The 50,905-nt window shown below is 71.0% G+C and carries 42 protein-coding genes and 1 pseudogene; 10 read left to right on the top strand and 33 right to left on the bottom strand.

Features of this window, described 5'->3' with window-relative positions:
- Nucleotides 1-83, top strand: a pseudogene (locus CXP56_RS03735) (YceI family protein); the annotation flags it as partial.
- A 68-nt stretch (nt 84-151) separates the two neighbouring features.
- On the opposite strand, the gene CXP56_RS03730 reads toward CXP56_RS03735, so the two are convergent.
- Nucleotides 152-949: a metallophosphoesterase family protein gene (locus tag CXP56_RS03730; RefSeq protein ID WP_028848202.1), complete on the bottom strand. Its 798-nt coding sequence runs from the start codon at nt 947-949 to the stop codon at nt 152-154.
- Nucleotides 950-963: 14 nt separating this feature from the next.
- The gene (locus CXP56_RS03725) at nt 964-1,371 is read right to left on the bottom strand and encodes a polyketide cyclase / dehydrase and lipid transport (protein WP_425426131.1); all 408 of its coding nucleotides are present in this window, start codon (nt 1,369-1,371) and stop codon (nt 964-966) included.
- 110 nt (nt 1,372-1,481) lie between these two features.
- Here CXP56_RS03725 and CXP56_RS03720 point away from each other — a divergent pair, with 110 nt between their 5' ends.
- Nucleotides 1,482-2,111, top strand: a complete 630-nt coding sequence (locus CXP56_RS03720) for an LmeA family phospholipid-binding protein (RefSeq protein ID WP_028848200.1) — start codon at nt 1,482-1,484, stop codon at nt 2,109-2,111.
- Nucleotides 2,112-2,114: 3 nt separating this feature from the next.
- Here the strand turns inward: CXP56_RS03720 and CXP56_RS03715 are convergent, their stop codons facing one another.
- On the bottom strand, nt 2,115-3,797 hold the full coding sequence (locus CXP56_RS03715) for a DUF885 domain-containing protein (RefSeq protein ID WP_286899826.1): 1,683 nt from the start codon (nt 3,795-3,797) through the stop codon (nt 2,115-2,117).
- Complete coding sequence (locus tag CXP56_RS03710; protein ID WP_051310238.1) at nt 3,794-5,491, bottom strand: DUF885 domain-containing protein; 1,698 nt, start codon at nt 5,489-5,491, stop codon at nt 3,794-3,796. The genes CXP56_RS03715 and CXP56_RS03710 overlap by 4 nt, the downstream gene beginning before the upstream one ends.
- A gap of 96 nt (nt 5,492-5,587) precedes the next feature.
- On the opposite strand from CXP56_RS03710, the gene CXP56_RS03705 reads away from it, so the two are divergent.
- A complete protein-coding gene (locus CXP56_RS03705; protein ID WP_286899824.1) occupies nt 5,588-6,565 on the top strand; it encodes an Lrp/AsnC family transcriptional regulator in 978 nt (325 codons plus the stop codon).
- Nucleotides 6,566-6,570: 5 nt separating this feature from the next.
- On the opposite strand, the gene CXP56_RS03700 is transcribed toward CXP56_RS03705, so the two are convergent.
- Both CXP56_RS03700 and lspA read right to left on the bottom strand, forming a co-directional pair.
- A complete protein-coding gene (locus CXP56_RS03700; protein WP_028848196.1) occupies nt 6,571-7,485 on the bottom strand; it encodes an RluA family pseudouridine synthase in 915 nt (304 codons plus the stop codon).
- Between the two features lie 26 nt (nt 7,486-7,511).
- Entirely contained in the window at nt 7,512-8,081 is a 570-nt protein-coding gene (gene lspA, locus CXP56_RS03695; RefSeq protein ID WP_051310237.1) for a signal peptidase II, read from the bottom strand.
- Nucleotides 8,082-8,330: 249 nt separating this feature from the next.
- Between lspA and CXP56_RS03690 the strand changes: the two genes are divergently transcribed.
- Nucleotides 8,331-9,299 carry a M28 family metallopeptidase gene (locus CXP56_RS03690; protein ID WP_028848195.1) on the top strand — a complete coding sequence of 323 codons (969 nt, stop codon included), beginning with the start codon at nt 8,331-8,333 and terminating at the stop codon, nt 9,297-9,299.
- Nucleotides 9,300-10,089: 790 nt separating this feature from the next.
- Here CXP56_RS03690 and CXP56_RS03685 read toward each other — a convergent pair.
- The 21 genes from CXP56_RS03685 to CXP56_RS03585 all read right to left on the bottom strand — a co-directional run bounded on the left by CXP56_RS03685 (nt 10,090) and on the right by CXP56_RS03585 (nt 34,337).
- Nucleotides 10,090-10,377, bottom strand: coding sequence for a DUF167 domain-containing protein (locus tag CXP56_RS03685; RefSeq protein ID WP_211227538.1), 288 nt, complete (start codon nt 10,375-10,377; stop codon nt 10,090-10,092).
- Between the two features lie 64 nt (nt 10,378-10,441).
- Nucleotides 10,442-11,875, bottom strand: coding sequence for a penicillin-binding transpeptidase domain-containing protein (locus CXP56_RS03680; RefSeq protein WP_028848193.1), 1,434 nt, complete (start codon nt 11,873-11,875; stop codon nt 10,442-10,444).
- A gap of 202 nt (nt 11,876-12,077) precedes the next feature.
- On the bottom strand, nt 12,078-15,245 hold the full coding sequence (ileS, locus tag CXP56_RS03675) for an isoleucine--tRNA ligase (RefSeq protein WP_286899820.1): 3,168 nt from the start codon (nt 15,243-15,245) through the stop codon (nt 12,078-12,080).
- 242 nt (nt 15,246-15,487) lie between these two features.
- Entirely contained in the window at nt 15,488-16,123 is a 636-nt protein-coding gene (locus tag CXP56_RS03670; RefSeq protein WP_286899819.1) for a hypothetical protein, read from the bottom strand.
- Nucleotides 16,124-16,227: 104 nt separating this feature from the next.
- The gene (wag31, locus tag CXP56_RS03665) at nt 16,228-17,037 is read right to left on the bottom strand and encodes a DivIVA-like cell division protein Wag31 (RefSeq protein WP_028848190.1); all 810 of its coding nucleotides are present in this window, start codon (nt 17,035-17,037) and stop codon (nt 16,228-16,230) included.
- Between the two features lie 42 nt (nt 17,038-17,079).
- On the bottom strand, nt 17,080-17,364 hold the full coding sequence (locus CXP56_RS03660; protein WP_028848189.1) for a YggT family protein: 285 nt from the start codon (nt 17,362-17,364) through the stop codon (nt 17,080-17,082).
- A gap of 47 nt (nt 17,365-17,411) precedes the next feature.
- Entirely contained in the window at nt 17,412-18,065 is a 654-nt protein-coding gene (locus CXP56_RS03655) for a cell division protein SepF (protein WP_028848188.1), read from the bottom strand.
- A 61-nt stretch (nt 18,066-18,126) separates the two neighbouring features.
- Nucleotides 18,127-18,861: a YggS family pyridoxal phosphate-dependent enzyme gene (locus CXP56_RS03650; protein WP_028848187.1), complete on the bottom strand. Its 735-nt coding sequence runs from the start codon at nt 18,859-18,861 to the stop codon at nt 18,127-18,129.
- Nucleotides 18,858-19,565 carry a peptidoglycan editing factor PgeF gene (gene pgeF / locus CXP56_RS03645; protein ID WP_028848186.1) on the bottom strand — a complete coding sequence of 236 codons (708 nt, stop codon included), beginning with the start codon at nt 19,563-19,565 and terminating at the stop codon, nt 18,858-18,860. The genes CXP56_RS03650 and pgeF overlap by 4 nt, the downstream gene beginning before the upstream one ends.
- A gap of 85 nt (nt 19,566-19,650) precedes the next feature.
- Nucleotides 19,651-20,991, bottom strand: a complete 1,341-nt coding sequence (gene ftsZ, locus CXP56_RS03640) for a cell division protein FtsZ (protein WP_028848185.1) — start codon at nt 20,989-20,991, stop codon at nt 19,651-19,653.
- Between the two features lie 185 nt (nt 20,992-21,176).
- Nucleotides 21,177-21,917, bottom strand: a complete 741-nt coding sequence (locus tag CXP56_RS03635; RefSeq protein WP_084609261.1) for a cell division protein FtsQ/DivIB — start codon at nt 21,915-21,917, stop codon at nt 21,177-21,179.
- A 2-nt stretch (nt 21,918-21,919) separates the two neighbouring features.
- Nucleotides 21,920-23,398, bottom strand: a complete 1,479-nt coding sequence (gene murC / locus CXP56_RS03630) for a UDP-N-acetylmuramate--L-alanine ligase (RefSeq protein ID WP_502694560.1) — start codon at nt 23,396-23,398, stop codon at nt 21,920-21,922.
- On the bottom strand, nt 23,391-24,545 hold the full coding sequence (gene murG, locus CXP56_RS03625) for an undecaprenyldiphospho-muramoylpentapeptide beta-N-acetylglucosaminyltransferase (protein WP_084609260.1): 1,155 nt from the start codon (nt 24,543-24,545) through the stop codon (nt 23,391-23,393). Before murG ends, murC begins: the two co-directional genes overlap by 8 nt.
- Nucleotides 24,546-24,552: 7 nt before the next feature.
- Nucleotides 24,553-26,049 (bottom strand): putative lipid II flippase FtsW, encoded by a 1,497-nt coding sequence (gene ftsW, locus CXP56_RS03620; protein WP_051310235.1) that lies wholly within the window; start codon nt 26,047-26,049, stop codon nt 24,553-24,555.
- Nucleotides 26,036-27,454 (bottom strand): UDP-N-acetylmuramoyl-L-alanine--D-glutamate ligase, encoded by a 1,419-nt coding sequence (murD, locus tag CXP56_RS03615; protein ID WP_245566676.1) that lies wholly within the window; start codon nt 27,452-27,454, stop codon nt 26,036-26,038. Before murD ends, ftsW begins: the two co-directional genes overlap by 14 nt.
- A gap of 1 nt (nt 27,455) precedes the next feature.
- Nucleotides 27,456-28,538, bottom strand: coding sequence for a phospho-N-acetylmuramoyl-pentapeptide-transferase (gene mraY, locus CXP56_RS03610; RefSeq protein WP_028848181.1), 1,083 nt, complete (start codon nt 28,536-28,538; stop codon nt 27,456-27,458).
- Complete coding sequence (locus CXP56_RS03605; protein WP_028848180.1) at nt 28,535-30,025, bottom strand: UDP-N-acetylmuramoyl-tripeptide--D-alanyl-D-alanine ligase; 1,491 nt, start codon at nt 30,023-30,025, stop codon at nt 28,535-28,537. The genes mraY and CXP56_RS03605 overlap by 4 nt, the downstream gene beginning before the upstream one ends.
- Nucleotides 30,022-31,509 (bottom strand): UDP-N-acetylmuramoyl-L-alanyl-D-glutamate--2,6-diaminopimelate ligase, encoded by a 1,488-nt coding sequence (locus tag CXP56_RS03600; RefSeq protein ID WP_028848179.1) that lies wholly within the window; start codon nt 31,507-31,509, stop codon nt 30,022-30,024. Before CXP56_RS03600 ends, CXP56_RS03605 begins: the two co-directional genes overlap by 4 nt.
- A 282-nt stretch (nt 31,510-31,791) precedes the next feature.
- Nucleotides 31,792-32,814, bottom strand: coding sequence for a 6-phosphofructokinase (locus CXP56_RS03595; protein ID WP_286899828.1), 1,023 nt, complete (start codon nt 32,812-32,814; stop codon nt 31,792-31,794).
- 177 nt (nt 32,815-32,991) lie between these two features.
- Nucleotides 32,992-33,495: a polyadenylate-specific 3'-exoribonuclease AS gene (locus CXP56_RS03590; protein WP_028848177.1), complete on the bottom strand. Its 504-nt coding sequence runs from the start codon at nt 33,493-33,495 to the stop codon at nt 32,992-32,994.
- 80 nt (nt 33,496-33,575) lie between these two features.
- Nucleotides 33,576-34,337: a lysophospholipid acyltransferase family protein gene (locus tag CXP56_RS03585; RefSeq protein ID WP_051310234.1), complete on the bottom strand. Its 762-nt coding sequence runs from the start codon at nt 34,335-34,337 to the stop codon at nt 33,576-33,578.
- 170 nt (nt 34,338-34,507) lie between these two features.
- On the opposite strand from CXP56_RS03585, the gene CXP56_RS03580 reads away from it, so the two are divergent.
- Together CXP56_RS03580 and CXP56_RS03575 are read left to right on the top strand one after the other, a co-directional pair.
- Nucleotides 34,508-35,002 (top strand): hypothetical protein, encoded by a 495-nt coding sequence (locus CXP56_RS03580; protein ID WP_028848176.1) that lies wholly within the window; start codon nt 34,508-34,510, stop codon nt 35,000-35,002.
- Between the two features lie 6 nt (nt 35,003-35,008).
- Nucleotides 35,009-36,184 carry a glutamate--cysteine ligase gene (locus CXP56_RS03575; RefSeq protein WP_286899814.1) on the top strand — a complete coding sequence of 392 codons (1,176 nt, stop codon included), beginning with the start codon at nt 35,009-35,011 and terminating at the stop codon, nt 36,182-36,184.
- Between the two features lie 81 nt (nt 36,185-36,265).
- Here CXP56_RS03575 and CXP56_RS03570 read toward each other — a convergent pair whose 3' ends face one another.
- A complete protein-coding gene (locus CXP56_RS03570; RefSeq protein ID WP_028848175.1) occupies nt 36,266-36,583 on the bottom strand; it encodes a DUF3099 domain-containing protein in 318 nt (105 codons plus the stop codon).
- Between the two features lie 203 nt (nt 36,584-36,786).
- On the opposite strand from CXP56_RS03570, the gene CXP56_RS03565 reads away from it, so the two are divergent.
- The 4 genes from CXP56_RS03565 to CXP56_RS03550 all read left to right on the top strand — a co-directional run bounded on the left by CXP56_RS03565 (nt 36,787) and on the right by CXP56_RS03550 (nt 42,969).
- Nucleotides 36,787-38,286 carry a DUF7782 domain-containing protein gene (locus CXP56_RS03565; protein WP_286899812.1) on the top strand — a complete coding sequence of 500 codons (1,500 nt, stop codon included), beginning with the start codon at nt 36,787-36,789 and terminating at the stop codon, nt 38,284-38,286.
- Nucleotides 38,283-38,708 (top strand): D-aminoacyl-tRNA deacylase, encoded by a 426-nt coding sequence (dtd, locus tag CXP56_RS03560; RefSeq protein WP_028848173.1) that lies wholly within the window; start codon nt 38,283-38,285, stop codon nt 38,706-38,708. The genes CXP56_RS03565 and dtd overlap by 4 nt, the downstream gene beginning before the upstream one ends.
- A 196-nt stretch (nt 38,709-38,904) precedes the next feature.
- The gene (locus CXP56_RS03555; RefSeq protein WP_028848172.1) at nt 38,905-39,930 is read left to right on the top strand and encodes a sigma-70 family RNA polymerase sigma factor; all 1,026 of its coding nucleotides are present in this window, start codon (nt 38,905-38,907) and stop codon (nt 39,928-39,930) included.
- A gap of 1,377 nt (nt 39,931-41,307) precedes the next feature.
- Nucleotides 41,308-42,969 (top strand): fumarate hydratase, encoded by a 1,662-nt coding sequence (locus CXP56_RS03550; protein ID WP_028848171.1) that lies wholly within the window; start codon nt 41,308-41,310, stop codon nt 42,967-42,969.
- Nucleotides 42,970-43,149: 180 nt separating this feature from the next.
- On the opposite strand, the gene CXP56_RS03545 is transcribed toward CXP56_RS03550, so the two are convergent.
- From CXP56_RS03545 to CXP56_RS03525, 5 genes are all read right to left on the bottom strand, one after another.
- Nucleotides 43,150-43,881: a M23 family metallopeptidase gene (locus CXP56_RS03545; protein WP_051310233.1), complete on the bottom strand. Its 732-nt coding sequence runs from the start codon at nt 43,879-43,881 to the stop codon at nt 43,150-43,152.
- Between the two features lie 705 nt (nt 43,882-44,586).
- Nucleotides 44,587-45,168, bottom strand: coding sequence for a hypothetical protein (locus tag CXP56_RS03540; RefSeq protein ID WP_051310232.1), 582 nt, complete (start codon nt 45,166-45,168; stop codon nt 44,587-44,589).
- A 47-nt stretch (nt 45,169-45,215) separates the two neighbouring features.
- Nucleotides 45,216-48,191: a bifunctional acetate--CoA ligase family protein/GNAT family N-acetyltransferase gene (locus CXP56_RS03535; RefSeq protein ID WP_084609259.1), complete on the bottom strand. Its 2,976-nt coding sequence runs from the start codon at nt 48,189-48,191 to the stop codon at nt 45,216-45,218.
- Between the two features lie 5 nt (nt 48,192-48,196).
- Nucleotides 48,197-49,369: an acetoin utilization protein AcuC gene (locus CXP56_RS03530; RefSeq protein ID WP_028848169.1), complete on the bottom strand. Its 1,173-nt coding sequence runs from the start codon at nt 49,367-49,369 to the stop codon at nt 48,197-48,199.
- Nucleotides 49,370-50,006: 637 nt separating this feature from the next.
- A complete protein-coding gene (locus tag CXP56_RS03525) occupies nt 50,007-50,849 on the bottom strand; it encodes a sulfurtransferase (protein WP_286899806.1) in 843 nt (280 codons plus the stop codon).
- Between the last annotated feature and the right edge of the window lie 56 nt (nt 50,850-50,905).

Below are 50,905 nucleotides of genomic sequence, written 5' to 3'. Positions count from 1 at the left end.
GGAACGCCGCCCTGGAGACCGGCGGCGTGCTGGTCAGCGACAAGGTGACGCTGGAGTTCGAGATCTCGGCGATCAAGCAGGCCTGCCTGTCCGCGTGCCCACAGCCGCCGGTGGCCTGCAGCAACCGGTCAGCCCGCCGCTGCCGCCCAGGTCACCACTTCAGCACGAACGGCCGCTCGACGGCGCGGAAATGCCCGACGTTGCAGCACTCGGTCTGCCCGATCCGCATGCGAGCCGCCAGCGGTTGGTGCACGTGGCCGAACAGGGACCAGCGTGGCCGCCGCGTCGTGATCGTCTCCAGCACGCCGGCTGCTCCCTGCTCCACCCGCCGGGCCACCACGTCGTAGGTCAGCTCCGGTACCCGCGGCGGGATGTGCGTGCACAGCACGTCGACGTCGCCCAGCGACTCGATGACTTCCCCGAACTCCTCCACGGTGCGCATGTAGGGCCGCCAAGCCGCCCCAGGACGGGGCCGGTAGCCGGGTGGCTGCAGCGTGCCGCCGACGAAACCGAAGCGCAACCCTCCGATGGTGACCGCCGAACCGTCCAGCACCCGCACGTTCTCCCCGGCGTATTCCGGCCACAGCGCAGGCAGGTCGACGTTGCCCGGCGTGGCGTACACCGGCACGGAACAGGAGTTGAGCACCCCGAACAGCTCGTCGTACTGGGCCCGGATGGCTTCCTCGATCGCCGCGGCCGGATCACGCAGGCTGTCCCACAGCGAGCGGGAGAACTGCACCGTGCGCTCCCGGTCGCCCGATGCCCGCAACCGCGCGAACGTCGCCACCTTCTCCGGACCGAAGAGCATGCCGAGGATCCCGCGCGAATGGTTCTGGTAGTCGACGAAATCCAGCAGATCGCCGAGCACGACGAGGGCGTCGGCGCGGTCGGCGGCACGGGCCAGTGCCTTGGCGTTGCCGTGGACGTCGGACACGACGTGGACTCGCACGCGGATCCTCTCAGCTACAGCGTCGGCGGCACCCCGGGGCGCCTGCCGTCCTCCAAGGTCAGCTTCAAGTTCAAGGCGAGCTGTTTGGCGGCCTTCGCCCGGCGGTCACGGGCACGGACCAGCTGCCGCCGGGTGTGCGCACCGACCGGGTCGGCACGCAGGAAGTAGTGCAGCACCGTCCCGTCCATCACGCGTTCGCACCACACCTCCATGGTGCCCACCAGCGCCCCGGACACGGTCCAGCGCAGGCCTTCGTCGCCGCGGTCGGCGTAGACGGTCAGGTGCAGGTCCGGCCAGTAATGCCGCCACGAGCGCGGATCCTTGAACACCGCCGCCACGGTGGCGGGCGGGACCGCGATGAACGTCTCGTCGACGAGGTCGATCGCTGGGGTCTCCGGCACAGCCTCTGCCTGCTCAGCCACGAGTGCAGCATCCCACAACCACTGTCCGGGCCGTCAGCGAGCGCGGCAGGATGACCCGGGCGGACCTATACTCGCCTGGTTTTGCCGGATCGTGTCAGCTCGGGTGATCAGTGGACCTGTTCGAGACCGTGCGGCAGTCGGTGATGACCGTGCTGCGCGCCGACCACGTGGCGCTCGACCCGCCGCCGCGCACACTCGCCCGGCGCGCGCTCAGACGGCACGTCGACCGCGTCGAGCTGCGGGCCGACGGGGTGCCGATCGGCGACGCGGACGGCAAGATCGATCATCTGCACGTCGTCGTGCGGGACGTCCGGCTGACGATGACGTGGCGCAAGCCCGCACTGTCCATCGGTGCGGCCCGGTTCACCGCGCAGCTCGGCGAGGACCAGCTCACCGCGCTGATCCCGCTGCCGCCCGGCGTGGCCAGGATGTCGGTCACCGAGCACGGCGTCACGCTGCACACCGTCGCCGGCCTGCCGATCGACACGGTGGTGCGGATGGACGGGGTGCACCGGGTGCACGTCGCCCCGACCACTCCGGCCAAGGTGCCACTGCTGGACCTCATCGGCATCGACGTCGCGCTGCCGCGATTCCCGCCGCCCGCCGTGCTCGACCAGATCCTCCGCGTCGGCAGGACGTTCGACCTGCCGGAGCTGCCCGCCGGGGCACGTGTGGATCGGATCGAACCGCTGGCCGGGGCCATGCGCTTCTCCGGAACCGTCGACCTGCTGCCGCGGTGACACCTAAGCCAAGCCGGTGGCCCACTCCTGCACCACCCGATCCAGGATCGACATCGGCAGCGGCCCGGCGCCCAGCACGACGTCGTGGAACGCCCTGATGTCGAACCGTTCGCCGAGCACGGCCTGCGCACCGGCCCGCATGCGCTGGATCTCCAGCCGGCCGACCATGTAGGACAGCGCCTGCGCGGGCACCGCGGCGTAGCGGTCGACCTCCGCCTCGATCTCCAGCGGGGCCATCGGGGTCCGCTCGCGCAGGAAGCCGACCGCGCGTTCCCGGCTCCAGCCCTTGGCGTGCAGGCCGGTGTCCACCACCAGCCGGGCGGCCCGCATCGAGTCCTGCACCAGCATCCCCAGCCGGGACACGTCGTCGGTGTACAGGCCCATCTCGTCGGCCAGCCGCTCGGCGTAGACGGCCCAGCCCTCGTCGTAGGCGTTCACCACGGCGATGCGGCGCAGCAGCGGCAGTTCGCTCAGCCCGCGGGCGGTGGTGACCTGGAAATGGTGGCCGGGTATCGCCTCGTGGAAGGCGATCGCCTCGGCCAGGTACCGGTAGCGCTGCGGGGCGTCGGTGACGTTGAGGTAGTAGATGCCGGGCCGGGAGCCGTCCAGCGGCGGAGCGGTGTAGTACGCCGTGGAGCCGCCGCTCGCCTCCGCCGCGGGCACCGGCCGCACCTCGATCCTGTCCGTGGGGACCTGGCCGAACCACGACGGCACGGCCTGCTCGGCACGCGCGATCGCCTGCCGGGCCGCGTGCAGCATCTCGCCCCCGTCCGCCCAGCGCAGGGCCGGATCGGAGCGCAGCCGGTGGAAGATGTCCTCGATCGAGCTGGTGCCGAAGACCTTCTTGCCGAGCGCGGCGTACTCGGCGTTGAGCTTGTCCAGGATGGCCAGGCCGGATTGGTGCAACTCGTCGGCGCTGCGCTCGGTGGTGGTGTGCACCCGGATCAACGCCGCGTAGCGGGTCTCGCCCTCGGGCTGCCACCACAGGCCGGCCTGGCCGTCGGGCCGCGCCGCGGGCAGCAGCTCGTCGACCAGGAATTGCCGGTAGCGGGCGTACGCCGGCCGTACCACGTCGGCGACCAGCTTGTCGCGACGCTCCTCGAACCCGCTGACCGGTTCCTGCGCGGTCACCGCACCCAGCGGATCCTGCCGGGAGCCCAGATAGCGCTCGACGTAGGCGATGCCTGCGCGCACCAGGAAACCGGGCGGGGCGAGGCCGTGCTCGATCCCGGAACGCTGGCGCGCCGCCACCATCTCCAGGTACCGGGGCAGGGCGGCCAGCCGTTCCAGGTAGCCCTCGGCGAGTTCGCCGTCGGTCAGCGTGATGATCGGCAGGGCGATGAGCGGCCACAGCGCGGGCGAGGACAACCCGTCGCTGACCGAGAACTCCTCGCTGCGCACGTCGATCTCCGCGACCAGCGCCATCGCCTGCTGCACGATCAGCTCGCGGGTGATCCGCTCCTGCTCGGTGAGCACGGTCGGGTCGACCGCCGTCGCCGCCCGCGCGATGGCCAGCACCGCGTTCTTGGTGCGCTGCCTGCCCTGCACCGAGTAGTCGGTCAGCCGGTGATGCGGGCCGGGCAGCCCCAGCAGGGACGCCTCGATCGGATAGGCCTCGAAGCGGGCGGCCACCAGCTCGTCGGCGAGCGAGGCGATCTCCTCGCGCGGGCCCCAACCGGTGCTCATTGCCGCTCGACCCACTCGCCGACCAGGGTGTCCAACACGCCGAGCGGCACCGCGCCGCTGCCCAGCACGACGTCGTGGAATGCCCGGATGTCGAACCGGTCCCCCAGCCGCCGCTCGGCCGCCTGGCGCATCCGCAGGATCTCCAGCCGCCCGACCATGTACGACAGCGCCTGGCCGGGGTAGGCGATGTAGCGGTCCACCTCCGCCTCGATCTCCACCAACGGCATCGGGCTGTTGGTGCGCAGGTAGTCGATCGCCTGCTCGCGGCTCCAGCCCTTGGCGTGCAGGCCGGTGTCCACCACCAGCCGCCCGGCCCGCAGCGAGTCCATGCTGAGCATGCCGAGCAGCGCCACGTCACCGGAGTACAGGCCCATCTCCTGGGCCAGCCGTTCGGTGTACAGGCCCCAGCCCTCCACGTAGGCGGTGAACCCGTTGACCCGCCGCAGCAGCGGGATGTCGTCCAGGCTCAGCGCCAGGCTGATCTGGAAGTGGTGCCCGGGGATGGCCTCGTGGAACGCGGTCACCTCGGCGGTGTGCTTGAAGCGCTCGGTGACCTGGTAGGTGTTGGCGAAGTAGGTACCGGGACGGCTGCCGTCGGCCGACGGCGCCATGTAGTAGGCGGCCGGGGCGCCGGGTGCGGCAGCGGCAGGCACCTCCTCGACCACCCACGGCTGGGTGGGGATCCGCCCGAACCACTGCGGCGCGGCCTGCTCGGCGCGGCGGATGGCGGCGTTGGCGTGCTCGATCAGCTCCTCGGCCGACGACCAGCGCAGCGCCGGATCGGTGCGCAGCCGGTGGAAGATCTCGCCGAGGTCGGTGGTGCCGAACACCCGCGAGCCCACCTCGGCGTACTCGCCGGCCAGCCGGTCGATCAGGTCCAGCCCGACCTGATGCAGCTCGGCCGGATCACGGTCCACGGTGGTGTGCACGCCCGCCAGCAACCGGTAGATCCGCTCGCCGTCCGGCAGCCAGGCCAGGCCCGGCTTGTCCTCCGGGCGGGCGTGCGGGGCGATGTGCTCGACGAGCCCGTCGCGGTACTGCCGGATCGCCGGGCGCACCACGTCGCGCAACAGCCGCTCCCGCTCGGCGTGGAAGTCCCCCACGTCCACGCCGTCCGGCGGGGCGGGGCGGGCGAGCGGGTCGTTGCCCGGATCGGACAGGTGCCGGTCCAGGTGCCGCACGGCCGCATCGACCAGGTGCGCGACCGGCACCCGGCCCGCCGCCACACCCGCGCGATGCCGCTCCAGCGCTCCCGCCAGGTAACGCGGCACGTCGCGCAGCCGCCCGAGGTAGGACTCGGCGTGCTCGGGGCCGGATATCTGCAGCATCGGCAGCGTGGTCAGCATCCCGACGGCGGGGGCCACGAAGATGTCGGTGACGGTGTACTCCACCTCGCGGGCGGCGACCCGGTCCAGGTGCGCCTGGGCCAGCGAGATCACGACGTCCCGGGTCAGCCGGTCCTCCGGCTCCGTCGGCTCCAGCTCGCGTGCCCGGCGCAGCACGTCCCGTACCGCGTCGGCGCCGCGCTGTTCCTCCTCTTCCGTGATGGCACCCAGGCCCGCCCGGCTGGTGTCGATGCCGAGCATGGCCGGCCAGACCGGGTCGATGTCGAACTGCACCTGCAGCAGCTCGTCGGCCAGCGCGCGGGCTTGCTCGCCCTCCGGCGCTGACGGAGCAGGGGTGTTGTCGCTCATCGTTCTCCTCGGAGATCACCGTGACGCCTGCCGACGAGCTTATCTCCGCGCCGTGGCATCCCACGCGCTCGCGAGCGCTGCTGTAGCGTCTTCACCGTGGCCGTGACCGATCCGATGGATGCTCGTCTGCTGGCGGCGCTGGCGGACATGGGCAAAGCCGCCGTGCACGAACTGGCGGCCAAAGTCGGGATGGATCCGCGCGAGGCCGCCACCCGGCTGATCACGCTGTCCGGCAGCGGGCTCCCGCTGCTGGTCGGAGTGGAGTGCGACCCGCGCGGCATCCGCGCCGCGGTGGCCGGAGCCTGGCACGGCCCGCCCTCCGGCGCCCACCCGGCCCAGCCCGCCCAGCCGTACGGCCCGACGAGCGGCGGCTTTCCCGCCCAGCCGCAGGGCTCGGGCCCGCACCGGGTGCCCTCGGGCCCGCATCGGGTTCCCGCCCACGGCGGCGGCCATCCCGGCCCGCCCGGCGCCTACCAGCACCCCGGTGTCTCCCAGCCGGTGCCCGCCGGGGCGCCCGGCCACCCGGCGCAGTCGCCCGTACCGGCCCAGCCGGACCCGGTGATCAGCACGTGGGGGCCGCCGCAGACCGCGGCGTGGGCGCGCGGCGACCAGGACTCACTCACCAGCCACGCGGCGAGCCCGCCGTCCGGGCCACGTACCGGCAAGGTCGGGGACGCGCTGCGCACCGAGGGGCTGGAGGGCGAGCAACTGACGGTGCAGTTGATCGAGGTGCAGGATCCGGCCGACTACTTGTTCGGGGCCGCCGGATACCGTCTGGAGCCCGGTGAGCGGGCCGTGGTGGTGCACACCGAGATCACCAACACCGGGTCGATCCCGTACATGTCGTTGCCGGACAACTACCTGGAGCTGATCACCGCGGACGGGTCGGCGATCGCCAAGGCCCCGGTGGCGCTGACGTCCCGGCCGCCGCACAAGATCGGCGTGCAGCCGGGCGAGACACTGGGCGGGCACACCGTGTACATCCTGCCGGAATCGACCAGGGTGACCGCCGTGCGGTGGAGTCCACGCCCGGAACCGGACGCCCGCACGCTCACCTGGACCATCGAGGACTGACGGCGCTACGACTCCGCTCGCAGCTGTTCGAGCGCGGCCGCGAGATCCGGCGGGTACTCGGAACGGAACTCGACGTACCGGCCGTCCGCGGGGTGGGCGAAGCCCAGGCTCCTGGCGTGCAGCCACTGCCGGTTCAGGTTGAGCTTGCGGGCCAGCACCGGGTCCGCGCCGTAGGTCAGGTCACCGACGCACGGATGCCGGAGCGCGGAGAAGTGCACCCGGATCTGGTGGGTGCGCCCGGTCTCCAGCCGCACCGCGACCAGCGACGCCGCCCGGAACGCCTCGATCACTTCGTAGTGCGTGACGCTCGGCCGCCCGCCCGCCACGACAGCGAACTTGTAGTCGTGGCGCGGATGCCGGTCGATCGGCGCGTCGATGGTGCCCTGCGTCGGGTCGGGGTGCCCCTGCACCAGGGCGTGATACCCCTTGTCGACCTTGCGCTCCTTGAACGCGCGCTTGAGCACCGTGTAGGCGTGCTCGCTCTTGGCCACCACCATGACGCCGGTGGTGCCCGCGTCGAGGCGATGGACCACGCCCTGCCGTTCGGCGGCACCGGACGTGGCGATGCGGATGCCTGCCGCGGCCAGCCCGCCGACCACCGTCGGCCCGGTCCAGCCGGGGCTGGGGTGCACGGCGACCCCGACCGGTTTGTCGACCACCACGATGTCGTCGTCCTCGTGCAACACCCGCAGCCCGTCCACCAGCACGGGCTCGACGGCCGGCGGGCGTTCCGGCTCCGGCATGGTCACCTCGAGCAGGCCGCCCGCGCGCAGCCGGTCCGACTTGGCGGCCGGCTTGCCGTCCAGCAGCACGTCACCGTTGGCCGCCAGCTCGGCCACCACGGTGCGGGACAGTCCGAGCAAGCGGGCCAGGCCGGCATCGACGCGCATCCCGTCGAGGCCGTCCGGAACCGGGAGCATGCGGTTTCGGTGCGAAGACGGGAACGTCACTGCGCCTCCGGGGCTTCACCGACTTCGGCCGGGCGGTCCTCGCGCGGCTTCTTCCTGCTGTTGGTGCCGTCGTACTCGTATCCGAGGAAGGTGAGCAGGACGATGAGGATCCCGCCGACGACGATGCTGGAATCCGCCACGTTGAACACCGGCCACACCTCGCCGTTCGGGGCGAACACCGACACGAAATCCACCACGTGACCCTGCAGCGGCCCTGGCGCCCGGAAGATCCGGTCGACCAGGTTCCCCAGCGCACCCGCGAGCACCAGGCCGAGCCCGATGGCCCAGCCGGTGGACCGGAGCTTGCGGGCCAGCCAGACGATCGCGACCACCACGCCGATCGCCACCAGGGCCAGCACCCACGTCATGCCGGTGGCCATGGAGAACGCGGCGCCGGGATTGCGCAGCAGCTGGAGATAGACCAGCCCGCCGAGCACGCGCACCGGTTCGCGGCCCTCCAGCGCGTCGACGGCGATGACCTTGGTGACGACGTCGAGCACCAGCACGACCGCGGCGACGGCCGCTACCAGGCCCACGCGTCGCGGGGGAAGCTGTGTTTCGCCCACTACTCAACACTAACTGCACACGTGTTCACCACGTGCCGCACACCCGATCAACACGAATCCGCCACGTGTACGACCGAGCCGCACACCCGGTCCACACGTGCCGGGCACCGGATCACCGCGACGTTCGCCGGCCCGGCGCGGGCGCCTGAAGCCGCGTGCTCTGTCCGGGGATCTGGACCAAAAGGCGGTACCGCAGCGCCTGCCGGATCTGTCATGGTCACTGTTTCCGGCGGCCGACCGGGGGGTCCGATGAGCACGCGCAGGACACTCACCCGCAGCGTACAGGCGCTGGTCCTGGCAAGCGCCCTGTTCGCATCGGCGGGTGCCGCCGCCGTGCCCACCGCGACGATCACGGCGCCGGCGACGGCGGCGCCGGACATCCCGGTGGCCAAAGTGCAGGCGCACCTGGCCGAGTTGCAGGCCATCGCCGACACCCACGGCAATCGTGCGCACGGCACACCGGGATTCAAGGCGTCGGTGGACTACCTGCAAGGCCTGCTGGACGCCGCGGGTTACACCACCACCGTGCAGGAATTCGCGTTCCTCGGCGAAACCGGATACAACCTCGTCGCGGAGTGGCCTGCCGGGTCCACCGGCCAGGTGCTGATGCTGGGCTCCCACCTGGACGGGGTCACCGCGGGGCCGGGCATCAACGACAACGGCTCGGGCAGCGCCGCCCTGCTGGAAGTGGCGCTCACCATCGCCGAACAGGACCTGCGCCCGGTCAAGAAGCTGCGTTTCGCCTGGTGGGGCGCCGAAGAGCTGGGCTTGGTCGGGTCCAGGTACTACGTCGACTCGCTCTCGGCCGAGGAGAAGGCGGCCATCGTCGGCTACCTCAACTTCGACATGATCGGATCGCCGAACGCCGGCTACTTCGGTTACTCCCCGGACGGCCAGCCGGACGGGTCGGCGGAGCTGCAGCGACCCTTGAACGACTACTTCGCCGCCCTCGGCGTGCCGACCGAGGACATCGACATCGGCGGTCGCTCCGACCATGCGGCGTTCGCCGCCGCCGGCATTCCCACGGCGGGCATGTTCACCGGGGCGGAAGGCAGGAAGACCGCGGCCCAGGCGGAGAAGTGGGGTGGCATCGCCGGGGAGGCATTCGACTCCTGCTACCACCGCAGCTGCGACGATCTGGACAACATCAACACCGAAGCGCTGGACCGGAACGCCGACGCCATCGCTCACGCGATCTGGACGCACGCAATGCGTTGACTTCGCCAACACGGCTAGACGAACACCGTCAGCGGCCGCAACCGGACGCGCATTCTTCCTGACCGTGTTCGCCGCGCCGATCTGCTGACACCCTGTGGGTGACAGCCGCGCCCTGGTCGATGCTGGCCGTCGACGAAAGCAGCCAGGCCGTCACCGATGGGCAACAGCCGCGCAGAGCTCGATGCCATACAGGGGTCATCGGCCGAGAACGCGCCGCACAAGGTCACACAGGCCATCCCGAGTACGCACGGTGACGACAAGTTGTGAGCAAGGCACCGTCGTCGACCTGGTAACAAAAGCGATAGCCGACGACCCGGACACGCCACACGTCGCGGAGATTCTTGCCCGGTCAGCGGTGTGCAACCAGGCGGCCGGGGTCTGCGGCGAGCGCCCCGCTTGCGTCTTCGATGGCTTTCGCGTGGCTCGGCTGACCTTTTGCCAGCCTCTCGTCACTTGTCTGCAGTACGGGTGAGCTCGATCTCGTGTCCTGCTCAGCCCTCACGGCGAGGAGTGCGGGCACTGGACCGGCATACGCTCTTCGGAACCTGCTTCGACACGGGCAAGCACCTCGCTCACCTTGCGCAGGTCCAGCAGATCCTCGAGGTGTCCGAGAAGCTCCGCTGCCTCGGCAGGGACCACGGCGACGGGCGCGGAGGTCGTTCTTCGTCACATTGGATGGCCTCGTCGCCGTACTCCGCACGTCCGTGATCCTGGCGAAGCCAGCGCGAGCCTCACTGACGGGGATGCGGCCGAAGCCATGGACAAAAGGGCATCTTCCGTCTGGTGTGGCTCAACGTCGCTCGTCCCGGAGCAGTTCGGCCAGGCGACGCTCCGCCTCCGGCGGTGCCGGGTCGAGCTCCACGACCTTGTCCCGGCCACGCAGCCCGGTGACGATGTGCACGTGCTGCCGCCGCACGTCGAACGCGGCGGCCAACGCCTTGGTGACCGCCTCGTTGGCCTTGCCGTCCACCGCGGGTGCGGTGACGGCCACGACGAGGGCGTCTCCGCGGGCACCACCGACATGGTTCCGCTTGGCATTCGGTTTGACGCGGACGGCGAACCGCACGCTGCTCGTCATGCCTTGCACAGTACCCAGGCCCGGGGCGCGCACCCCGAGGTGACCGATCCGCTGGATCGCCGGGTCATCGCTGTGCCCGCAAGAACCGCGCGGCGACGGACAGCGCACGAGTCTCCGTGCCGCCGTCCTCCACCAGCACGGCGAAAGCGAGATCGCCCGCGTATCCGGCGAACCAGCTGTGCCGCACACCGTGACCGGCCCGTGCCGTGCCGGTCACCCCGTGGACCTCGGCCCCCTCCTTGTCGAGCGCCTTCAGCGAGGACGCCCGCCCGTCGGTGACCACAGCCCGCATGTACTCCCGCAGGGCGGCCACCGTCTCCTTGTCGGGCGCCTGGTAGCCGCTCAGCACCTTGGTGGGATGGGCACGCCAGAACTGCGGCGTCACCGGCTCACCTGCCGCCACGGTTGATACCACGAGGGCAAGCCCGAACGGGCTGACGAACACGTCGCCCTGTCCCTTGCGCTGCTCCATCAGCGTCGCGGCGTCGTCCGCCTTGCGTACCGCACCCGCCTCGGTGCCGATCCCCGGGATCTCGAAGTCGGCATTCCACCCCAGGCTGCTGGCGGCACGCGCGATCGCCGCCGCCGAATCACCATCAGCGGCCAGCGTGACCAGGGAGAACACTTCTTCGCCCGGCGGGTACAGCCCGCTCAGCGAGATCGGTCCCTGGTCGACGTGCTCGTTCTGCGCGACCGCCAGCAGTGCGCCGGTGGACGGCCGGAACGCGATCAACGCGGCGGGCTTGCCCTGGCTGTCCACGGCCGACTGGGCGGCGTCCTGCAGTGGAATGCTCAGCGTGGTGGGCAGCGGCTTGCCGCCTTTCGGCCCGTCGCCGGAGAGGAACCTGACCCGCTTCTTGCCCTTCATCGCCGCGACCGCCCATCGCTCCGGCGGCTGGCGTTCCTGCGCCTCGGCGAGCATGGCGGGCAGCAACAGCTTGGCGCGGTGCGGATGCACCGGTTTCGGCCCGACCTCGCCCCACACCAGCAGCGGACGACCGGAGGCGTCGACCACGGCGGGCACGTCGACACCGTCGACGAGCGCGAGGTGCTGCCCCTCCTCCAGCTCGGGATGCACCACCGCGGGCGAGAAGTCCACCAGCCAGCTGCCGTCCCGCTGAACCAGCGGGACCGTGGTGCGGTAACTGAACGTGCGGTCGTTGGCGAACGTCCACTCGACGGCGACCACGGCCGACGCCTTCGCACCGTTCGTCTTCACCTCACCCAGCGCCGACGACACCGTCACGTCGGGCAGCTTGCGGAAGATCCGGCGCAGCGTGGTCTTGGCCGCGGCGGGGTCGGTGGTCAGCTCGGCCGCCGCAGAGACCTTCCGGTCGTCGAACGCGGTCACGTACTGCCAGGCGATCTCCCACGCACCGGGCGGCCGCCGGTCGTCGTCCGCTTCGAGTTCGTTGCGCAGCACAACGACACCAGCGCCCACGAAACCGGCCACCAACGCGACGATGGCGATGATGGCCCAGCGGCGGTCGGACTGCACGACGCCTGCTCACCTCCCCGGCACGTCGGGCGTCGCCATTCAGCGAAGTTCAGCGAGGTGCCGCCAGTGTGCCACCGGCGCGACCGCGGCTGAACCGCGGCACGACGCCGAGACGGTATCGCGATCAAAAGCGTTACCCGCGCGTCGGCGCGGCGCTCCGGCCGACCACGACTGACTGGCGGCCTGGGTCGGACCGAGCGGTCTAGGTGATCTTGGTGACCGCGACCCGGACGTCCAGGCCGTCGCCGACCGAGCCGGCGAAGCCACCGTCGACCGTGCCGTAGCTGACCTGCTGGCTGAGCGTCTCGCCGCGCACGAACTCCTCGTGCGCCTGCACCGCGCTGCGCACCTCGTCCGGCGCCTGGACGGTCAGCGCGATCCGGTCGGTGATCTCCAGGCCCGCGTCCCGCCTGGCCTGCTGCACCACCCGGATCACGTCGCGAGCCAGCCCTTCGGCGGCCAGCTCCGGCGTCACCTCGGTGTCCAGCACCACCAGACCGGAGTTGCCGGGCAACGCACCGGCGGCACCCGGATCGGTGGACACAAGCCGCCGCTCGATCTCCTCCTCGCGCAGCTCGACGCCGTCGGCCACGATGCCGCCACCGGGCAGCTCGGACCACTGCCCCGCCTTGACCGCCTTGATCGCGCGCTGCACGTCCTTGCCCAGGCGCGGGCCCGCCACCCGGGCGTTGACCGCCACCTGGAACGCGCCGTGCGCGGCCACGTCCGTGGTCAGTTCGACCTGCTTGACGTTGACCTCGCTGCGGACGATGTCGGCGAACGGCGCCAGCCGCTCCACGTCCTCGGCCGCGATGAGCAGCTTGCGCAGCGGCAGCCGGACCCGCAGCTTGTTCGCCTTGCGCAGCGCCGACGCCGCCGAGCACACCTGGCGCACCCGGTCCATGGCGCCGACCAGCGCGGCGTCGCTGGGCAGCTCCTCGGCGGTCGGCCAGTCGGTCAGGTGCACCGACCGGCCGCCGGTGAGCCCGCGCCAGACCGCCTCGGTGGTCAGCGGCAGCAGCGGAGCAGCGACCCGGCAGGTGACCTCGAGCACGGTGTGCAGCGTGTCCACCGCGTCCTGCTCGCCCGCCCAGAACCGGTCCCGCGAGCGGCGCACGTACCAGTTGGTCAGCACTTCGAGGAATTCACGCACCGTCTGGCATGCTCCGGCCAGATCCAGCGCGTCCAGCTGGGCCTGCACGTCGGTGACCAGCTCGTGCGTCTTGGCCAGGATGTAGCGGTCCAGCACGTGCTGGCTGTCGGTGCGGAACCGGCCCTCGATGCCCTCGGCGTTGGCGTACAACACCAGGAAGTAGTACGAGTTCCACAGCGGCAGCACGGCCTGCCGCACCGCGTCCCGGATGCCCCGCTCGGTGACGATGAGGTCACCGCCGCGCAGGATCGGCGAGGACATCAGGAACCACCGCATGGCGTCCGAGCCGTCCCGGTTGAACACCTCGTTGACGTCCGGGTAGTTCTTCCGGGACTTGGACATCTTCTGGCCGTCGTCGCCCAGCACGATGCCGTGCGCGATGCAGTTGCGGAACGCCGGCCGGTCGAACAGCGCGGTGGCCAGCACGTGCAGCGTGTAGAACCAGCCGCGGGTCTGGCCGTTGTACTCGACGATGAAGTCGCCCGGGTAGTGGTGCTCGAACCACTCCGCGTTCTCGAACGGGTAGTGCACCTGGGCGAACGGCATCGAGCCGGACTCGAACCAGCAGTCCAGCACCTCGGGCACCCGCCGCATCATGGACTTGCCGGTCGGGTCGTCCGGGTTCGGGCGGGTCAGCTGGTCGATCATCGGCCGGTGCAGGTCCTCCGGCCGCACGCCGAAGTCGCGCGCCAGCTCGTCCAGCGAACCGTAGACGTCCACCCGCGGGTACTTCGGGTCGTCCGACTTCCACACCGGGATCGGCGAGCCCCAGAACCGGTTGCGGGAGATCGACCAGTCCCTGGCGTTCTCCAGCCATTTGCCGAACTGACCGTCCCTGATGTGCCCCGGCACCCAGTTGATCTGCTTGTTCAGTTCGACCATGCGGTCGCGGAACTTGGTCACCGCGACGAACCAGGACGACACCGCGCGCTGGATCAGCGGGCTCTCGCAGCGCCAGCAGTGCGGGTAGGCGTGGTCGTAGGTCTCGTGCCGCAGCACCACCCCGCGCTTCTTCAGGTCGGCGATGATGTGCGGGTTGGCCTCGAAGACCTGCATGCCCTCGTACGGCGGCACCTGGGAGTCGAACACGCCGCGCTCGTCGACCGGGGTGACCACCTCGATCCCGGCGGCGTCGGTGACCTCCTTGTCCTCCTCACCGTAGGCGGGCGCGATGTGCACGATGCCCGTACCGTCCTCGGTGGTCACGTAGTCGGCCAGCAGCACCTGGTGGGCGTTCGGCTGCTGGCCCGCGAAGAAGTCGAACACCGGGACGTAGCGGGTGCCGGCCAGCTCGCGGCCGGTGAACGCCGCCAGCACCTCCGGGTTCTCGCCCAGCTCACGGGCGTAGGCGGCCACCCGCGCCTCGGCCAGCAGGTACCGCTGCCCGTCCTGGCCGCGCACCACCACGTAGCGCACGTCCGGGTGCACCGCGGCGGCCAGGTTCGACGGCAGGGTCCACGGGGTGGTCGTCCAGACCAGCGCCCGCACCCCGTCCAGCCGCTTGTCGTCCGAGGTCACGGTCAGGCCCACGGTGACGGCCGGGTCCTGCCGGTCCAGATAGACGTCGTCCATCTTGGTCTCGGTGTTCGACAGCGGCGTCTCGCACCGCCAGCAGTACCAGAGCACCCGGAAGCCCTCGTAGATCAGGCCCTTGTCCCACAGGGTCTTGAACGCCCACATGACGCTCTCCATGTAGTCCAGGTCGAGCGTCTTGTAGTCGTTGGCGAAATCGACCCAGCGGGCCTGCCGGGTGACGTAGTCCTGCCATTCCCGGGTGTAGCGCAGCACGCTGCTGCGGCAGGCATCGTTGAACGCGGCGATGCCCATCCGCTCGATCTCGTTCTTGTGCTTGATGCCGAGCTGCTTCTCCGCCTCGACCTCGGCGGGCAGGCCGTGGCAGTCCCAGCCGAAGCGGCGCTCCACCCGGCGGCCGCGCATGGTCTGGTAGCGCGGCACCACGTCCTTGACGTAGCCGGTCAGCAGGTGGCCGTAGTGCGGCAGGCCGTTGGCGAACGGCGGGCCGTCGTAGAAGACGTACTCGTTGCTGCCCTTCTCCCCCGCTTCGCGTGCCTGCACGCTGGCCTCGAACGTGCCGTCCTTGGCCCAGTAGTCGAGGACCTCCCGCTCCAGCTCGGGAAACGACGGCTGCACCGGAACGCCTGCGGCCTCGGTGCTCGTGGTGGCCTTGCCAGCGTCTGTGTTCTTCGGGTACGGCACGGGTGCTCCTCGCGGTTCGCTGCGACGCAGTGCGGCGGTGAACGCCGGTAACGTTGACGCAGGGACGGCGCGCACTCGTGGCGCTCCGCGGTACCACCCCGCTTGCCCGGGCACAAAGAACGCCCGAACCCCTCATTGAACGGCTGTGACGGGCCGTACCCGTCCGGTTCTACTGAGGCCGCGCGGGCCCGTTCTTCCGGAAGCTCCCCGGTGATGGCCGGATCATCGCCGATGCAACAAGATTAGCCGGTGTCCGCAACCCGCTTGCGGCGGGCCCGCTCGGCCAGCGTAGCGTCCGGACGGCACCGGGCGCACGGCGTGAACCCGAGCTCGCGCGCTTCCGACACGGCGATCGGGATGGTCTCCTTGCCGGTCAGCCAGCCACACGCGGCGAGGTGATACCGCGGCTGCTCGTCGATCACGAGCACTTCGTCGGACAGCTCGCAGACGATCAGCACGTCGGCAGCGTCGGTCTCCTCCTCGCCGGGCAGATCTGCCGGGAGCCCCGCAGCGGCCGGGCCGGCGGCAGCCTCGGTGTCCGAGCCTGCTTGCGGTTTGCCCGTGGTGTCGCCCGCCTTCTCTGCTGCTTCCTCGGCGTCCTCGGTCGCGTCCGTCGTCGCGGACACCTCACCGCCGTCGCCCCCAGCTTCACCCGATCGGGTAGAGGACTCGTCCTCCGGGGCGGGCGGCCGGTCACCGCCGTCGGCGCCCGCGCGCCGCGCGGCCCGCCGCCGCTTGATCCAGTCGACGAACAACCCGAGCGCGGCGGCAGCGGAGAAACCGATCGAGACCCAGGCGAACAGCGACTTGGTGGTGACCAGCGCGGCGATCAGCGCACCCAGCGCCGCCAGAACCAGGATCAGGACGAAGAAGAGCACGCCGAATTACATCACGACGACCATCGCGGGCAGCGCAAAGGGGATGGCGTTCTCCGCCGCCATCCCCGGCAAAGACCTGACGTCCGGCTACCGCCGGTCAGGCGCTAGCCCGCTTCGGCGCGTGGTCCGAAGTTGTACCCCTGGCCGCTTTGCGCCGGATCACCTTTGCCCGCCGCCGATGCGGGTGCCGCCGATCCCCGGTCGTCCAGTTCACGCAGTTGCGACTCCAAGAACCCACGCAGCCGAGTCCGGTACTCCCGCTCGATCGTGCGCAGCTCCTCGATCTTCTTACTGAGCACGTCCTTCTCGGCGTTGAGGTTGTTCATCTGCTCGGTGTACTTGCGCTGCGCTTCCCGCTCCAGCGCCGTGGCCTTGTCCCTGGACTGCCGCTCGATCGTCTCAGCCCTGGTGCGCGCGTCGTTGAGCATCGTCTCGGCACGGGCGCGCGCCTCGTTGACCATCGCGTCCGCCTTCGAGCGGGCCTCCGACAGCAGCTGCTCGGCCTTGGTGCGGGCCTCGGCCAGCATGCCGTCCGACTCGGCCTTCGCCTCACCGGTCAGCCGGTCGGCCATCTCCTGGGCCAGGCCGAGCACCTTGGCGGCCTGCACGTTGGGCTCCGCCCCGTCGGCCATCAGCCCCGGGTGGGCCTGGGTCTGCTCCATCGGCGACGGCGCGGGCACCGCGGACAACCGGCGCTCGTCCCTGGCTGCTGCGGCCTCCGCGCGCGCGGCCTCCAGCTCGGCGTCGAGCTGCTCGACCTGCTGACGAAGCTCGTTGTTCTCCTCGATCAGGCGGGCGAGCTCCGTCTCCACCAGGTCGAGGAAGGCGTCCACCTCGTCCTCGTTGTAGCCCCGTTTGCCTATCGGCGGTTTGCTGAACGCGACGTTGTGCACGTCAGCGGGGGTCAAGGACATCTGATCACCTCACGCACTCCAGGACTGCCGCACCCGAGCCCGTCACCCGGGGTAGGAGATGTTCATCAGGACGAACACCACCAACAGCAGAACCATAATGGACAAGTCCAGCCCCACGTTGCCGATTCGCACCGTCGGGATGATTCTCCGGAACAATCGTACTGGCGGGTCCGTCACTGTGTAGATGGTCTCGAGCGTTACCGCAACTCCGCCGGCCGGGCGCCATTCGCGCGCGAACGCCCGAACGAGCTCCACGACCAGCCTGGCCAGGATCAGCAGCCACAGCACGAACAGCGGCCAGTAGATGATGATCCCGACGAGTTCCACGGCTACCACTCTGCCATAATCCGGCCGGTTCGCTCAGCGTCAGGTGGTCAGCGTCGCAGGAACAACCCGTCCTCGGCGATCCGCCTGCGGTCCTCCGCCGACACGTCGGCGTCCGGCGGCGACAGCAGGAACACCTTGTTGGTCACCTTGTCGATGCTGCCGCGCAGCGCGAACGCCAGCCCGGCCGCGAAGTCCACGAGCCGTTTGGCGTCGGCATTGTCCATCTCGGTGAGGTTCATGATCACCGGGTTGCCGTCCCGGAACGCTTCCCCGACCAGCCGCGCCTCGGCGTAGTTGGTCGGGTGCAACGTGACGATCTTGCTGAGCGGGTCGCGACTCGCCGGGGCCGGGTCGACCTGCCGGAGGCGCGACACCGGCTCGGCGGCCCGGTCCATGGCCAGCGAACCGGACGCCGGCGGCGGGTCGGCAGGCACTGGGCGCACCCGCCCGCGCACCGGGATCTCCATCTCGTCGAGGTCCTCCACCGGCCTGGCGGGCCTGCGCCGCGGCCTGCGCATCACCGGCTCCGGGTAGTCGTCCTCGTAGTGCTCGTCGCGCACCGGCGCCGGACGGTACCCGCGCCCGGGGCGCCGGTAGTCCTCGTCGGCGGGGTCGTAACGGTCTTCGGCACGGTAGTCGTCCAGCTCGTCGTCGGCCGGAACCATTCCGAAGTAGGCCTTCAGCTTGTCCAGCGTGCCCATGCCACTCCTCGCCGTCGCGCCTGCCGGCCGGGACCCCAACCGATCACACCGGCCACTACAGTCACGCTAACGCGCGGTGACCAAGCAACGCGGTTCCGACACGCACTCGGGTGGATCCGCATGCCACTGCCGCTTCCAGGTCGCCACTCATCCCCGCGGACAGTTCCACCAGCTCGGGATGGTCCTTGCGCAGGCGTTCGTGGGTTTTCTGCAGCACGGCGAACGCCTTGCCCGGCTCCCAGTCCAGCGGGGCGACCGCCATCAGGCCACGCATCCGTAGGTCACTCATCCGTGCGACCTCGTCAGCCAGCCGGTCGATCTCGTCCAGCGGGCAGCCGCCCCGTGCCGGGTCGCCGTCGATGCTCACCTGCAACTGCACGTCCAACGGCTCGTCCGGCCGGTGACCCTCCTCCCTGGCGCGCGCCACCGCTTTGGCGAGCGCCACGGCCAGCCGCACGGAATCCACCGACTGCACCACGTCGGCCCACCGGGCGACGCTGCGCGCCTTGTTCCGCTGCAGCCTGCCGACCATGTGCCAGCGGACGTCGGCGTCCGGCCGCAGCGCGGCCACCTCGGCGACCTTGGCCGCCGCCTCCTGATCACGGTTCTCGCCGAACTCCCTCAGCCCGAGATCGATCAACGCGGCGACGTCGGTGGCCGGGAACGTCTTGGTCACCGCGAGCAGCTCGACACTGCCCGGCGGGCGACCCGCGGCCTTGACGGCGTCGTCGATGCGCTGCCGCACGCGCTGCAGCGCCTCCTCCAGCTCAGCTCGGCGTCGTGATGAAACGGTCACTCCTGCTCCAGCCACGTCAATGCGGCCTGCCTGCCGGTCACGCCTTCCCTGCGGTGACTGAACAACGTCTTGTCCTCCATCGTGCACCGCGGGTCGACCCCGATGCGGCCGACTCCTGCCGCGGCCAGTTGTTCCCACAGACCGGCGCGCAGGTCGAGGCTCGGCGTGCCCCGCCTGCTGGTCGTCCTGCTGCCCGGCAGGTGTTTGTCGACGTCGGCGGCCATGTCTGCGGGAACTTCGTAGCACTTGCCGCACACGGCGGGTCCGAGCAACGCCTCGATCCGTTCCGGCTTGGCGCCCAGCCGCAGCATCGCCTTCAACGTCTCCGGCACGATGCCGATGCGCGCGCCCACGCGGCCGGCGTGCACCGCGGCCACCACCCCGGCGTCCGGATCACCGAGCAGGACCGGAACACAGTCGGCGACCAGTACGGCGACCGCCAGCCCCGGCGTCGTGGTGACCAGGGCGTCGGTCGCCTCCGCCGAGCGATCCTGCGGCCCGTCCACGACGGTGACGGTGCGCCCGTGCACCTGCTCCATCCACGCGATGTTGCGCGGATCCAGGCCGAGTTCGGTGGCCAGCCGCTTGCGATTGGCGGCGACCGCGCGGGGATCGTCCCCCACGCGGTCGCCGAGGTTGAAGCTGTCGTACGGCGGGGCGGAACTCCCGCCCTCCCTGGTGGTCACGATGCGGCGGATTCGCACGTCCGCGAGCCTAACCCGCGCGCACGCGACGGCCGCCACACGGCCGATCCGCCCCAGCACCCGGGCAGCGGCGCCGGGTGGCCGGTCAGCGCCGCATGAACGGCGGGACGTCGACCTCGTCGTCCATCGAGTCGGTCACCGGGACCGCGCGCGACGGCAGGCTGCCCCGGCCGGCCGGCTGGCCGATGCCGCGGGTCGACGGGGACTGCGGCAGCCCGCCGCGCTGACCGGTGCTCGACTGGATGCCGTTGCCGGTCGTGCCGGCGCCGCCGGATTGCTGGCCGTTCGACGACACCGGACGACCCTCCGTGCCTGCCTGCTGCGATCGGCTGGACACCGGCGCGGCCTGCCCGCCGGTGGAGCCTGCCCCAGTGGATCCGCTCGACTGGCCGCCGCCGAGCTTGCCCGCCTGCGCGGTGGCCGTGGAGCTCGAGCTCCGCGAGCCGACCGTCGGCGGGTCGAGCTTCTTGTGCGGCGGCGTGCCGTTGTCGAAGCCGGCGGCGATGACCGTGACCCGCACCTCGTCACCGAGCGAGTCGTCGATGATCGTGCCGAAGATGATGTTGGCGTCCGGGTGCGCGGCCTCCTGCACCAGCGTGGCCGCCTCGTTGATCTCGAACAGCCCGAGGTCGGAGCCGCCCGCGATGGACAGCAGGGCGCCGTGCGCGCCCTCCATCGACGCTTCCAGCAGCGGCGAGTTGATCGCCTTCTCCGCCGCCTGCACCGCACGGCCCTCGCCGCGCGCCGAGCCGATCCCCATCAGCGCGCTGCCCGCGTTCGACATCACGCTCTTGACGTCGGCGAAGTCCAGGTTGATCAGGCCAGGGGTGGTGATCAGGTCGGTGATGCCCTGAACACCGGACAGCAGCACCTCGTCCGCGCTGCGGAAGGCGTCCATCAGGCTTACCCCGATGTCACCGAGCTGCAGCAGCCGGTCGTTCGGAATGACGATCAGCGTGTCGCACTCGTTGCGCAGCTTCTGGATGCCTTCCTCGGCTTGCTTGGCGCGCCGCTTGCCCTCGAACGAGAACGGCCGGGTGACCACACCGATGGTCAGCGCGCCCAGCTTGCGCGCGATCGAGGCCACCACGGGTGCCCCACCGGTGCCGGTGCCGCCGCCCTCGCCCGCGGTCACGAACACCATGTCGGCACCCTTGAGCACCTCTTCGATCTCCTCGCGGTGGTCCTCGGCCGCCTTCTGGCCGACCTCCGGCGACGCGCCGGCACCCAGCCCGCGAGTGAGTTCCCGTCCGATGTCCAGCTTCACGTCGGCGTCGGACATCAGCAGCGCCTGGGCGTCGGTGTTCACCGCGATGAACTCGACCCCCTTGAGGCCGACCTCGATCATGCGGTTCACGGCGTTCACGCCGCCGCCGCCGATGCCGACGACCTTGATCACCGCGAGGTAGTTGTGCGGGGGCGTCATCGGGTCCGCCTTCCTGGTCTTGAGCACTTGACTTCGCACCGCCGGAAGCGGCCGGGAAACCCTGAACCTCTACATGAGGTTGAGAGTTATGTCAACTTCCGACGTGTTTCTGGACGGTAGGCATCACGTAGCGTCGAATCCAGCAGCCACGCCGCGTGCCCGCTGTGATTTCCGGACGAACGCGTTCACCGGACCGTGGGTAGCTCCGGGCTGGACACGTCGTACACCGTGCCCGGCTGCGACAGCAGCGCGGCGAGCACTTGCGCCTTGACCGCGCCCTGCCGCGCGCTCCCCCACCGCACGCGCTTGCCGCCCGCCAGGGTGAACTGCACGTCGTCCGGCGACCCCGCCTGGATGACGCGCACCTGTTCCCGCAGCTTCTCCGGCATGCCGTCCAGCACCGCCATGGCCGCCTTGGTCGCCGGGTCGGCCGGGCGCGGCCGGGTCAGGCGCAGCTCGGGCAGGTTCTTCGGCGGCTTGTCCACCCGGTGGAACGCCTTCCCGGTGCGGTCCACCAGCTGCGCACCACCCGTGCCCTTGAGGTAGGCGAGGGGAACGCGCTCGACCACGTCGATGGTGATGGTCGACGGCAGCGACCGGCCGACCGTCACTGCCGCCACCTCGGGCAGCTCGGCGATCCGCCGCTCGGCCGCGGCGGTGTCCACCCGCAGCAGCGGCGTCCCCTTGGCCACGCCCGCCTTACGGAGCACGGACGCCTCGGACAGCCGGTGCAGCCCGGAGACCTCGACCGCGGAGACACCCAGCAGCGAGCTGAAGAACAGCAGGTAGGCGATGGCGATCACGGTCACCACCGACAGCACGACGACGGCGTTGCGCTGGCCGGCCGAGCGCCCGGCGCGGCGCTTGCGGCGCCGACCGGCGGATCGCGGTGGCCGGGACCGGGTCCGCTGCCGTGTGGTGGCCACCGTCAGTCTCCCGTGGCGGGCGCTCCGGCGGCTGCTCGCGCGTCCAGCTCCCGCAGGATCTCCGGCCCGAGCTGGGTGACGTCACCGGCACCCATGGTCACCAGCACGTCCCCCGGGCGCACCAGGCCGGCGGCCAGCTCGGCGGCACGGTCGAACGCCGGCTCGTAGTGCACCGTGGCCTCGGTGATCCGGTCGGCGATCAGCTGGCCGGACACGCCCGGCTCGGGTTCCTCCCTGGCGCCGTAGACGTCCAGCACGACCACCTCGTCGGCGAGCTCGAGCGCCTTGGCGAACTCGTCGGCGAAGATCCTGGTGCGGGAGTACAGGTGCGGCTGGAACACCACGACCACACGCCCGGAACCGGCCGCCTGCCGCACCGCGCGCAACTGGGCGGCCACTTCGGTGGGGTGATGCGCGTAGTCGTCGTAGACCCGCACGTCGTTCGCCCGGCCCTTGAACTCGAAACGCCTGCGCACGCCGCCGAACGAGGCCAGCCCTTCGGCCAGCTGGTCCGCGGGAGCGTCCAGCTCGACCCCCGCCAGCAGGGCGGCCACCGCGTTGACCGCCATGTGCTCGCCCGGCACCGCGACGGTGACGTCCAGTTCACGCCCACCGATCCGGACCCGGACCACTCCCCCGTCCTCGGTATGCGGCCGGTAGTCGAGGATCTGGGCGTCGTGCTCGCCGGTGGCCGAACGGCCGTAGCGGCGCACGCGGACGCCGCGGTCGGCTGCCCGGTCGCCCAGCTGGGCGGCCGGCTCGTCGTCGGCGCACACGATCAGGGCGCCACCGGACACGATGCGGTCGACGAACCGGTCGAACACCGCCGAGTACGCCTCGGGCGTCTTGTGGCGGTCCAGGTGGTCCGGCTCGATGTTGGTCACCACCGCCACCCGCGGCGCGTAGACCAGGAACGACCCGTCGCTCTCGTCCGCCTCCGCCACGAACACCGATCCGGTGCCGTGATGGGCGTTGGCTCCGGACTCGTTCAGGTCGCCGCCGATGGCGAACGACGGGTCCAGCCGACAGTGCTGCAGCGCGACGGTCAGCATCGACGTCGTCGACGTCTTGCCGTGCGTGCCCGCGATGCAGGCGACCTGATAGCCCTTCATCAGCTCGGCCAGCGCCTCGGCCCGGTGCAGCACCGGGATCCCGCGCTCGCGGGCGGCGGCCAGCTCGGGATTGGTCTCCTTGATCGCCGTCGAGACGACGACCGCCGTCGGGGGCTCGGGCAGCTGATCAAGGTTCTCGGCGCGCTGACCGACGGCGATCGTGGCGCCCTGCGCGCGCAGGGTCAGAAACGCACGCGACTCCTTGGCGTCCGAGCCCGACACCGTGGCCCCGCGGGCCAGCAGGATGCGCGCGATGCCGCTCATCCCCGCGCCCCCAATGCCGATCAGGTGGGCGCGCCTGAGCACGTCGGGAAGTCCGTCGGGGCGGCCGTCAGCGGCCGGTGTGCCGTTCGTCGAACCGTCAGCCACCGCAAGCCTCCAGAGCGATCCTGGCGAGTACCTCGTCCGCCTCCCGGTGGCCGAGTCCCTTACTCGCTGCCGACATTGTCGCCAACCGGTCGGCGTCGGTGACCAGCGGGACGACGTGCTCGGCGATCCACTCCGGGGTCAGCTCGGCGTCCGCGATCATCAGCGCCGAGCCCGCCTCCACCGCGGGCTTGGCGTTGCTGGCCTGCTCGCCGTTGCCGTGCGGCAGCGGCACGAAGATCGCGGGCAGGCCGACCGCCGACACCTCGGCGACGGTCATGGCGCCGGCACGGCACAGCACCGCGTCGGCCGCCGCGTAGGCCAGGTCCATCCGGTCCAGGTACGGCACCGGGACGTACGGCGGGCTACCCGGGAACTCCTGCACCACCAGGGTGTTCTTGGGGCCGTGCGCGTGCAGCACCCCGACACCGGCGTCCGCGAAAGCCTTCGCCGCGGCCGACACCGCCTTGTTGATCGACTGCGCCCCCTGCGAACCGCCGAACACCAGCAGCGTCGGGGCGTCCGGGTCCAGGCCGAACTCGGCGCGGGCCTGCTTGCGCAGCGCCGCCCGGTCGAGCGTGGTGATCGACTGCCGCAGCGGGATCCCGATCACCTCGGCCCTGGGCAGCGTCGTGCCCGGCACGGCGGCGAACACCCGCTCGGCGAACCGGGCCCCCACCTTGTTGGCCAGCCCGGCGTGCAGGTTGGCCTCGTGCACCAGGATCGGGATCCGGCCCCGTGCGGCCAGGTAGGCCGACAGCGACACGTATCCGCCGAAGCCGACGACCACGTCGGCGCCGACCCGCTCCAGCACGTCGCGGGTCTTGCGCACCGAATCGCGCACCTTCGCGGGCATGCGCAGCAGCTCGACGGTCAGCTTGCGCGGCAGCGGCACCGGCGGCACCAGCTCGAGCGGGTAGCCGCGAGCGGGAACCAGCTGGGTCTCCAAGCCCTTCGGGGTGCCGAGCGCGACGACCTTGGCGTCCGGGCGCAGCCGCCGCACCGCGTCGGCCACCGCCAGCGCGGGCTCGATGTGCCCCGCGGTGCCTCCCCCGGCCACCACCACCGTCGGCCCGGTGGCTGCAGGGTCCCGACGGTGCTGCTCGGCCGCTTCGCCCTGCGGTGACGACTCGGGTGATGACTCGGTCACGAAGTTCCTACCTTCCCCGTCGTGCCGGCGTGTGGCGTGCTTGCCTGGCCGGCCTGGCCGAAGTGCGCCTGGTGGCCTGCCGCGCGGGGCGCCGCGGGCGTCCCAGCTGCGGCCGTCCGGTCGCCGGCTTGCGGTACGGCGGCGGAGCGGGCAACCGGAGCAGGCGTCCGAATTTACCCGGCCCCTGGGTGCGCAGCGCGGCCACCGCGGTGGGCTCGTGCCGCCCACAGTTGGCCAGGATGCCGAACAACCCCAATGTGATGATGAGCGAGGTCCCCCCGTAGGAGACCAGCGGCAGCGTCACCCCGGTCACCGGCAGCAGGCCGACGACGTAGCCGATGTTGATGCACGCCTGGGAGACCAGCCACGCGGTCAACGTGCCCGCCACGATGCTGATCCACGGGTCGACGTTGCGAGTGGCGATCCGCAGGCCGACGACGGCCAGCCCGGCGAACAGGCTGATGACCACGAAACAGCCGACGAAACCGAGTTCCTCCCCGATCAGCGCGAAGATGAAGTCGTGCTGCACGTTCGGCAGGTAGCGCCACTTCGAGCCGCCCTGGCCGAGGCCGACGCCGAACAGACCGCCGTCGGCCAACGCGTACAGCGCCTGGTTCGCCTGGTAGCCGGCGCCGGAAGCGTCGGCCCCCGGGTTCAGAAACGACAGCACCCTGGCCATGCGGTAGTCGGACATCAGAGCCAGCGCGATGACGCCGATGGCTCCGCCCGCGATCATCCCGGCGAACAGGCCGCGCGGCGCCCCGGCGAACCACAGCAGGGCGACCAGCACCACGCCGAGGCTGACCGTGCCCCCGAGGTCGGGCTGGGCCATCACCAGCGCGAACATCACCAACGACACCGGCACCAGCGGGACGAGCAGCTGCCGCCACGACGACGTGTAGCGGGACTTGAGCACCAGGATGTGCGCGCCCCACAGGGCCAGCGCGATCTTGGCCACCTCGACCGGCTGCAGCTGGAAGCTGCCGAACTTGAGCCAGCCCTGGGTGCCGCCCTGCTCGGACCCGAGCGGGGTGAGCACCAGCACCAGCAGGCCGACCGCGACGAACATCAGCATGGGCGCGAACCGCCGGATGACGGCCAGCGGCATGCGCAGCCCCAGCCAGAACGCGATCAGCCCGATGCCCACGTACAGCACGTGCCGCCAGAACACCGAGTACGGCGACATGCCGCTGGCCACCGACTGCACCGACGAGGCGGACAGCACCATGACGATGCCGATCGAGGTCAGCAGGCCGCAGATGGCCAGCACCAGGTGGAACGAGGCCAGCGGCCGGGACAGCCACGCGGTGAGCGGCTTGAGCGCGGTGATCAGCCTGTCGAGCTTGGTCTTGGGCTGCTTGCGGCCCTTCTTCCCCCCGCCACCGCGCCTGCCCGCGCCGTTCTTGATACCGGCCTTGCCCGTGCCCGCCCTGCCTGCGGCACGAGCGGTGCCCGCCTTGCCGGCGGCACGCGACGATCGAGAGCCGGATTCAGCTGTCACCATCGCGGTGCTCCCCCTGCGGCAACGCGCGCACGGCTGCGGCGAACGCCTCGCCGCGCGCGGCGTAGTCGCGGAACATGTCCATCGACGCCGCAGCGGGAGCAAGCAACACGACATCACCTGAGCGCGCCAGCCCACGCGCAGCCTCCACCGCAGCGGTCATGGGCTCATCGTGACCCGAAGTCACCCTGGTGACCGGGACATCCGGCGCGTGTCGGGCAAGAGCAGTGCCGATCACGTCGGCATCGGCGCCCATCAGCACCACCCCGCGGAGCCGTTCGGCCACGTCGGCGACCAGCTGGTCCACCGAGGCGCCTTTGAGCAGCCCGCCGGCGATCCACACGACGCTGCGGTGCGCGGCGAGCGAGAACGCGGCCGCGTGCGGGTTGGTGGCCTTGGAGTCGTCGATGTACCGGACGCCGTCGATCTCGGCCACTTCCACGGCCCGGTGGGCGCCCGGCTGGTAGGCACGCAAGCCGTCCCGCACCGCTTCCGGCGGTACACCGTAGGCGCGTGCCAGCGTCGCTGCCGCCAACGCGTTCGCCACGTTGTGCGGCCCCTGCGGGCGGACATCCGCCAGCGTCGCCAGCTCCTCGGCGGCCCGGATCGGGTCCGGCACGAACGCGCGGTCCACGAGCAGGTCCTCCACCACGCCGACCTCGTACGGGCGCGGACTGTTCAGACTGAAACCGACCCGCTTGGCCTCCGCACCGGCATGGTCGACGGCCACCGACACCGACGTGGCGTCCTGCGCGTTGTAGATCACCACGTCCGACCGGGCGTGGATGCGGCCCTTCGCGGCCGCGTAGGCGGCCATGTCGCCGTGCCAGTCGATGTGGTCCTCGGCGACGTTGAGCACCACCGACGCGCGCGGGGCAAGCGAGGACGACCAGTGCAGCTGGAAGCTGGACAGCTCGACCGCCAGCACGTGGTATCCGGCCCGGACCGCATCCAGCACCGCGAACCCGACGTTGCCACACGCCACCGCGTGCACCCCGGCGGCCTTGAGGATCGCCTCGAGCATCCCGACCGTGGTGGTCTTGCCGTTGGTGCCGGTCACCGCCAGCCACACCGGGGGCCTGGCCTGCCGCTGGCCGATCCGCCAGGCCAGCTCCACGTCGCCGATCACCTCGATGCCCGCCTGCGCGGCGGCCACCAGCAGCGGCGACTCCGGCCGCCACCCCGGGCTGGTCACCACCAGGTCGGTGCCCTCGGGGGGCTCGGCCAGAGCCGGCACGAGGGTGGCCCCGGTGTCGGCCAGCCCGCCGAGCCGCCCGGCGTCGGCGTCGGTGACCGTCACGTGCGCTCCGGCTTCGGTGAGCGCATCGGCCACCGACCGCCCGGTGACCCCGGCTCCGGCCACCAGCACCTTCCGGCCGGCCAGCTCGCTGATCACGGCGTCGACCACGTCAGCCACCCAGCACGCTCAGCTGCTCGCTGTAGAACAGGCCGAGGCCGAGGCCGCAGCAGATCCCGGCGAGCAGCCAGAACCGGATGATGACCGTGGTCTCCGCCCACCCGGCCAGCTCGAAGTGGTGGTGGAACGGCGCCATGCGGAACAACCGCCGCCCGGTGGTGCGGAACACCGCGATCTGCACCACCACGGACAGCATCTCGACCACGAACAGGCCGCCGATGACGATGGCCAGCAACTCGGTCTTGGTGGTCACCGACAGCCCGGCGACCAGGCCGCCGAGCGCCAGCGAGCCGGTGTCGCCCATGAAGATCTTGGCGGGCGCGGCGTTCCACCACAGGAAGCCGATGCACGCGCCCGCCGCGGCGGCCGCCACCACGGCCAGGTCCAGCGGGTCACGCACGTCGTAGCAGCCGACCTGGGGTTCGGCCTGGCAGGAGAGCCTGGCTTGCCAGAACGAGATGACCACGTAGGTGCCCAGCACCATCGCCGAGGCACCACCGGCCAGGCCGTCCAGCCCGTCGGTGAAGTTCACCGCGTTCGACCACGCCGAGATGAGCAGGTAGCAGAACACGATGAAGACCGGCAGCGGGAACGTGATCAGCGCGATGTCCCGCACGTCGGACAGGTGCAGCGACGCCGGGGTCAGTCCCTCGGAATCCGGGAACTGGATGGCCAGCACGGCGAAGGCGACCGCGACCACGAACTGGCCGATCAGCTTCGAGGTCTTGTTCAGGCCCAGGTTGCGCTGTTTGCGGATCTTGATGAAGTCGTCCAGGAAGCCCACCAGGCCCAGCCCGGTGGCCAGGAACAGCACCAACAGCCCGGACACCGTCGGGCCCGGGGTGCCCCCGGTCACCCAGCGGATGCCGTGCGCGGCGAAGTAGCCCGCCAGCATCGCCAGGATGATCGCCACCCCGCCCATGGTCGGTGTGCCGCGCTTGGACTTGTGCCCCTCCGGGCCCTCTTCCCGGATCTCCTGTCCGAAGCCCTGCTTGGCGAAGACACGGATCAGATACGGCGTCACCAGGATCGACACCAGCAGGCCGATCGAAGCCGCAATCAGGATGCTGATCACGCGGTTGCACCTTTCGCACCAGCCGGGTCCAGCAACGCGTCGGCCACGACGCCGAGACCCGCCGCATTGGACGCTTTCACCAGCACGACATCGCCCGGCTCGAGCTCGCGGCGCAGCAGCTCGATCGCCGCCGCGGTGTCCGGCACCAGCACCGACTCGTCACCCCACGATCCCTCGTGGCTCGCGCCGTGGTGCATGGGTGCCGCCCGTTCGCCGACCACCACCAGCCGGGAGATGTTCAGCCGCACCGCGAGCCGACCGATCTCGTCGTGCGCGGACACGCTAGCGTCCCCCAGCTCGGCCATCTCACCGAGGACCGCCCACGACCGGCGGCCCCGGCTCATCGACGCCAGCGCCTTCAACGCGGCCCGCATCGACTCGGGGTTGGCGTTGTAGGAATCGTTGAGCACCACCACGCCGTCCGGCCGGGTGGTGACCGCCATGCGCTGCTGGGACCGGAGCTGCAGCCCGCCCAGCCGTTCGGCGACCTCCTCCGGCGATGCCCCCAGTTCGAGCGCCACGGCGGCACCGGCCAGCGCGTTGCCCACCTGGTGCTCGCCGTGCAGCGGCAGCCGCACGTCGGCCTGCCCGTGCTCGGTCACCAGCCGGAACGAGGGACGAGCCAGCTCGTCGAGCCGGACCTGCTCGGCGCGCACGTGTGCCGCCGGTGACTCGCCGACCAGGACCACCCTGGCCGCGGTGCGCTCGGCCATCGCCGCCACCAGCGGGTCGTCGGCGTTCAGCACGGCGACGCCTCCGGCGCCGTCGCCGGCCGCCGCGGGCAGTGCCTCGGGCAGCTCGCCCTTGGCCTGCGCGATGCCTTCCCGCGAGCCGAACTCGCCCACGTGCGCGGTGCCGACGTTGAGCACCACGCCGATGCGCGGCGGCGCGATGGTGGCCAGATGCGCGATGTGCCCGGTCCCCCGCGCGGACATCTCCAGCACCAGGTGCTTGGTCAAGTGGTCGGCCTTCAGCACCGTCCACGGGTGCCCCAGTTCGTTGTTGAACGAGCCGGGCGGCGCCACCGTGGGGCCCATCGGCTCCAGCAGCTGCGCGATGAGGTCCTTGGTGGACGTCTTGCCGGACGAGCCGGTCACCCCGACGACGGTGAGCCCGCCCGGCGTCAGCGCGTCCACCACGTGCCTGGCCAGCAGCCCGAGCGCCTGCAGCACGGCGGCGCCGGATCCGTCGGTGTCCCCGGCGAGCGCCACCGATCCGCGGTGCGAACCGGGCCGCGCAGGCGGCACGATCACCGCCGGGGCGTCCACCTCGCGGGCGGCCAGCACGCCCGCCGCGCCCGCGGCCACCGCCTGGCCTGCGAAGTCGTGGCCGTCCACCCGCTCGCCGGGCAGCGCGACGAACAGGCCACCGGTGGTCACCTTGCGGGAATCGAACTCCACGCTCCCGGTGACGACTTCGTCCCCGGAGGCACGGTGAAGCCGGCCGCCGACGATCTCCGCCACGGCGGCCAAGGTCAACGGGATCACTGCACTACTCCTCGCAATGCCGCGGTGAGTTCGTCCCGGTCCGAGAACGGGTGGATCTCACCCGCGATCTCCTGGCCGGTCTCGTGGCCCTTGCCGCCGACGAACACCACGTCGCCGGGACGCGCCAGCGACACGGCGTGCTGGATCGCCTTCGCCCTGTCGGCGATCTCGGTGATCTCACCACGATGCTCGGCGGGCACCGCACGCGCCCCTTGCAGCATGGCCGCGCGGATGGCCGCCGGGTCCTCACTCCGTGGGTTGTCGTCGGTCACGATCAGCACGTCGCTGCGCCGCGCCGCCGCCTCCCCCATCAGCGGCCGCTTGCCCCGGTCCCGGTCGCCGCCGCAGCCCAGCACCGTGATCACCCGACCGGTGGTCCTGGCCCGCAGCGCGTCGAGCGCCTGGGCCACCGCGGCCGGCTTGTGCGCGTAGTCGACCACCGCGGTGAACGGCTGGCCGACGTCGATGCGTTCCATCCGGCCGGGCACCTGCACTTCGGCCAGGCCGCGCCGGATGTGCTGCGGTTCAACCCCGACCGCGTGCAGTATCGCCGCGGCGACCAGCGCGTTCGCCACGTTGAACTCCCCGGGCATGGGCAGCTGCGCGGCCAGCTGCAGGCCGTCCGGTCCGTGGATGGTGAACGTCTGCTGCCCGGTCGGCGAGGTCATCAGGTCCGTGGCGGTCCAGATCGCGCCCGAACCGGCATCCAGCGCGACGGTGATCGTCTGCGGAGTCACCAGCCGCTGTCCCCACTCGCTGTCCACCACGACGACTTCGGTGGTCGACCGGCCGTCGAACAGCTTGGCCTTGGCCGCGAAGTAGTCCGACATGTTGTGGTGGAAGTCCAGGTGGTCCTGCGACAGGTTGGTGAACGCGCCGACGGTGAACCTGGTGCCGTTGACCCGGCCCATGGCCAGCGCGTGGCTGGAGACCTCCATCGGGCAGTGGGTGACGCCCCGCTCGACCATCACCGCGAACAGCGCTTGCAGGTCCGGCGCTTCCGGGGTGGTGAACGAGCTGGGCAGCACCTCGCCCGCCACCCTGGTCTCCACCGTGCCGATCAGGCCGGTGGTCAGGCCCGCGGCGCGCAGGCCGGACTCGACCAGGTACGCCGTGCTGGTCTTGCCCGACGTGCCGGTGATGCCCAGCACGGCCAGCCGCAGCGACGGCTCACCGTAGATCCACGCCGCCACCTCCCCCAGCACGGCACGCGGCTCGGGATGGACCAGGATCGGCACCCCGGCGTCGGCCACGGCGGGCCGGGCCGCGCCTTCCTCGTCGGTGAGGATGGCGACGGCACCCGCGGCCAGCGCCTCGCCGGCGAAGTCCGCGCCGTGCGCGCGCGACCCCGGCACCGCGGCGAACAGGTCGCCGGGGCGGACCTCGTGGGCCCGCAGCGTCGTTCCGGTCACCACGGTGTCCATCGCGTCGTGGTCGGCGATCAGCCTGCCGTCGGCCCTGGCGAGCAGGGTCGTCAACGGCATCGGCGTCGTCCGGCTGGGACGACGGCCGGGCGTGGGGCCAGGAGAGCTGCGCGACACGGGCCGAAGGTTACCCGTGGGGCTCACGGCGCCCGGCTCGGGCTGGCCCCTCCGGCGATTCGCGCCACGGCACGGCGCGGCACCACGGCAGGCGGCAGCGCAGCAGCGTGGCCGGGCGGACGGACGGCGGCCGGGCACGGCGAACGGCCCGGCCACGCCGTACCGCGCGACCGGGCCGTGGCAGAACCGGAACCGGATCGGGATCGGGCCTGGACCGGGCCGTGATCAGCCGAAGAAGACCTCCGCCTCGGCGTAGCGCTCCAACGGGACGGTCTTGAGTTTCGCGGTCGCCTCGGACAGCTTCACCCGGACGATCTCGGTGCCGCGCAGCGCGACCATGGTGCCCCAGTCCTCGTCGGCCACTGCATCCACGGCGTGCAGCCCGAACCGGGTGGCCAGCACCCGGTCGTAGGCGGTGGGCGTGCCGCCGCGCTGAGTGTGGCCGAGCACCACGGCGCGCGACTCCTTGCCGGTCCGATCGGCGATCTCCTCGGCCAGCCACTGGCCGACACCGCCCAGCCGGACATGGCCGAACGCGTCCCGCTCCCCGGAGTGCAGCACTTCCTTGCCGCCCTCCGGCACGGCGCCCTCGGCCACCACGATGATCGGCGCGTACTCCCGCTCGAACCGGCGGAGCACCCACTCGACCACCTTGTCCACGCTGAACGGCTTCTCCGGCACCAGGATCACGTTCGCCCCGCCTGCCAGGCCGGAGTGCAGCGCGATCCAGCCCGCGTGCCTGCCCATCACCTCCACCACCAGCGCCCGGTGGTGCGACTCCGCGGTGGTGCGCAGCCGGTCGATGGCCTCGGTCGCGATGTGCACCGCGGTGTCGAAGCCGAACGTGTAGTCGGTTGCGTCCAGGTCGTTGTCGATCGTCTTGGGCACCCCGACGACGTTGATCCCGTCGTCGGTGAGCCGCTTGGCCACGCCGAGGGTGTCCTCGCCACCGATCGCGATGAGGGCGTCCACGCCCTGGTCGCGCAGCGTCGCGCGGATCTTGTCGACACTGTCGTCCTTGTACGGGTTGGTCCGCGACGACCCGAGGATGGTGCCGCCGCGGGCGAGGATGTCCTCCACGTCGGCCAGGCCAAGCGGACGGCTGTCCCCGGTCACCGGGCCTGCCCAGCCGTTACGGAAGCCGACGATGTCCCACCCGTGCTTTTCGATCCCCTTCCGGACCACCGCGCGGATGACCGCGTTCAAGCCCGGGCAGTCACCGCCGCCGGTCAGCACACCAACACGCATCTGTCCTCCGAAATCCGCCGCGACCGCGGCCGTGACGTCCATCACTGCATCGTTGCAGTCGCCAGCGTACCGAGCGGTAGCTGAACCGATTCACCGACCCACCGTAGCGGAGCCGAGCGGGCGGGGCAGGAGGGACGAAGGGGCAGATCCGCCGATCCGGCCAGGCGGCTGGGCCGATCAGCCCATGCCGAGGCCGCGCCGACAGCGGACCTCCTCCATCCGGCGCCAGCGGGCCAGGTTGTGCCTGGCGTCGGCGAGGGCGTCGTGCGCGTTCGGCGGCGGGTCCGGCAGGTCCGGTTTGCCCAGGTCCTCCCAGCGCTGCCGCAGGTCCCTGGTGAACCGGGGCAGCACCCGGGGAAGCTGCGGCATGGCGCCCCACAGCTGCGCGAGAGCGACGTGGTCGTAGGCGGCGTACCAGGCCCACAACTGCACTCCGTCCCGCGGAGTGCCGATGAAGGCCAGCAGGTCCTCCTTGATCTGCTCGCGGCTGCGCCACGCCTCGTGGTTCGGCGGGGGCAGTTTCGGCAGCACGTGCTCGCGCACCCACGGGCCTGCCCTGGCCGGGTCGAACTGGGTGGAGACGGCGTAGAACTCCCGTCCGTGCTCATCCACCACACCGATGGAGACGAGGTCGATGGTCACCCCGTCCTCGATGAACTCGGTGTCGTAGAAGAACCGCATCGTCTTTCAGCCCTCATCCAGGTCAGTCACGGCAGCACGGACAGGCTGCACCCCACCCAACCGGCCCGCGCCGCGCCGGTTCAGCCTTGGCGCACCGGCTCTCCCGGTTCGCCCTGCCGTTCGCCGACCGCGCGGGACTCACCTGCCGCCTTGCCGCGGCCGGAGGAGAAGGTGAGCCCTTTGACGGTCGCAGCATAGACGTCGACGTACTCCTGACCGGACAGTTCCATCAGGGCGTACATCAACTCGTCGGTCATCGACCGCTCGACGAACGGGTCACCGGCCAGGCCGTAGTAACGCGAGAAGTCCAGCGGCTTGCCGATGCGGATCTCGATGCGCCGCGGCCACCACATCTTCGACCCGATCGGGTTGACCTTGTCGGTGCCGATCATGGCCACCGGGATGATCGGCACCTTCGCCTCCAGTGCCATCCGCGCCACCCCGGTCTTGCCCTTGTACAGCCTGCCGTCCGGGGAACGGGTGCCTTCCGGGTAGACGCCGAGCAGCTTGCCCTGGCGCAGCAGGCGCACCCCGGTCTCCAGCGCGGCGCGCGCCGCGTCGCCGCCGGACCGGTCGATCGGGTGCTGCCCGGTGGCCGTCATGAACCACCGTTTGAACCAGCCCTTGAGGCCCTTTTCGGTGAAGTACTCCTTCTTGGCCAGGAAGTAGACCCGCCGCTTGATCCGTGCGGGCAGGAAGAACGAATCGACGACGGCCAGGTGGTTGCTGGCCAGGATCGCGCCACCACGGTCGGGAATGTGCTGCCTGCCGACGACCTTGGTCGGCCAGAACGCGCGCAGGATCGGTCCGAGCAACACGTACTTCAGCAGCCAGTAGAACACTGTCCACCCGCCTTCCGAACGTCGTCGGCGATCACGTAAAGGACGATAACGCGCGGTGTACGGCAGGCGACAGATCAGCAGCCTGCCGGCTACCCACGATGTCAGTATTCCTGGAGATTCCCGCGCCGTCGGTGGTCCCACGGTGCGCCGTGGCGTGCGACGATGGTGGGGTGAGCAAGACGGGGAACGGCCCGGACGGTCAGGACGACGTCGACGCCATCTTCGACGAACTCGTGGCCGAGCTGCGCGCGGAAGGTCTCGGTGCGACCGCGGAGGCGGCCGAGCAGGCCCGCAGGGCAGACGGCGAGCAGGACGAACCCGTCGTGCGGCCCTCGTCGGACTGGCGCGCGGGCTCCGGCGTCGGCTGGGACGAGCTGATGCTGTCCGGCAAACCGCTGGACCCGCTGGACGACGACGACGAACACTACGTCCCGCCGGAACCGCCCCCGCTGCCGCGGCCGTCCAGGGCGATGCTCGTCGTCGCGCTGTTCTTCGTCATCGGGCTGGTGCTGCTGATCGCGCCAGGGCTGGTCGGCATGACCCCGGTGCTCGGCACCCCGCTGGGCATCCTGGCGCTGGCGGCCGGCCTCGGCCTGGCGCTGCTGCGCGCCCGCGACGACAACCGCCCGCCGGGATCCGACCCGTCCACCGGCGCTCAGGTGTAGGTGGTCATGCGCATCGACTTCGCCCCGTCCCGCCGATCCACCGTGGGAGCCGAATGGGAGCTGGCCCTGGTGGAGCGGCGCACCGGTGAGCTCGCGTCGGTCGCCGAACGCATCCTGTCCGAGGTGTGCGAGCCGGGCATGGACGAGCACCCCAAGGTCAAGCAGGAACTGCTGTTGAACACCGTGGAAATCATCACCGGGGTGTGCGACACCGTCGCGGAGATCGCCGAGGACCTGACCGAGTCGCTCGAGCTGGTCCGCAAGGTCACCGACCCGCTCGGCGTGGAGCTGTTCTGCGCGGGCACCCACCCGTTCGCCGCCTGGTACCAGCAGAAGGTCACCAACAAGGAGCGGTACGCCAAACTGATCGAGCGCACCCAGTGGTGGGGCAGGCAGATGCTGATCTACGGCGTGCACATCCATGTCGGGATCGAGCACAAGGCGAAGGCGTTGCCGATCCTGGACGGCTTGCTCAACTACGCACCGCACCTGCAGGCGCTGTCCGCCTCGTCGCCGTGGTGGGGCGGCGAGGACACCGGGTACGCCTCCAACCGAGCGCTGATGTTCCAGCAGCTGCCCACGGCGGGCCTGCCGTTCCAGTTCGCCGAGTGGTCGGAGTTCGAGTCCTACGTCGAGGACATGTTCATCACCGGCGTGATCGACGACATCACCGAGATCCGCTGGGACATCCGGCCGTCGCCGCGCCTGGGCACCGTCGAGCAGCGGGTGTGCGACGGCGTGCCCACCCTGGAGGAGGTCACCGCGATCGCGGCGCTGACCCAGTGCCTGGTGGAGGACCTGAGCACCCGGCTGGACAACGGCGAGGAGATCCCCACCATGCCGCCGTGGCACGTGCAGGAGAACAAGTGGCGTGCCGCCCGCTACGGCATGGACGCCATCGTCATCCTCAATGCCGCGGGCGACGAGAAACTGGTCACCGAGTCGCTGGTCGAGCTGCTGAACCAGCTGGAACCCACCGCGCGCAAGCTGCGCTGCGAGAACGAGCTGGCCGGGGTGGAGACGATCCTCCGCTACGGGGCGAGCTACCAGCGGCAGCGTGCGGTGGCGCGGGAGCACAACGGCAGCCTCAAGGCCGTGGTCGCGTCGTTGATCGCGGAGATGCGGGAAGGCATCGCCAAGGACGAGCCGGCCCAGCAGGGCGGGCAGTACAACCGTCAGTGACTGCGCACCCGTCAGGAACCCGCGGAGTCGCCTGCGGACCGCGTGCGACGGCACGCCGCCCATGGCCTGCGCTGTCGCCGGTCAGCCGTCGATGACCCGGTGTTCGGCGGCTTCGATGGCCCGTGGTGCGCGCCGGAAGCGAGCGATCTTCTCCGCCTTGCGCGGCGGCCGGTCGTTGGCGATCAGCACCGCGACCCAGGGCAGCGGCACCGACAGCAGGATGAACAGCAGCGCCAGCCACCACGTGTGGTAGAAGATCCCGGCCAGCACCAGGCACGGGAACCGGCAGGACATCATGATGATGTACTTGCGCTTCCGCGCGGCGAATTCCTCGTCGAGGGACCTGGCGGCCGCGGTGATCAACACCGGACGGTCGGTTGCGCGGTCGGTGTTGCCCACGGCAGACCACCTCCTCGTGACATCGTCCCACCGATGGCACCCGGCGTCACCCTCGGCGGACCAACTCGCGCGACGAACCTTCCCGATCCTGCACCGTGCCGCGCGGCGGCAGGCGACCACCCTCCCGCACGGCGTGACCTCGAGCCGCCGCGCGCCTGCGCTTGCCTGCTCGGGGGTGATCGGCGCATGGCACGATTCCAGTCGTGGAACGACCACCTTCGTTCTCCCCCACCGACTGCGATCGCCTGCGCGAGGTCTTCCTGCGATGCGGATACCACACCGACGGTGTGCTGGCGGCGCTCGGTGACCACGCGCACGCCGCACTGAGCAGGGACGAGCCGGAGCCTGCCCGCCGGGCCAGCCGCGATGCCGGCGACCTCGGCACGCTGATCAGGGTGTTCCTGCTCGGCGACACCGAACCGGTGGCCTGCCTGGAGCGGGTGTTCCAGCCGCTCGGGGTGGACGCCGCCGTCGAATTGGGCGTGCTCGAACCGCACGGCGACGGCCTGCGGGCAGGACTGGACATCCGGCCGCACGGCGACGACAAGCACTCGTGGTGGGTGATCTCCGATGTCGACCAGGCGCAGCGCGGACGGGGCAGGAACACCCGGCGGGATCACGTCGTGGGAGTCGGTCAAGCGTCGTTGAGCCTGGTCCGGGCGACCATCCGCCGCCCGGTCGGCAGCGTGCTGGATGTCGGCACCGGCAACGGCGTGCAGACGCTCCACGCCAGCACGCACGCGGAGCGGCTGACCGCCACGGACGTCTCGCCGCGGGCCGTCGCGCTCGCCGAGGCGACCTTCCGGCTGAATCGGCTCGACGTCGAGCTGCTGCACGGCGAGTGGTTCGAGCCGGTGCGCGGGCGCGAGTTCGACATGGTGGTGTGCAATCCCCCGTTCGTCGTCGGCCCGCCGGCGGTCGACTACACCTACCGCGACTCGGGACTCGGCGGGGACGCGGCCAGCGCGCTGGTCGTGCGGTCGCTGCCGCGGCACCTCGCACCGGGCGGCACCGGGCATTTGCTGGCCTCGTGGCTGCACCGCGAAGGCGAGGACTGGACCGAGCGCGTGGCCTCGTGGCTGCCCCCGGGCGTCGACGCCTGGATCGTGCAGCGTGACGTGGCCGATCCGGCGCTGTACGTGGGCACCTGGCTGCGCGACGCCGGGATCGACCCACGGTCACCGGAAGGCGGCAGGAAGGCCGCGGCCTGGCTGGACTACTTCACCGCCAACCGGGTCGTGGGCGTCGGCTTCGGCTTCGTCACGCTGCGCCGCACGGACGCAGAGCCGACCGTGGTCTGTGAAGACCTGCGCCAGGCGTTCGACGATCCGTTGGGCGCGGAGGCGGCCGCATGGCTGGACCGGGTGCAGTGGCTCCGCGAGCACCCCGATCTGCTGCGGGAACGGCTGCGCGTGGCAGGCTCGGTGGTGCTGGAGTCCATTGCGCGTGCCTGCGACGAGGGCTGGTCGACGACGATCCGGCGGCTGCACCGCACGGACGGGCCGGGATGGCAGCACGAGATCGACGAGCTGGCGGCCGCGCTGCTCGCCGGGTGCCGAGGACACCTTCCGCTCGGTGATCTCGTCGCGCTGCTCGCCGCCGCACACGGCGAGGAACCGGACCGGCTGGCGGCCGCTGCGGCGGCCATGGCCCGGCAGCTGGTCCTGCACGGCATGCTCGAACCCGCGGAGGAAGCGTCATGAGGGCAGTGGCGGCCCGCGTCACGGAAGCGAGCGTCACGGTGGACGGCGAAGTCGTCGGCCAGATCCGCGAGCCCGGCCTGCTGGTCCTGCTCGGCGTGCACACCGACGACGGAGTGGCCAACGCCGAACGGATGGCGCGCAAGCTGCACGAGCTGCGCATCCTGCGCGACGAGCAGTCGTGCGCGTCGACCGGCGCGCCGCTGCTGGTGGTGAGCCAGTTCACGCTGTACGGCGACACCCGCAAGGGCCGCCGTCCGTCGTGGGTCGCTGCCGCCCGGCCGGAGCATGCCGAACACCTGGTCGGCGTAGTCGTCGACGAGCTGCGCCGCAGGGGCGCGACCGTGGCCACCGGACGGTTCGGCGCGATGATGCAGGTCAGCAGCGTCAACGACGGACCGTTCACGGTCCTGGTGGAGACGTGATCCCGGTTACCTGACCGAACCTGAAGTTTGCTCGAGACCGCGTGCGGCAAACCACAGCGTGAGACGCCGTCGGATCGTTTGCCTCGGGAACTTTTTCGGCGGGCGCCGACGTTGAGATGAATGTCCGGCTACCAGCCGAAGTCCTTCTCCCGTGGTCACGACCGCGGGGACGCAAGCCAGCCAAGGGGAGGCAGTGATGTCCGCACCGACACTCGAGCGCCGGAGCGACGCGTACCCGGACTCCGACGCCCAGATCGCCGTGCTTCCCACCCAGGACGAGCGCGGGCAGGAGCCCGATCTGGACGCCCAGGGCCCTTCCGCGGATCTGGTGCGCGTCTACCTCAACGGTATCGGAAAAACGGCGTTGCTGACCGCTGCCGACGAGGTTGAGCTGGCCAAGCGGATCGAGGCGGGGGTGTTCGCCCAGCACGTGCTGGACACCGAGGAGGACCTCAGCGACGAGCGCCGTGCCGAGCTGAAGGCGCTGGTCGCCGACGGCCAGCAGGCCAAGAACCACCTGCTGGAGGCCAACCTGCGCCTGGTGGTGTCGCTGGCGAAGCGGTACACCGGCCGCGGCATGCCGCTGCTGGATCTGATCCAGGAGGGCAACCTGGGCCTGATCCGCGCGGTGGAGAAGTTCGACTACACCAAGGGGTTCAAGTTCTCCACGTACGCCACGTGGTGGATCCGGCAGGCGATCACCCGCGGCATGGCCGACCAGGGGCGCACCATCCGACTGCCCGTGCACTTGGTGGAACAGGTGAACAAGCTGTCGCGGATCAAGCGCGACCTGCACCAGAAGCTGGGCCGCGAAGCCACCAACGAGGAGCTGGCCGCCGAGTCCGGCATTCCGGAGGACAAAGTCGCCAAGCTGCTCGACCACGCGCGCGACCCGGTGAGCCTGGACATGCCGGTCGGCACCGAGGAGGACGCCCCGCTGGGCGACTTCATCGAGGACGCCGAGGCCACCGACGCCGAGTCGGCGGTGATCTCCGGCATCCTGCAGGACGATTTGCGCCGGGTGCTGGCCACGCTGGACGAGCGGGAGCAGAACGTCATCCGCTTGCGCTACGGCATCGACGACGGTCAGCCGCGCACGCTGGACCAGATCGGCAAGCACTTCGGCCTGTCCAGGGAGCGGGTCCGGCAGATCGAGCGCGAGGTCATGTCGAAGCTGCGGCAGGGCGAGCGGGCCGAGCGGCTGCGCGCCTACGCCAGCTGAGCACACGGGCAACGAACCTCGGGGCCGGACGCAAGGCACCCGCACCGCGAACGGCCGAGCGGGAGCCGAGCAGGTGGGCTCCGATGGAGCTGACCCGTGGTGAGCGGACGACCTGGATGGGCTCGGCCCGGCGCAAGGCAGGCCGAGCCCGCTCGGCCCGGGTCGGCATCGAGCCGAGCCGGTTTGCCCGCGGCGCCATCCGAAAGCGCGCGGACGACACGAACCGGCGACCTCCGGGACAGCAGCCCCGGAGCGCCACCCGGATGCGCGCGGCCGACCACGCGCGCCGCCTGCTGAGCTCTGGCCGTCCGAGTGCAACTCGACACAAGCGGCTGCTCACACGTCGGCACAGCCCGGCTCGAATGCCCCAGCCGCAGCCCCCGGCGCGGCTCTTCGGCGGGCAGCGTGGTGGAACCGGCTCCACCCGGACGCAAGCAGCCAAGCGCGTACCATCCCGACCACCAGAACGCGCCCAGCCACGACCAGCGCGGAGTGACTGGGCGCTGCGGCACCGCTCAACCGAACGCGAGCAGGCGGCGCACTCTGCGTGCGTGAACACGAGCCGTCGAGCGCCGAGCAGGCCACTGCCCGGGTGTCAGTCCAGCCCGGTTCGAGGGCCGAAACCGCCCACGTCCCACGCGATGGTCACCGGCGCCGCGCCCCATGACCAGGACCGTCATGGCGCCCGCACAAGCAGGGACGGGCCGTTCGCCAGTGACCGCGGCCGTGCGTGGGCGGCATGACGCCCGCACAAGCAGGAACGGGCCAACGCCGGAACAGTCCGACCGCAGCGACCAGAAGCAGCAACGCGACACCACCGCCCGGCGTCTGTTCGCGCGTGCTCAGTCGCCACCAGCGCACGGCTCGATGCCCACGCGCACCGGCCAGGAGACGACTTGACCGAGCGTCGGCCGGTGCACACCGCCCAGGCGAGGGCGCGCGGACCGCTCCCCGACGCCGACTCGACCCGACCCGCAAGCCCCGATCCGCCGACCCCCGAACCGAGCCAGCCGATTCCCCGGCACCGCCCGGGCCGCACGCCGGCGGGCCGAACCGGAACCGAGCGCCGAGCCAGCTGAACCCGGTCGGCCGAGCGGCCACGCCCCGCGCAAGCTGAACGTCACGCAAAGTGAAGCTGAGAAGATCCACAGAACTCGAACGGCGGCGTTGACGTGCCGCCGTCCTCGCGGCAGGCTGCTCATGGCAGCAAGCAACCTCCCCCGGGGGCGGAGCGTCCTTGGGGATGGCATGGTTGTGACAAGCGCCTCATGAGCCTCGCGTCCGGCGCGAGCCGGTTCGCGTTCCCAGGAAGGTCGGGTCCGGTCGGGGTGGGCCCGGCCTTCCGTTTTTCCCGGCACCTTTCGGTAAGTTCGGCGTGTGACTGCTTCTCCCACCGCATTCGAGTACACCGATGTCCTGCCGCTGGGCGAGGACACCACCGAGTACCGCTTGGTCAGCGCCGACGGGGTACGCACGGTGCAGGCGGCCGGTCGCACGTTCCTCGAGGTCGACCCGCAGGCGTTGACGACGCTGGCGAAGACGGCGATCAGGGACATCCAGCACTTGCTGCGCACGTCGCACCTGGCGCAGCTGCGCGCGATCGTCGACGACCCGGAGGCCAGCGGCAACGACCGGTTCGTGGCGATGGACCTGCTGCGCAACGCGGCGATCTCCGCGGGCGGTGTGCTGCCCATGTGCCAGGACACCGGCACCGCGATCGTCATCGGCAAGCGCACCGAGACGGTGCTCACCGGCGGTGACGACGAGCGGGCACTCACTCGCGGCATCTTCGAGGCCTACCAGGAGCTGAACCTCCGCTACTCCCAGCTGGCCCCGTTGACGTTCTGGGAAGAGCGCAACACCGGCACGAACCTGCCCGCCCAGATCGAGCTGTACCACAAGCCGGGCAGCGAGCCGTCGTACGAGTTCCTGTTCATGGCCAAGGGCGGGGGCAGCGCCAACAAGACGTTCCTGTACCAGGAGACCAAGGCGCTGCTGAACCCCAAGCGCCTGGCGTCGTTCCTGGAAGCCAAGCTCCGCTCGCTGGGCACCGCGGCGTGCCCGCCGTATCACCTGGCGATCGTCGTCGGCGGGATGTCGGCGGAGTACAACCTGAAGGTGGCCAAGCTGGCCAGCGCCCGGTACCTGGACGAGCTGCCGCGCGAAGGGTCGCCGCTCGGGCACGGCTTCCGCGACGTCGAGCTGGAACAGCAGGTGCTGGAGATGACCCGGCAGTTCGGTATCGGCGCCCAGTTCGGCGGCAAGTACTTCTGCCACGACGTGCGAGTGATCCGGCTGCCGCGGCACGGGGCGTCCTGCCCGGTGGGCATCGCGGTGTCCTGCTCGGCGGACCGGCAGGCCAAGGCGAAGATCACCCCGGACGGGCTGTTCATCGAGCAGCTGGAGCGCGACCCGGCTCGGTTCCTGCCGGACGTGACCGAGGACGAACTGTCCGACGAGGTGGTGCGGATCGATTTGAACCAGCCGATGGATCAGATCCGCGCCACGCTGTCCAAGTACCCGGTGAAGACCCGGCTGTCGCTGACCGGCCCGCTGGTGGTGGCCAGGGACATCGCACACGCCAAGATCGCCGAGCGGCTGGAGGCGGGCGAACCGATGCCGCAGTACATGCGGGACCACCCGGTGTACTACGCCGGCCCGGCGAAGACACCGGAGGGCTACCCGTCCGGCTCGTTCGGCCCGACCACGGCGGGCCGCATGGACTCCTACGTCGAGCAGTTCCAGGCCGCCGGTGGCTCGCTGGTGATGCTCGCGAAGGGCAACCGCTCCAAGCAGGTCGTGCAGGCCTGCCAGAAGTACGGCGGCTTCTACCTAGGCTCGATCGGTGGCCCGGCCGCGCGCCTTGCCCAGGACTGCATCAAGAAGGTCGAGGTCCTGGAGTACCCGGAACTGGGTATGGAAGCGGTCTGGCGGATCGAGGTCGAGGACTTCCCCGCGTTCATCGTGGTCGACGACAAGGGCAACGACTTCTTCGCGGACACCTCGGAGCCGGTACTGCAGATCTCGTTCCGCTCCTGACGACCTCGGTGGTGCCGGGTCCGGTGGGTGGACCCGGCACCACCGGTGCCGGAGTGTGCGCGGCGGGCGGCACCGAACTCGCTGCTTGCCACCAGCACGACCGGACGCCGCTTCACGGCCGGCAGCGCAGCCGGGACAGGCCTCGGCTAGGCATCGGCGCAGCTGGCGGGCTGCCGTCGATCAGAGCCGGACGCCGTGCTGATTCAGCCAGGCCAGCGGGTCGATCTTCTGCGACCCGTGCTGCCACACCTCGAAGTGCAGGTGCGGCCCGGTGGACTGGCCGTTGTTGCCGATCTCGGCGATCTGCTCGCCCGCCTCGACCCGCTCACCGGCCCGGACGGAGAACTCGAACATGTGGCCGTAGACGGTCACCGTGCCGTCGTCGTGCTTGATCCGCACCCACTTGCCGAACCCGCTGGCCGGACCGGCTTCCACCACGGTGCCGTCGGCGACGGCGTAGATCGGCGTGCCCAGTGCGTTGGCCACGTCGATGCCGCCGTGCTGGCCGTCGGACCGGGGACCGAACGCCGACGTCAGCCTTCCGGTGGTGGGCTTGACGAACTCGGGCGACGCGGCTGCCTGCCGCGCCTTGGCCCGTTCCTGCCGTTTCTGCTCGGCGCGCTTGTCGGCGAGGGCCTTGGCACGCGCCTTGGCGCGAGCTTCCGCCCGTGCTTTGGCCTTGGCGCGCTTGCGCTTCTCCGCCAGCCACTCGAGGTGCCGTCGTTGCTCCTCGAAGTGCTCGCGCCGTTCTTCCTCGCGTTTCATCGCCGCCGCGGTGTTCGGCTGTGGGGTGGCGCGTGAATGCAGCGTCACCGCGGTGGGCTCGGCTGACAGCTCGGAACCGAGCGCCTGGGCGATGGGGGCCAGTGCACCCGCGGCAATGACCGCGGCGACAACTCGCCTGCGTCGCATGGGGATGGGCCTTCCTGTACGTCTCGGGGAAGGTCCGGCCACACCGAGCGGGGATCCCGGTTCACCGGCGCAAGCCACACACCGATGCCGTGACCGAACCGTGACGTTCCAGGCGACGGTAACGAGACGGCACCAGCGACGGCAAACACACACCGTGATGGCGTTCACACGAAAGCACTAACCATGTGATTCCGGCGGTCATGGCGTCGTCGCCCTGACAACAACGTCGAACTACCAGGTCAGAACGGAAAAATGAGCAACGATCCTGGCAGCGGCGACAGCAGGGATTCTCGATCGATTCGGTAGCTCAGAGTGATCGAGGACACCGCCGAGCTGTGACACTGATCGCTGTTACCAGCGCTCGGCGCTCGCTCGGCACGACGCGTGAGGACAGGGGCGGCCCGCACGGTCCCGCCCGACGACACGAGCTCGGCCAGCGAGCGACGACCACTTCAGTCGCTCGCAACCATCCACCACATCCGCGGCCCGCGGCCGCGCCGAGGCCGGGGGATCGTCATGTTTGTGCGAAAAATTCCCCAGCCAATGTCAGTTGGGGGATCGTATAAAGGGCCTTTTTCCTGCCGCCGCAGCTCCGCCGCGCCGCCGGAACCCCCGCGGGACGCGCGGTAGCCCGCAACAGGGGGCGGCCCGTCCCCCGGCATGTACTGGCCGCCCCCTGTCGCACCGTCCACGTTCTCCCGCGGATCAAGCCTTGCGCTTGTCGTACTTCAGCACGACGGTGCGGTCCCCCAGCGGCTCGTCCAGCTCGACGGTCAGCCACGGGAAGCGAATGTCCATGGTGCACATCCGAGGTTCCTTGGGCTCGGTCAGCACCACGGTCACCTCGACCTGCGCCGCGGTCTGCTTCCCCAGCTCCGCGCTGGCCACGGCGCATCCGCCCTCCTGGGCGGCGATGGCCAGCGTGGTGCCCTTCACCACGGCCTTCTTGGGATGGTCCTTGGGCAGGCCGTCCGGTTTGATCTGTTTGGCGGGCACCGCCTTCCCACCCTCGGGTGGCCGGCTCGCGTTCGGCCGGTCCGCGCCGGGTGCGCCGGCACCCGGTTTCCCGGCGGGATGGCTCACCGACTCGTCCGGTGTCCCGCCGGGCGAGGCGGGCTTGTCGCCCGGCTTGGTGCCCGGTGCGGCCACCGGTGCCGACGACCCCCCACCGGCCGTCTCGCCCGCCCCGGAATCCGGAGCACCGGCCCCGTTGCCGCCACATCCGGCGAGCACCATGACCACCACAGCCGACCCGGCAATCGCGTTCATCCACTTCATGTGCTTCATGCCTCCAGGACGGAACGACCGCCGTCCCGGGTTGCACGGGCGGCGGATCACGTGTTCCGTCCCGACGTGGTGAAGCGGACGTGCTCGGTGATCGAGGGCAAGCGGCGCGGCCCGGTGTCGGGCCGCGCGGGCGGATCGCCGATGCGGACCTTGGCCGCCACCACGACGACACCGTCCGGGTTGGCGATCACCGGGTCCAGGCTGAGTTCCCTGATCTCCGGCAGGTCCTCGGCCAGCGCACTCACGCGCAACGCCAGGTCCGCGAGCGCACCGAGGTCGGCGGGTTCGTCACCGCGATAGCCGGTCAGCAACGCAGCCGAGCGCGGCTCCCGCACCAGATCCGCCGCGTCGATGTCGGTCAACGGCACGATCCGGTACGCGCGATCGCCGATCAGGTCGCCCAGCACGCCCGACAGCCCGAACGAGACCAGCGAGCCGAACGACGGGTCGTCCTGCAGGCCGATCGCGCAGGAGCTGCCGCGCGGCGCCATCTGCTGCACCAGCGCGCCCGGTGTACCGGAGATCCGCTGCAAGTCGGCATAGGCCGCGCGCACTTGCCGCTCGTCGATGAGATCCAGCCGGGCACCGGACAGGTCCGGGCGCCTGCTCAGCCGCTCGTCCACCGACTTCACCGCCACCGGGTACCCCAGCCGCTCGGCCGCGGCGACCGCTTCGTCGGCCGAACCGACCCGCTCGTGCGGCAGGATCTCGATGCCGTAGCAGTCCAGCAGTGCGATGCATTGCTCGTCGCTCAGCCAGCCGGTGCGCCCTGACTCGGCCTGAATCTCCCGGACGACCTGCTGCGCACGCTCCGGATGCACCCCTTCGGGCCGCACCAGCGACCCGGACGGCCGCTGCCGCCACGCGGCGTACCGGGTCACGCGCGCCAACGCCGTCACAGCGCGCTCCGGGGTCGGATACGAAGGGATCGAGCCGCGGGTCGGGGTGCCGTCCTCGGAGCGGACCGCCAGCGACTCGGGCACGCCTTCCACGGCCAGGAACGTCGACACGACCGGCTTGGTCTGCTGGTCCGCATCGCCCACGACCTTGCGGACTGCTTCCGCGTAGGGCGCGGCGTCCTGGGACACCGGCGGCGCCCACACGACCACCAGCGAGTCGACGTCGGGGTCGCGAACCGCATCCCGGACCGCGGCACCGAACTCCTCGGGGCCCGCCTGCGGTCCGACGTCAACCGGGTCGTACGCCACCGTGAGGCCGAGCGCCATCGCGGTGTCGGCGGCCAGCGCCCCGACCGCAGTCGAGTTGCCCACGATCGCGACGCTCGGCCCTTGGGGCAGAGGTTGGTGCGCCAGCACCAGGGCGACGTCGAACAGCTGCGCCAGTGTGTCGACCCGGATGACGCCCGCGTGCTCGAACAGCGCCTGCACAGCGGCCTCGTCGACCTGCGCCGACGCCGCGGCCAACTCCCGGCTGACGGCGTGCCGCCCGGCACGCACCACCGCGATCGGCTTCTTCCTGGCCAGGCGGCGTGCCAAGCGGGCGAACTTGCGCGGGTTGCCGAACGACTCCAGATACAGCAGGACGGTGTCGGTCGCCGGGTCGGTCTCCCAGTACTGCAGGAGGTCGTTCACCGAAACGTCGGCCCGGTTCCCCGCCGACACGAACGTCGACAAGCCGAGGCCGCGCTTGGCCGTGTCGGCGAGGATCGCGACTCCGAGCGCGCCGGACTGACAGAAGAATCCGGTCCGGCCCCGTCCCGGCATCCAGGGCGCCAGCGTGGCGTTGAGCCGCACTTTCGGGTCGGTGTTGAGCACGCCGAGTGCGCTGGGCCCGACCAGGCGCATGCCGTGCGCGCGGGCTTCCCCGACCAGCTGGAGCTCGGCGTGCAGGCCGTGCGGTCCGGCTTCGGAGAAGCCCGCCGAGACGATCACCAGGGCCTTGACACCCTTCTCCAGAGCGCCGTCGAGGACGTCGAACACCTTCTCGGCGGGCACCGCGACCACGGCCAGGTCGACCTCGTCCGGGATGTCCACCACGCTCGGGTAGGCCTTGACTCCCCGGACCGACTCCCGGTTGTCGTTGACCGGGTACACCGTTCCCGCGAAGTCTGCGCTGACCAGGTTCGACAGGACGACGTAGCCGATCTTGCCCGGATCAGCGGAGGCACCGATGACCGCCACCGAGCGCGGATGCAGCAGGTTGTGGACGCTGCGCGCCTCGGCGGCCTGTTCCCTGGCGCGCGCCACGGCCAGCGACTCCTCGGTGGGGTCGATGTCGAACTCCAGGTGCAGCGTGCCGTACTCGTACTCCTTCGTGACGTGGTAGCCGGCGTCGGTGAACACCCGCATCATCACCCGGTTCTCGCTGAGCACCTCGGCCTCGAAGCGTTCGACGCCGCATTCGGCAGCCGCCGCGGCGAGGTGCTCCAGCAAGATCGACCCCAGGCCGCGCCCCTGATGGGCGTCGTCGACGACGAAGGCGACCTCGGCGTTGGGGGAGCCTTCCCCGATGCGCTCGTACCGCCCGACGCCCACCACGTCGTCGCCGAGCACCGCGACCAGCGCGACCCGGTTGTAGTGATCGACGACGGTGAACCGCTCCAGGTCCTTCGGCGGGATCCGGGGGTAAGCGCCGAAGTAGCGCAGGTAGCGGGTTTCCTCGCTGAGCCTGCCGTGCAGCGCCACGATGGCGTCGGCGTCCGAGGGGACGATCGGCCGGATGTGCACCGTCCCGCCGTCCGACAGGACGACGTCGGCTTCCCAGTTGCGCGGGTAGTCGTAGGGGTCGCGCGGACCGGGCTGCTCCGCTTGGCTGGCCCGCCGGTGGCGACGCTCGGCGTGGTCACCGCCCTTGGCGGTCTCCGCGGAGCGTTCAGCTGCCTGCTTTTCGCCGGATCCGCTGCTGTTCGAGCCGTCCTGACCGCCGGTGGCGGCGGCGTCGGACTTCGCCGGTTCGGTGTCCTCGCCGACGCCGCCTCGGGCGACGGCATCGGCCGCCCCGGTGGCCTCGGGGTCCGGTGTCGGCCCGGCGGTGTCCGCCGGCTCGTTCGGTGTCTCGGTCATGGCCGTCAATCCCTCGGATCGTCGGGGTCGAGACCGTGGAGCGGAAAGACCGCCCGGCGCGCCTGCACGATGGCCGCATCCACCTGGCGGTCGGCATCGCCACCCCACGGCTCGAACGAGGTGTCCGCCCCGTCGGACATCGTCGTGGGCAGGTGGCTGTTCGGGGAGGTGCGGCGGGCGATGCGCAACCAGCCTTGCGGGAGTGGTGTCTCGGGAGCCAGATCCCGGTCCAGCGCGGTGGCCAGCAGGTGCGTCCACGACCGCGGCACGACGCGGACCAGCTGATAACCCCCGCCGCCGAGCGCCAGCCAGTGACCGTCCGCGTAGTCCTCGGCGAGCCGTCGGATCCTGCGATAGATCTCCCGGTGCCCGTCGACCGTCAGCGCCAGCTCCGCCAACGGGTCCTCGACGTGCGAGTCCACTCCGCACTGGCTGACGATCAGCTGCGGACGGAACTCGGCCAGCAACGCCGGCACAATGGCTTCGAACGCACGCAGCCAGTCGCCGTCCCGGGTCATGGGCAGCAGGGGCACGTTGACCGCGTAGCCGTGACCGGCGCCCTCCCCGAGTTCGGACGGGTACCCGGTGCCCGGCCACAGGGTCAGCGGGTGCTGGTGGAACGACACGGTCAGCACCCGTGGGTCGTCGTAGAAGGCGGCCTGCACACCGTCGCCGTGGTGCACGTCGGTGTCGATGTAGGCGATCCGCTCGAATCCGTGGTCCAGCAGCCAGGAGATCGCCACCACACAGTCGTTGTAGATGCAGAACCCCGCCGCGTTGCCCACCATCGCGTGGTGCAGCCCGCCTGCGATGTTGACCGCTCGCTTGGTGCGGCCCTCCGCGATCTGCTGGGCCGCCAGCAGCGACGAGCCCACCACGAGCGCGGACGACTCGTGCATGTTGTCGAACACCGGGTTGTCCGCCGTGCCCAGGCCCCGTCCGGGGTTCGGGCCGTTCTCCGGGGCCTCCTTGACCGCGGCGAGGTAGCCGGGCTCGTGCGCTCGCTGGATCTCGTCGTCCGGCGCTCGGTCCGGCACCAGCAGGGGGACGCCGTCGAGGACGCCGAGCTCGGTGGCCAGCCGGATGGTGAGGTCGAGCCGGACGGGATGCAGCGGGTGATCGCCTCCCAAGTCGTACTCGAGCAGCTCGGAGGTCCACACGACCGAGGCCGGGACCATGTCCGCGGGGGAGGCTTCACTGGCCGACATATCGGCGATTATTCCCGGCCGGCCACCGATCTGTCGCGCCCGAGGAACCCGCAGGTGTGATCACCGGACGACGCGGCCGGAGCTGCCCGGGCACGACAACGCCGGACGCCTGCCCGGGACGATCCAGCTACCGGAGGCTTCCTGAGCCGCCCGCCCGTTCGCCTCAACGCGCCGAGTGCTTGCCAGCACCATTCCGCAGCCACAGGCCGCTGGTACCGCCCGGCGCGCCATCAATCCGCCGAACGCCTCCCGCGCTCCACCAGCCTGCCGAACGCCTCCCGAAGGCGACGCAGCTGTCAGACGCCCATCGATCCCACGCAGCCCGCGGGCCCCGCCCCTGCAGGCTCCCCCCGCCCGGCAACCCAGCAACCGGAACCGCCCCCCGGCAGCCCGGCGCCAAGCTGAATCCCGGCGGACGGTTGTCCAAGGAGACCCAGCTGCCAGGGACCTTTCGGCACCTCGGTCCCACCGAACCGAAGCTGCCCGGCCAGCACGACACGGCAAGCCGGGTGCGAACCCGAGACCGGAACGTGCCGGGAAGCCATCGACCAGTCGCTTTTTCAGTGCGCGCCTCGCGGCACGCCGCACCGCCGCGCCGTCTTGGAAGTCAGCCCGGCTGGTCGCCGGTGGCGACCGGGCGCCGCGGGTCCCGGCTCCAGTGCGACCAGGATCCGGCGTACAGCGCGGCCGGTTCGCTTCGCCCGGCAACCTCGAGCGCCAAGATCACCGAGGTGGCGGTCACCCCGGATCCGCAGTAGGCCCCGACCGGTGTGTCGTCGCCGACGCCCAGCTCGGCAAAGTGCGCGGCCAGCTCTTCGGGTGCTCGCCACCGTCCGTCAGCGCCGACGTGCTCGCTGAACGGCGCGTTGATCGCCCCCGGAATGTGTCCCGCACGCGGATCGACCGGCTCGGTCTCGCCCGTGTAACGCGCGTGTGCACGCGCGTCCAGCAAGACGCCCTCCCGGGCCAGCTCCGCCGCCCCTTCGGCGTCGAGCACCGGCATCTGGCCCGGCCGCACGACGAAGTCGCCCCGCTCGGGCTGCGGCACCGTGGACTCCACCGGCAGCCCGGCCGCTTGCCAGGCGGCGTAACCGCCGTCCAGCACGCGCGGTGCCGGGTGGCCGGCCCAGCGCAGCAGCCACCACGCACGGGCCGCTACCGAGCCGTCCGCGTCGTCGTAGGCCACCACCGGGCGCGACGCACGCACTCCCGCGGCCTGCAGGACCGCTTGCAGGGCGGCCGGCTCCGGCAATGGGTGCCTGCCGCCTTCGCCCGGCTCCCCGGCCAGGTCGTTGTCGAGGTCGACGAACACCGCGCCGGGAATGTGCCCCTCGGCGTAGGAGTCCGCTCCGGGTGGGCCGCCCAGCCGCCAGCGCACGTCGAGGACGACGGGCGGCTGGTCACCGTCGAGCTGCACGGCCAGGTCCTCGGGAGTGATCAATGGCTGCATACCGGTCATCGTGCCCTACCCGGCCACCGGCGGCGCAACGCCCGCTGCCTGATCTC

This window comes from Thermocrispum sp. (assembly GCF_002919275.1).
GTDB lineage: Bacteria > Actinomycetota > Actinomycetes > Mycobacteriales > Pseudonocardiaceae > Thermocrispum > Thermocrispum agreste.
This window is presented reverse-complemented; position numbering and strand designations above follow the sequence as displayed.

Coding starts and splice junctions, on each gene's coding strand:
- CXP56_RS03525 (WP_286899806.1), bottom strand. CDS start 50,849: ATGCAGCCATTGATCACTCCCGAGGACCTGGCCGTGCAGCTCGACGGT.
- CXP56_RS03685 (WP_211227538.1), bottom strand. CDS start 10,377: ATGACGAGCAGCGTGCGGTTCGCCGTCCGCGTCAAACCGAATGCCAAG.
- CXP56_RS03600 (WP_028848179.1), bottom strand. CDS start 31,509: ATGCCGTTGACGACCCTGCTCGCCAGGGCCGACGGCAGGCTGATCGCC.
- ftsW (WP_051310235.1), bottom strand. CDS start 26,049: ATGGTGACAGCTGAATCCGGCTCTCGATCGTCGCGTGCCGCCGGCAAG.
- CXP56_RS03595 (WP_286899828.1), bottom strand. CDS start 32,814: ATGCGTGTTGGTGTGCTGACCGGCGGCGGTGACTGCCCGGGCTTGAAC.
- wag31 (WP_028848190.1), bottom strand. CDS start 17,037: ATGTCCTTGACCCCCGCTGACGTGCACAACGTCGCGTTCAGCAAACCG.
- CXP56_RS03700 (WP_028848196.1), bottom strand. CDS start 7,485: ATGCTCCCGGTTCCGGACGGCCTCGACGGGATGCGCGTCGATGCCGGC.
- CXP56_RS03540 (WP_051310232.1), bottom strand. CDS start 45,168: ATGAAGCACATGAAGTGGATGAACGCGATTGCCGGGTCGGCTGTGGTG.
- CXP56_RS03590 (WP_028848177.1), bottom strand. CDS start 33,495: ATGCGGTTCTTCTACGACACCGAGTTCATCGAGGACGGGGTGACCATC.
- CXP56_RS03690 (WP_028848195.1), top strand. CDS start 8,331: ATGAGCACGCGCAGGACACTCACCCGCAGCGTACAGGCGCTGGTCCTG.
- CXP56_RS03715 (WP_286899826.1), bottom strand. CDS start 3,797: ATGAGCACCGGTTGGGGCCCGCGCGAGGAGATCGCCTCGCTCGCCGAC.
- dtd (WP_028848173.1), top strand. CDS start 38,283: ATGAGGGCAGTGGCGGCCCGCGTCACGGAAGCGAGCGTCACGGTGGAC.
- ftsZ (WP_028848185.1), bottom strand. CDS start 20,991: ATGACGCCCCCGCACAACTACCTCGCGGTGATCAAGGTCGTCGGCATC.
- CXP56_RS03555 (WP_028848172.1), top strand. CDS start 38,905: ATGTCCGCACCGACACTCGAGCGCCGGAGCGACGCGTACCCGGACTCC.
- CXP56_RS03535 (WP_084609259.1), bottom strand. CDS start 48,191: ATGACCGAGACACCGAACGAGCCGGCGGACACCGCCGGGCCGACACCG.
- CXP56_RS03575 (WP_286899814.1), top strand. CDS start 35,009: ATGCGCATCGACTTCGCCCCGTCCCGCCGATCCACCGTGGGAGCCGAA.
- CXP56_RS03545 (WP_051310233.1), bottom strand. CDS start 43,881: ATGCGACGCAGGCGAGTTGTCGCCGCGGTCATTGCCGCGGGTGCACTG.
- CXP56_RS03710 (WP_051310238.1), bottom strand. CDS start 5,491: ATGAGCGACAACACCCCTGCTCCGTCAGCGCCGGAGGGCGAGCAAGCC.
- CXP56_RS03530 (WP_028848169.1), bottom strand. CDS start 49,369: ATGGTCCCGGCCTCGGTCGTGTGGACCTCCGAGCTGCTCGAGTACGAC.
- CXP56_RS03655 (WP_028848188.1), bottom strand. CDS start 18,065: ATGGGCACGCTGGACAAGCTGAAGGCCTACTTCGGAATGGTTCCGGCC.